At 63.5% G+C, this 55,717-nt stretch carries 56 protein-coding genes and 6 tRNA genes (2 of these 62 cut by a window edge); 13 read left to right on the top strand and 49 right to left on the bottom strand.

Annotation, left to right across the window (positions count from 1 at the left end; genetic code table 11):
• A protein-coding gene (locus IEW63_RS02940) for a DUF4142 domain-containing protein (RefSeq protein WP_229710297.1) crosses the window boundary here: on the top strand, positions 1–34 show its 3' portion. Its footprint begins 644 nt before the window's first position; the window shows 34 of its 678 coding nt (coding positions 645–678); the start codon falls outside the window, past its left edge; it ends in the stop codon at positions 32–34.
• 52 nt (positions 35–86) lie between these two features.
• Here the strand turns inward: IEW63_RS02940 and IEW63_RS02935 are convergent, their stop codons facing one another.
• The 5 genes from IEW63_RS02935 to IEW63_RS02915 all read right to left on the bottom strand — a co-directional run bounded on the left by IEW63_RS02935 (position 87) and on the right by IEW63_RS02915 (position 2,303).
• A complete protein-coding gene (locus IEW63_RS02935) occupies positions 87–1,712 on the bottom strand; it encodes an FMN-binding glutamate synthase family protein (protein WP_188635082.1) in 1,626 nt (541 codons plus the stop codon).
• A gap of 133 nt (positions 1,713–1,845) precedes the next feature.
• Positions 1,846–1,922: transfer RNA gene (locus IEW63_RS02930), tRNA-Asp, on the bottom strand.
• 13 nt (positions 1,923–1,935) lie between these two features.
• Positions 1,936–2,011 (bottom strand) — tRNA-Val (locus IEW63_RS02925).
• Between the two features lie 124 nt (positions 2,012–2,135).
• Positions 2,136–2,212: transfer RNA gene (locus tag IEW63_RS02920), tRNA-Asp, on the bottom strand.
• Positions 2,213–2,227: 15 nt separating this feature from the next.
• Positions 2,228–2,303, bottom strand: a tRNA-Val gene (locus IEW63_RS02915).
• A 189-nt stretch (positions 2,304–2,492) separates the two neighbouring features.
• Here IEW63_RS02915 and rdgC point away from each other — a divergent pair.
• Positions 2,493–3,410, top strand: coding sequence for a recombination-associated protein RdgC (gene rdgC, locus IEW63_RS02910; RefSeq protein ID WP_188635081.1), 918 nt, complete (start codon positions 2,493–2,495; stop codon positions 3,408–3,410).
• A gap of 340 nt (positions 3,411–3,750) precedes the next feature.
• On the opposite strand, the gene IEW63_RS02905 is transcribed toward rdgC, so the two are convergent.
• From IEW63_RS02905 to IEW63_RS02805, 21 genes are all read right to left on the bottom strand, one after another.
• Positions 3,751–5,139: an alpha/beta hydrolase domain-containing protein gene (locus IEW63_RS02905; RefSeq protein WP_188635080.1), complete on the bottom strand. Its 1,389-nt coding sequence runs from the start codon at positions 5,137–5,139 to the stop codon at positions 3,751–3,753.
• Between the two features lie 125 nt (positions 5,140–5,264).
• Positions 5,265–5,912 carry an outer membrane protein assembly factor BamD gene (bamD, locus tag IEW63_RS02900; RefSeq protein WP_188635079.1) on the bottom strand — a complete coding sequence of 216 codons (648 nt, stop codon included), beginning with the start codon at positions 5,910–5,912 and terminating at the stop codon, positions 5,265–5,267.
• A gap of 20 nt (positions 5,913–5,932) precedes the next feature.
• Positions 5,933–6,688, bottom strand: coding sequence for a type II secretion system protein N (locus IEW63_RS02895; RefSeq protein ID WP_188635078.1), 756 nt, complete (start codon positions 6,686–6,688; stop codon positions 5,933–5,935).
• On the bottom strand, positions 6,688–7,176 hold the full coding sequence (locus IEW63_RS02890; protein ID WP_188635077.1) for a type II secretion system protein M: 489 nt from the start codon (positions 7,174–7,176) through the stop codon (positions 6,688–6,690). The genes IEW63_RS02895 and IEW63_RS02890 overlap by 1 nt, the downstream gene beginning before the upstream one ends.
• Positions 7,173–8,408 carry a type II secretion system protein GspL gene (gspL, locus tag IEW63_RS02885; RefSeq protein ID WP_188635076.1) on the bottom strand — a complete coding sequence of 412 codons (1,236 nt, stop codon included), beginning with the start codon at positions 8,406–8,408 and terminating at the stop codon, positions 7,173–7,175. The genes IEW63_RS02890 and gspL overlap by 4 nt, the downstream gene beginning before the upstream one ends.
• 16 nt (positions 8,409–8,424) lie before the next feature.
• Entirely contained in the window at positions 8,425–9,228 is an 804-nt protein-coding gene (gspK, locus tag IEW63_RS02880; protein ID WP_188635075.1) for a type II secretion system minor pseudopilin GspK, read from the bottom strand.
• Positions 9,225–9,854: a type II secretion system minor pseudopilin GspJ gene (gspJ, locus tag IEW63_RS02875; protein ID WP_188635074.1), complete on the bottom strand. Its 630-nt coding sequence runs from the start codon at positions 9,852–9,854 to the stop codon at positions 9,225–9,227. Before gspJ ends, gspK begins: the two co-directional genes overlap by 4 nt.
• The gene (gene gspI, locus IEW63_RS02870) at positions 9,851–10,249 is read right to left on the bottom strand and encodes a type II secretion system minor pseudopilin GspI (protein ID WP_188635073.1); all 399 of its coding nucleotides are present in this window, start codon (positions 10,247–10,249) and stop codon (positions 9,851–9,853) included. The genes gspJ and gspI overlap by 4 nt, the downstream gene beginning before the upstream one ends.
• A complete protein-coding gene (gene gspH, locus IEW63_RS02865) occupies positions 10,230–10,745 on the bottom strand; it encodes a type II secretion system minor pseudopilin GspH (RefSeq protein ID WP_188635072.1) in 516 nt (171 codons plus the stop codon). The genes gspI and gspH overlap by 20 nt, the downstream gene beginning before the upstream one ends.
• 3 nt (positions 10,746–10,748) lie before the next feature.
• Positions 10,749–11,219, bottom strand: a complete 471-nt coding sequence (gene gspG, locus IEW63_RS02860; protein WP_188635071.1) for a type II secretion system major pseudopilin GspG — start codon at positions 11,217–11,219, stop codon at positions 10,749–10,751.
• 2 nt (positions 11,220–11,221) lie between these two features.
• Positions 11,222–12,433: a type II secretion system inner membrane protein GspF gene (gspF, locus tag IEW63_RS02855; protein ID WP_188635070.1), complete on the bottom strand. Its 1,212-nt coding sequence runs from the start codon at positions 12,431–12,433 to the stop codon at positions 11,222–11,224.
• Positions 12,434–12,435: 2 nt separating this feature from the next.
• Positions 12,436–13,980, bottom strand: coding sequence for a type II secretion system ATPase GspE (gene gspE, locus IEW63_RS02850; protein WP_188635069.1), 1,545 nt, complete (start codon positions 13,978–13,980; stop codon positions 12,436–12,438).
• The gene (gene gspD, locus IEW63_RS02845; RefSeq protein WP_188635068.1) at positions 13,977–16,031 is read right to left on the bottom strand and encodes a type II secretion system secretin GspD; all 2,055 of its coding nucleotides are present in this window, start codon (positions 16,029–16,031) and stop codon (positions 13,977–13,979) included. Before gspD ends, gspE begins: the two co-directional genes overlap by 4 nt.
• Before the next feature lie 12 nt (positions 16,032–16,043).
• Positions 16,044–16,886 (bottom strand): type II secretion system protein GspC, encoded by an 843-nt coding sequence (gspC, locus tag IEW63_RS02840; RefSeq protein ID WP_188635067.1) that lies wholly within the window; start codon positions 16,884–16,886, stop codon positions 16,044–16,046.
• Positions 16,887–17,218: 332 nt separating this feature from the next.
• On the bottom strand, positions 17,219–19,306 hold the full coding sequence (locus IEW63_RS02835; protein WP_188635066.1) for a PhoX family protein: 2,088 nt from the start codon (positions 19,304–19,306) through the stop codon (positions 17,219–17,221).
• A 123-nt stretch (positions 19,307–19,429) separates the two neighbouring features.
• Entirely contained in the window at positions 19,430–21,190 is a 1,761-nt protein-coding gene (locus IEW63_RS02830) for a bifunctional protein-serine/threonine kinase/phosphatase (protein WP_188635065.1), read from the bottom strand.
• Positions 21,187–22,011: a formate/nitrite transporter family protein gene (locus IEW63_RS02825; protein ID WP_188635064.1), complete on the bottom strand. Its 825-nt coding sequence runs from the start codon at positions 22,009–22,011 to the stop codon at positions 21,187–21,189. Before IEW63_RS02825 ends, IEW63_RS02830 begins: the two co-directional genes overlap by 4 nt.
• 27 nt (positions 22,012–22,038) lie before the next feature.
• The gene (nirD, locus tag IEW63_RS02820) at positions 22,039–22,455 is read right to left on the bottom strand and encodes a nitrite reductase small subunit NirD (RefSeq protein WP_188635063.1); all 417 of its coding nucleotides are present in this window, start codon (positions 22,453–22,455) and stop codon (positions 22,039–22,041) included.
• Entirely contained in the window at positions 22,455–25,010 is a 2,556-nt protein-coding gene (nirB, locus tag IEW63_RS02815) for a nitrite reductase large subunit NirB (protein ID WP_188635062.1), read from the bottom strand. Before nirB ends, nirD begins: the two co-directional genes overlap by 1 nt.
• 234 nt (positions 25,011–25,244) lie before the next feature.
• Positions 25,245–27,668, bottom strand: coding sequence for a mechanosensitive ion channel domain-containing protein (locus tag IEW63_RS02810; protein ID WP_188635061.1), 2,424 nt, complete (start codon positions 27,666–27,668; stop codon positions 25,245–25,247).
• 529 nt (positions 27,669–28,197) lie between these two features.
• Positions 28,198–28,287: transfer RNA gene (locus IEW63_RS02805), tRNA-Ser, on the bottom strand.
• 216 nt (positions 28,288–28,503) lie between these two features.
• Here IEW63_RS02805 and IEW63_RS02800 point away from each other — a divergent pair.
• Positions 28,504–29,043, top strand: a complete 540-nt coding sequence (locus IEW63_RS02800) for a lipocalin family protein (protein WP_188635060.1) — start codon at positions 28,504–28,506, stop codon at positions 29,041–29,043.
• The gene (locus IEW63_RS02795) at positions 29,043–29,909 is read left to right on the top strand and encodes an oxygenase MpaB family protein (protein WP_188635059.1); all 867 of its coding nucleotides are present in this window, start codon (positions 29,043–29,045) and stop codon (positions 29,907–29,909) included. The genes IEW63_RS02800 and IEW63_RS02795 overlap by 1 nt, the downstream gene beginning before the upstream one ends.
• 28 nt (positions 29,910–29,937) lie before the next feature.
• On the opposite strand, the gene purC is transcribed toward IEW63_RS02795, so the two are convergent.
• From purC to dapA, 4 genes are read right to left on the bottom strand one after another with little or no spacing between them, the layout of a single operon-like run.
• Positions 29,938–30,651, bottom strand: coding sequence for a phosphoribosylaminoimidazolesuccinocarboxamide synthase (purC, locus tag IEW63_RS02790; RefSeq protein WP_188635058.1), 714 nt, complete (start codon positions 30,649–30,651; stop codon positions 29,938–29,940).
• A complete protein-coding gene (locus IEW63_RS02785) occupies positions 30,651–31,448 on the bottom strand; it encodes an MBL fold metallo-hydrolase (RefSeq protein ID WP_188635057.1) in 798 nt (265 codons plus the stop codon). Before IEW63_RS02785 ends, purC begins: the two co-directional genes overlap by 1 nt.
• Before the next feature lie 8 nt (positions 31,449–31,456).
• Positions 31,457–32,647: an NlpB/DapX family lipoprotein gene (bamC, locus tag IEW63_RS02780; RefSeq protein WP_188635056.1), complete on the bottom strand. Its 1,191-nt coding sequence runs from the start codon at positions 32,645–32,647 to the stop codon at positions 31,457–31,459.
• A 32-nt stretch (positions 32,648–32,679) separates the two neighbouring features.
• Positions 32,680–33,555 (bottom strand): 4-hydroxy-tetrahydrodipicolinate synthase, encoded by an 876-nt coding sequence (dapA, locus tag IEW63_RS02775; RefSeq protein WP_188635055.1) that lies wholly within the window; start codon positions 33,553–33,555, stop codon positions 32,680–32,682.
• 199 nt (positions 33,556–33,754) lie between these two features.
• Between dapA and IEW63_RS02770 the strand changes: the two genes are divergently transcribed.
• On the top strand, positions 33,755–34,312 hold the full coding sequence (locus IEW63_RS02770; RefSeq protein ID WP_188635054.1) for a glycine cleavage system transcriptional repressor: 558 nt from the start codon (positions 33,755–33,757) through the stop codon (positions 34,310–34,312).
• A 19-nt stretch (positions 34,313–34,331) separates the two neighbouring features.
• Positions 34,332–34,799, top strand: a complete 468-nt coding sequence (locus IEW63_RS02765; protein WP_188635053.1) for a peroxiredoxin — start codon at positions 34,332–34,334, stop codon at positions 34,797–34,799.
• 40 nt (positions 34,800–34,839) lie between these two features.
• Here the strand turns inward: IEW63_RS02765 and IEW63_RS02760 are convergent, their stop codons facing one another.
• A complete protein-coding gene (locus IEW63_RS02760) occupies positions 34,840–35,094 on the bottom strand; it encodes a sulfurtransferase TusA family protein (RefSeq protein ID WP_188635052.1) in 255 nt (84 codons plus the stop codon).
• 96 nt (positions 35,095–35,190) lie between these two features.
• Here IEW63_RS02760 and IEW63_RS02755 point away from each other — a divergent pair, with 96 nt between their 5' ends.
• Entirely contained in the window at positions 35,191–36,648 is a 1,458-nt protein-coding gene (locus IEW63_RS02755) for a M48 family metalloprotease (protein ID WP_188635051.1), read from the top strand.
• A 227-nt stretch (positions 36,649–36,875) separates the two neighbouring features.
• Here IEW63_RS02755 and nadA read toward each other — a convergent pair whose 3' ends face one another.
• Positions 36,876–37,913 carry a quinolinate synthase NadA gene (nadA, locus tag IEW63_RS02750; RefSeq protein ID WP_188635050.1) on the bottom strand — a complete coding sequence of 346 codons (1,038 nt, stop codon included), beginning with the start codon at positions 37,911–37,913 and terminating at the stop codon, positions 36,876–36,878.
• Between the two features lie 142 nt (positions 37,914–38,055).
• Between nadA and IEW63_RS02745 the strand changes: the two genes are divergently transcribed.
• On the top strand, positions 38,056–38,703 hold the full coding sequence (locus IEW63_RS02745; RefSeq protein WP_188635049.1) for a Yip1 family protein: 648 nt from the start codon (positions 38,056–38,058) through the stop codon (positions 38,701–38,703).
• Here the strand turns inward: IEW63_RS02745 and IEW63_RS02740 are convergent.
• Together IEW63_RS02740 and IEW63_RS02735 are read right to left on the bottom strand one after the other, a co-directional pair.
• Positions 38,687–39,739, bottom strand: a complete 1,053-nt coding sequence (locus IEW63_RS02740; RefSeq protein ID WP_229710338.1) for a DNA topoisomerase IB — start codon at positions 39,737–39,739, stop codon at positions 38,687–38,689. The two genes, IEW63_RS02745 and IEW63_RS02740, sit on opposite strands and share 17 nt — an antisense overlap.
• A gap of 10 nt (positions 39,740–39,749) precedes the next feature.
• Complete coding sequence (locus IEW63_RS02735) at positions 39,750–40,208, bottom strand: ferritin-like domain-containing protein (protein ID WP_188635047.1); 459 nt, start codon at positions 40,206–40,208, stop codon at positions 39,750–39,752.
• A gap of 168 nt (positions 40,209–40,376) precedes the next feature.
• On the opposite strand from IEW63_RS02735, the gene IEW63_RS02730 reads away from it, so the two are divergent.
• Positions 40,377–40,835: a PA2171 family ribosome-binding persister protein gene (locus tag IEW63_RS02730; RefSeq protein ID WP_188635046.1), complete on the top strand. Its 459-nt coding sequence runs from the start codon at positions 40,377–40,379 to the stop codon at positions 40,833–40,835.
• A 21-nt stretch (positions 40,836–40,856) separates the two neighbouring features.
• On the opposite strand, the gene IEW63_RS02725 is transcribed toward IEW63_RS02730, so the two are convergent.
• From IEW63_RS02725 to aspS, 13 genes are all read right to left on the bottom strand, one after another.
• Positions 40,857–40,932: transfer RNA gene (locus tag IEW63_RS02725), tRNA-Lys, on the bottom strand.
• A 126-nt stretch (positions 40,933–41,058) separates the two neighbouring features.
• Positions 41,059–41,799 carry a tol-pal system protein YbgF gene (ybgF, locus tag IEW63_RS02720; protein WP_308423596.1) on the bottom strand — a complete coding sequence of 247 codons (741 nt, stop codon included), beginning with the start codon at positions 41,797–41,799 and terminating at the stop codon, positions 41,059–41,061.
• A gap of 80 nt (positions 41,800–41,879) precedes the next feature.
• Entirely contained in the window at positions 41,880–42,389 is a 510-nt protein-coding gene (gene pal / locus IEW63_RS02715; RefSeq protein ID WP_188635044.1) for a peptidoglycan-associated lipoprotein Pal, read from the bottom strand.
• 44 nt (positions 42,390–42,433) lie between these two features.
• Positions 42,434–43,723: a Tol-Pal system beta propeller repeat protein TolB gene (tolB, locus tag IEW63_RS02710; protein ID WP_188635543.1), complete on the bottom strand. Its 1,290-nt coding sequence runs from the start codon at positions 43,721–43,723 to the stop codon at positions 42,434–42,436.
• 8 nt (positions 43,724–43,731) lie between these two features.
• On the bottom strand, positions 43,732–44,787 hold the full coding sequence (gene tolA / locus IEW63_RS02705; RefSeq protein ID WP_229710295.1) for a cell envelope integrity protein TolA: 1,056 nt from the start codon (positions 44,785–44,787) through the stop codon (positions 43,732–43,734).
• Positions 44,784–45,233: a protein TolR gene (gene tolR / locus IEW63_RS02700; RefSeq protein ID WP_188635043.1), complete on the bottom strand. Its 450-nt coding sequence runs from the start codon at positions 45,231–45,233 to the stop codon at positions 44,784–44,786. Before tolR ends, tolA begins: the two co-directional genes overlap by 4 nt.
• A gap of 2 nt (positions 45,234–45,235) precedes the next feature.
• On the bottom strand, positions 45,236–45,910 hold the full coding sequence (gene tolQ / locus IEW63_RS02695; RefSeq protein WP_188635541.1) for a protein TolQ: 675 nt from the start codon (positions 45,908–45,910) through the stop codon (positions 45,236–45,238).
• 4 nt (positions 45,911–45,914) lie between these two features.
• Entirely contained in the window at positions 45,915–46,382 is a 468-nt protein-coding gene (gene ybgC, locus IEW63_RS02690; protein WP_188635042.1) for a tol-pal system-associated acyl-CoA thioesterase, read from the bottom strand.
• Between the two features lie 100 nt (positions 46,383–46,482).
• Positions 46,483–47,523 (bottom strand): Holliday junction branch migration DNA helicase RuvB, encoded by a 1,041-nt coding sequence (gene ruvB / locus IEW63_RS02685; protein WP_188635041.1) that lies wholly within the window; start codon positions 47,521–47,523, stop codon positions 46,483–46,485.
• 47 nt (positions 47,524–47,570) lie between these two features.
• Positions 47,571–48,173 (bottom strand): Holliday junction branch migration protein RuvA, encoded by a 603-nt coding sequence (ruvA, locus tag IEW63_RS02680; protein WP_188635040.1) that lies wholly within the window; start codon positions 48,171–48,173, stop codon positions 47,571–47,573.
• A 15-nt stretch (positions 48,174–48,188) separates the two neighbouring features.
• Positions 48,189–48,716 carry a crossover junction endodeoxyribonuclease RuvC gene (gene ruvC / locus IEW63_RS02675; protein WP_188635039.1) on the bottom strand — a complete coding sequence of 176 codons (528 nt, stop codon included), beginning with the start codon at positions 48,714–48,716 and terminating at the stop codon, positions 48,189–48,191.
• 76 nt (positions 48,717–48,792) lie between these two features.
• The gene (locus IEW63_RS02670; RefSeq protein WP_188635038.1) at positions 48,793–49,539 is read right to left on the bottom strand and encodes a YebC/PmpR family DNA-binding transcriptional regulator; all 747 of its coding nucleotides are present in this window, start codon (positions 49,537–49,539) and stop codon (positions 48,793–48,795) included.
• Positions 49,540–49,801: 262 nt separating this feature from the next.
• Positions 49,802–51,577, bottom strand: coding sequence for an aspartate--tRNA ligase (aspS, locus tag IEW63_RS02665; protein WP_188635037.1), 1,776 nt, complete (start codon positions 51,575–51,577; stop codon positions 49,802–49,804).
• 232 nt (positions 51,578–51,809) lie between these two features.
• Between aspS and IEW63_RS02660 the strand changes: the two genes are divergently transcribed.
• Positions 51,810–52,280: a Dps family protein gene (locus IEW63_RS02660; RefSeq protein WP_188635036.1), complete on the top strand. Its 471-nt coding sequence runs from the start codon at positions 51,810–51,812 to the stop codon at positions 52,278–52,280.
• Positions 52,281–52,436: 156 nt separating this feature from the next.
• The gene (locus IEW63_RS14685) at positions 52,437–53,027 is read left to right on the top strand and encodes a cold-shock protein (protein ID WP_272872567.1); all 591 of its coding nucleotides are present in this window, start codon (positions 52,437–52,439) and stop codon (positions 53,025–53,027) included.
• 4 nt (positions 53,028–53,031) lie between these two features.
• On the opposite strand, the gene IEW63_RS02650 is transcribed toward IEW63_RS14685, so the two are convergent.
• Together IEW63_RS02650 and IEW63_RS02645 are read right to left on the bottom strand one after the other, a co-directional pair.
• Positions 53,032–53,247 carry a SlyX family protein gene (locus tag IEW63_RS02650; RefSeq protein WP_188635035.1) on the bottom strand — a complete coding sequence of 72 codons (216 nt, stop codon included), beginning with the start codon at positions 53,245–53,247 and terminating at the stop codon, positions 53,032–53,034.
• A complete protein-coding gene (locus IEW63_RS02645) occupies positions 53,244–53,675 on the bottom strand; it encodes an HIT domain-containing protein (protein WP_188635034.1) in 432 nt (143 codons plus the stop codon). Before IEW63_RS02645 ends, IEW63_RS02650 begins: the two co-directional genes overlap by 4 nt.
• Before the next feature lie 272 nt (positions 53,676–53,947).
• Between IEW63_RS02645 and IEW63_RS02640 the strand changes: the two genes are divergently transcribed.
• Together IEW63_RS02640 and IEW63_RS02635 are read left to right on the top strand one after the other, a co-directional pair.
• A complete protein-coding gene (locus IEW63_RS02640) occupies positions 53,948–55,237 on the top strand; it encodes an OprD family outer membrane porin (protein WP_188635033.1) in 1,290 nt (429 codons plus the stop codon).
• Positions 55,238–55,608: 371 nt separating this feature from the next.
• On the top strand, positions 55,609–55,717 hold the beginning of the coding sequence (locus IEW63_RS02635; RefSeq protein WP_188635032.1) for a proline--tRNA ligase. It continues 1,625 nt past the right edge of the window; the window shows 109 of its 1,734 coding nt (coding positions 1–109); it begins with the start codon at positions 55,609–55,611; the stop codon falls past the right edge of the window.

Genomic DNA, 55,717 nt, shown 5'->3' with positions numbered 1-55,717 from the left:
CCGCAAGCTGGTTCAGTCCACTCCGGACACTTGATCTAGCGGCATGATCCATACGCAACGGGGCTCTTTCGAGCCCCGTTGTCGTTTCAGCTTACCGCCATCGGCGTCGCCGCCTCGAAACTGTCGGCCCGGGCCATCGCCCACATCCGACGGTAGAACTCCCCTTCCACATTGCCCTCCAGCAGCGCATTGGGCTGCAGGAACACATGCATCTGCGAGTACAGCTTGATCTCGTTGGCGGACAGCCGATGCACCAGGAAACGCGGGTCCAGCTGCGACGTGTGCGAGAGCCCCGCAGCCGAGAGCATCTCGGAGAGGGCATTCAGGGTATTGCGATGGTAGTTGCAGACCCGCTGCGCCTTGTCCGGCACTACCAGCGCGCGCTGCCGCCAGGGATCCTGGGTGGCGACCCCGGTCGGACAGGTATTGGTGTGACAGGTCTGGGACTGGATACAGCCGATAGCGAACATAAAGCCCCGGGCCGAATTCGCCCAGTCGGCCCCGATCGCCACTACCGAGGCTATATCGAAGGCGCTGATGATCTTGCCGCTGGCACCGATGCGCACCTGGTCGCGCAGCCCGGTGCCCACCAGCGTGTTGTGCACGAACATCACCGCCTCGCGCAACGGCACGCCGATATGGTTGGAAAACTCCAGCGGCGCCGCTCCCGTGCCGCCCTCCTTGCCGTCCACCACGATGAAGTCGGGCACGATACCGGTCTCCAGCATCGCCTTGGCGATCGCCATGAATTCCCAGGGATGCCCAAGACACAGCTTGAAGCCGACCGGCTTGCCGTCGGAGAGCTCGCGCAACCGCTGGATGAACTGCAGCAATTCGATGGGGGTCGAGAAGGTGCTGTGCCGCGCCGGAGAGATGCAGTCCCGGTCCCGGGGGATGCCCCGGGTGGCGGCAATCTCGGCGGAGATCTTGTGCCGCGGCAGGATGCCGCCATGCCCCGGCTTTGCCCCCTGGCTGAGCTTCAGCTCGATCATCTTCACCTGGGGGCGGCGCGCCTGCTCTGCAAACCGGTCGGGATCAAAGGCGCCATTTTCGTCCCGGCAGCCGAAATAGCCGCTGCCCAACTCCCATATCAGGTCGCCACCGTGCTCCAGGTGATACCGGCTGATGGAACCTTCACCAGTATCGTGGGCGAAATTGCCCAGCCGCGCGCCCTTGTTCAGAGCCAGGATTGCATTGGCACTCAGCGAGCCGAAGCTCATCGCCGAGATGTTGAAGATCGAGGCCGAGTACGGCTGTCGGCAGGCGCGCCCACCGATCTCGACGCGAAACGTCTCGGGACTCACCGGGACCACCGGCAGCAATGAATGACTGATGAACTCGTAGCCGGTCTGGTTGACATCCTTCTGGGTGCCGAACGGCCGGTCGGAAGCCTCGTTCTTGGCCCTGGCATAGACCAGCGAGCGCTGCGTCCGTGAAAACGGCAGCTGCTCATTGTCACTTTCGATCAGGTACTGACGGATCTCCGGCCGGATGCTTTCCACCAGATAACGGACATGACCGAGAATCGGATAATTGCGCAGCACCGCGTGCCTGCGCTGCAACAGATCGTGCAGACCCAGCAGACTGAGCGAGCCGGTCAGCAGCGTCAGCACCCACAGCCAGCCTGTGCTGGCCAGAAACGGCAACGTCAGCAGCGTGATCAGCACGCAGACGACGAAGAAGGTATAGCGGTTGAACAGCGAAAGCCCCATTGCGTCCCCTCGAAACCAGACCAGTCTGGCATCGAGTCTAGCAGGCCGCAGCCCGGCGGACGCCGGCCGACTCCGGGAATGCATGCTCCGGAAACGAAAAAACCCCGCATCTTTCGATGCGGGGCTTCGTATATGGCGCAGCGGACGGGACTCGAACCCGCGACCCCCGGCGTGACAGGCCGGTATTCTAACCAACTGAACTACCGCTGCGCGTAACTGCGAGTGGTGGGTGATGACGGGATCGAACCGCCGACCCTCTGCTTGTAAGGCAGATGCTCTCCCAGCTGAGCTAATCACCCTCTCTCGAAGTGAGCGCGCATTCTAATGGGCTTTCCGGCTTATGGCAAGCCGATGATTTCCCAGGGCCCGCAACCGGCACGGAAACGAAAAAGCCCCGCATCTTTCGATGCGGGGCTTTGTATATGGCGCAGCGGACGGGACTCGAACCCGCGACCCCCGGCGTGACAGGCCGGTATTCTAACCAACTGAACTACCGCTGCGCGTGACCTCGCGAGTGGTGGGTGATGACGGGATCGAACCGCCGACCCTCTGCTTGTAAGGCAGATGCTCTCCCAGCTGAGCTAATCACCCTTTGCTCTCGAAGTGGGGCGCATTCTAGGCAGGTTTTCCCCGTCTGGCAATACCTTTTGTGAAAAAAATCCCACTCTTTTTCAATATGTTATGTACACATCGGGTAAGGGTGGCCGAAATTCTCCACGAGCGCGATAATGCCGCCCCTCTTTTCCCATCTCCATCCATGCATCGTCACAAGGACTGCTCATGTGGTTTCGTAACCTATTGCTCTATCGTTTCAGCCAGGACGTCCCCTTTACCGAAGCCGAACTGCTGGCCGCGCTTCAAGAGCGCCCTGCCCGCCCCTGCGGCAGCCAGGAGACCTTCACCCTCGGCTGGACCACGCCATTCGGCAAGCATTCGGAAAACCTGCTGCAGGTAGCCGAGGGTTACTGGTTACTGGCCATGCGCAAGGAAGAGCGGATTCTGCCGGGCAGCGTGGTGAAGGAAGCGCTGGCCGAGAAGGTCGAGGAAATCGAAGCCCGGGACGCCCGCAAGGTATACAAGAAGGAGCGCGACACGCTCAAGGACGAGATCGTCATGTCCCTGCTGCCCCGCGCCTTTACCCGCAGCCAGACCACCCTGGCGCTGATTGCACCCCGCGAAGGCTGGATTGCCGTGGATACCTCCAGCGCCAAGCGTGCCGAGGACCTGCTCAGCCTGCTGCGTGAAGGTACCGGCAGTCTGCCGGTCCGTCCGATGAACGTGAAGATCGCCCCCGCTGCCTGCATGACCGACTGGGTCAGGACCGGCACCGCGCCGGAGGGCCTGATCATTTCCGATGAATGCGAACTGCGCGATACCGGTGAGGACGGCGGTGTGATCCGCTGCAAGCGCCAGGATCTGTCCAGCGACGAGATCCAGCAGCATCTTGAGGTCGGCAAGCAGGTCAGTCAGCTGGCCCTGCACTGGCAGGACAAGCTGTCCTTTACCCTGGATGACAAGCTGGGCATCAAGCGGCTGCGCTTCGAGGAACTGCTGCGTGATGAAGCGGATGACCAGGGCGGTGACGACATGGCCGGTCAGCTGGATGCCAGCTTCATCATCATGTCCCGCACCCTTTCGGAGTGGCTGCCTGCGCTGACCACGGCACTGGGTGGCGAGGATATCCCCCAGGGAGTGTGACCCACCGGTCTGCCTGTGAGCGTTGAGCTATCCACAAAAGCTGTGGATATCTTTGTGGATAGCCTGCTCAAAACTGCCTCTGTCGCCGGTAATACATGGCCGAAGGTTAAAATGATCAAATTTTGACCACGACAAAATACCAATAAAATCAATAACTTACAAATACGCATTGATTTTACAAGGGTTTACGCTGCCATCGGGGACGCAGCACGGCTGCTATCGGTCCGTTGTGCACAATGTCAAGCGGGATATCACTCGACAGGGGTAATTTTTCCCTTGCATCCGCAGCCTGCACCCTTTCCGGCCGGCTGCGGGGATGGGCATCCCTGCCCTGCCCGGATCAGCGTCGGGAGACGCGGCGCGGCGGTTTGGCCACGTCGGAGCGGGCGGCGTCGATCACCTCCACCAGTCCGTCGCCCGGCAACAGGTATCCCCTGGACACATTCAGCGCCACGGCGGCGCTGACCAGCGTAACGTACCGGTTGTGGCTGCGGTACATCGATCTCAGCTGCGCCTCCTCCAGCGGTTGGTGACTGCCGAACAGAAAGCAGAACGTCTGCCCCGCGTTATCGCCGGTGTTGACCGCTGTCGGCACCCTCATCTGCGGCAGCTGGATACCTCCCTGGGCCAGTCCCAGCTCGTTACGCACCTTGCTTGCCCCATCGAATCGCAGATAGGGTGCTCTGGGCGGTGCCTTGCCATCAATCCAGCGGGCCAGGTGCACGTGCCCGGCGACAACCACGTGGTGCAGCGGGACACGGCTGAAGGGTTCGCGCAGACAGTCATACTGGGGAGCGCCGTCCGGCAGGTCACGCTCAGACAACGGCGCGCGGTAGGCCTGACCCTGATATCCGGAATGCGCGGCACCGGCCACTTCCCAGCGCCGGTAGACATCGCTGTCCGGCCGACGCCCCTCGGCCGAGCGGACATCGGTTTCCGCCAGGATATGAAACACCGGCTCGGTGCCCACGCGACTGGGTCCGCTGCCGACCACGAAGTTGTAGCCGTCGAATACCGGGTCGGCAATCTGCGGCAGAATGTAGTCGTAATAGATGGTCATGCGCCCGGCGGATTGCGAGCCGCCCGCGGCGATGACCTTGTCCACCTGCAGGTTGCCCATGGGGCCTTCGCCCTCCCGTACGGCCTGCGCGGCCTGGGCAAAGATGTCGTAGGACAACTGGTCGGTCATGTACTGTCCGGCACCGGTGACATCCAGCTCGCCGTAGCGGGTCGGACTCCATTCCCGCAGAAAATCCACGCCCACGCGCTGCGCCGACACGCCGACCCAGGCGAAGCCTTCCCGGGTCAGCTGCTCACCATGCCAGAGTGCATCCAGATCGTAGCCGGCGGTCACGTTCTGCCATTCCATGATGACGGTGCCGTTGAAGCGGCGCTCCGACTTCGGCCGGCGCACCACAATGCGGGTCCGGTAGGGTACGGCCTGGTCCAGCAGCTCTCCGGTGCTGCTGTAGGCGTCGGCCTCGCCGTACAGATAGAACTCCTCCTCGACGTAGCCGCGTCGCCGCAGTTCGCCCTGGGTGGCGAAGAAGGGGTACGTCTGCTCCAGTACCGCCGACTTGGGGTCGCCAGGCGGCGCGCCGGGGATGGGGCCTTCGGTAGTGGGTGCGGCAAACAGGGATGAAGAGAGGGATAATGCGATAAAACCGGCGACAGACTTCAACGCCGACCGGACCATGATGGTCCGGGTCCAGCCCAGATGATATGTCATGACGAACTCCGATCTTGTTGTTATGGGACACTCCGGCGGAGTGCCCACAATTGGTACTAGATCAAAGATCGTTGATGAGCAAGACGGAACGCTTTCCCCGTCACCGGGTTGTGATCGGGGCGACCTTACCAGGCCGTTCCCGGAGCGGTATTGTCGTCGTCGCCCCGTGCCGCCTGCTCCAGCCAATCGCTGGCTTCCCGGGCGACGCTGCTGTGGGGGTAATAGCGCAGCAGGTAGCGCATGCGCGCTTCCGCCTGGGCGGCATCCCCCGCCTCGAGGGCAGCCTGAGCGAGGCGGTACTCGGCCTGGGCCATGTCTTCCAGCAGCCTGTTGAGCCGGGGGCCCACATCGTTGCGGTATTCCGACTCCGGATAGCGATGCACGAACTCGGCATAGCGCTGGTGCGCCTTGCGACCCTCGGTGAGCTGGAGCGCATCTTCGCCTTCCGCCAGCTCGAAACGCACCTGCTGCGCCAGCGCCAGCAGATAGGCCGAATAATCCGGATGCGGCGCATTGCGATGGCGCCGGTCGTAGCCGGTCAGCAGACGCTCGACCGCCTCGACCTCACCCTGCTGCAGACAGACGAAAGCGGCTTCCTGCTCCAGCTCCGGCGCGGGATGGCGCGCCAGACTCTGCACCAGCCCGTCATCGCAGCGGCCCAGGGCGATCTTCGCCCGTACATCGGCCAGAGCCGCCTCATTGCCGGGTTGCGCGGTCATGCCGGCGCATCCCGCCAGGCTGACCAGTGCCGCCAGCAATATCATCAAACGCATCAGTGATCCCCCACTCGTCATCATTGCAGTTGCGCCTGCCAGCGTATCCAGCCCTGGGCATCCGGTTGCCCCAGCAGCCCGAGGCCGCTGGCCAGCGCAGGTTCGGCATCGGCCCGGGCCTGCAGCCGCGCATTAATCTTCATCGGCTGGGCTGGCCGCCAGCGGGCATCACCCAGCAGGCCGAGGGGCCCGCCCTGGTCCTGCAGGTCCAGGATCAGCCAGCCGTCCTCCTCGCTCAGGCTGGCAGTGAGATGACCGAACGGCAGCGCCTGCGGCAGCCCGCCGGCCGCGTTCTGCCACACCAGCCGCCCGTTGGCCGCCGCCACGCTGTCGAACTCCTCGAGCACCAGCTCCGGTACGTCAAGCAGCCAGTTGCCGCCCAGTGCAAAGGGGGCATTGTGAATGATTGCCATGCTGGATGCATCCAGGGTGCCGCTGATATCACGCAGTGCCAGCGAATCGCCACCGGCGAGCAGCTGCGCACTCACCCGACCTTCACGGGGCTGCCAGACAAGGTCGAGACCAATACGGCCGCGCAGAAGTTGAGACGGCAGCCAGCTCCAGCTGAGCCTGCCCTGGTTGACGCCGTCCACCACCAGCTGCGCCACCTCCCCCGACCACAGCGTGCCCGTCAGGCCGTGCAGCGTGACCGGTACCGGCAGCTGGTGCTCTATGCGCTTCCATACCACCGCTGCGGGCAGCGTCCAGATCAGCGCCGCCAGATACAGCAGCAGACCGCAGATCAGTGTCTTCTTCAGATTCCAGCGACTCAGCATCAGCGCGGCTCCACCTTGATGCGCGCAGTAACCGTGCCCGGCGCACTGCCGGCATCCACCGCCAACTGGCTGACCTGCAGACCCTGGCGCTGCTCCAGCTCTCCCAGCCAGCGCAACAGGCCATCGAACCCGGTTTCGGCAAACCACAAACGGGCCCCGGTGCCTTCAGGTTGCACCCGCTCGATGCTTTCATGCAGGCCTGCCGCCCTGGCCGACACCTCCACCAGCGTCAATACCGAACCGCCGGCTGCGCCGGGGCTGCTGGGCTGGCTGGCCTGCTGTGCAGCCCGGCGCCTGACCTGGGGGGCCACCTGCTGCATCCAGGCCAGATCGGCTGACAGCGCGCTGATGTCCTCGCGGATCTGCTGTCGCTGCTGCGCCAGCGGCTCCCATATCAGCACATAGGCGAGCACCAGTATCAGCACCAGCGCGCCTGCACCGAGAATTACCCGTTCACGCGGGGCCAGCCCCGCCCACCAGAGTTTCATGATTCCTTCCTCTGTACACGCAGGCGGGCGGTCACCCCTTCACTGTCGGAGTCTGCCCCCTGCAGGCTCTCGTTGAGACCGGCCTCGGCGGCCAGCCTGCCACGCAGCTTCTCGAGTTCGGCAAAGGAAGGCAGCTGCAGCTCCAGCTCCACCTCGGCAGTGGTGGCACGAAACTGGCGTATCTTCACCTCGTCCTCGCCCCCCACCGGGGCCAGCACATCATGCAACAGGCGGCCCATGCCATTGATACCGCCCTGCCCCGCCGTGCCCTCCAGCGCCTGGCGGAACTGGGTGACCGGATCCACCCGCCGGCTTTTCGGCAGCGTTTCGTCAAACAGCTGGTCGATTTCCGCCAGCAGCCGGTCCCGCTCGCTGTTCAGGGCGATCCCCTGCAGCACCTGCTGACCGATCACCACCACCAGCAGCACTGCGGCGGCAGCCAGTACCGGTCTCAGCTTGCGCCAGGGCGGCGTCGCCATGCCCGTGGTGTAGGGCCCGGTCAGCAGGTTGAGGGGCCGGGCAGAAGGCTGGCTGTTGCGCAACGCAGCCTCAAGGGAAGCCTGCTGTTCAACGCCTGTCATTTGCCCGTCGGCGTCGGTCAGGCCCAAATCGGCGACGGAACAGCCCACCAGCTCGACCATGCGCTGCTCTTCTTCCAGCTGGGCCAACCGCTGCCTGACCCAGAAGCCGAGCATGCCACGTTCCACCAGTACCGGCTCCTGGTCAGCGCCGGTGACCAGCGCCCAATCCTGCTGCCCGGGCCATGGCGAGGGTTGCACCCGCAGGCCCTGCGCGGGCGCCTGGTCATGGTGCAGGCTGGCCTGGGGAATCAGCGCCTCCGGTCGCCACCCTGCCTCCTGCGCCAGGCTCAGCCATTCCTGCATGCAGCGATGTTCCACCACCGCGGCGACCACGCGCCCGTCCGGGCGGCGCAGCCCCGCTACCAGGTGCAGCTCTTCCAGCTCCTGGCTCAGCTGGTCTTCCAGAGCGAAGGGCAGCGCTGCCCGCACCGCCGAGGCGCGGCGCACCGGCATGGCCACGCGGTAGAGATTGGTCACGCTGGCCGGCGCCAGCAGCCGCAGCCGCTCGGCCGGAAAGCGCGAACGCAATGCCTGCAGTTCGTCCTCGCCGGAGTCCAGCACCGCGCCTTCGCGGCTGGTCCGCCACCAGTACACCCTGGCTGGTGCCAGCCCGGCAATCGCCGGCTCTTCCGGTAATAGGGCTATCAACATATCTTGATCCGTCCAGTCATGGCTCGCAGGCCGTCTGTTCTCTGAGCACCACGGTGCCGTTGGGTGCATCCAGCAGGGTGCACTGATAGAAGCGCCGGTTGGCAAACTGCGCCACTATCTGCAATCGCATGTACCAGGGCGGGTCTTCCCCGGCCTGCCGGTCGGCAAACACCTCCTGGATCAGCTCCGGGCTGCGCTCCAGGTCGATCGGGCTGGCGGTGCCGGGGTAGGCTGTCACATAGGGCGCAAGCGCCTGCCATGCCTCGGCGGTCATCCCCGCCACGCTGTTGAGTTCCGAGGCACTTACCATCGGCCGATTGCCCGATACCCTCGGCGGTTCCTCCAGCCGGTATATCGGGTCATCCGTCTCGGTGTCCATCCAGTCACTCACCGCCATGGCCAGTTGTGCCCCGGGCGGCATGCGCACACCGCTCTCCTGAGCTACCCGATCTACCAGCCTGGCAAAATCCGCAAGCTCGGTTTCCTTCGCCCCCGCCAGGGCGTTCAGGTTGTAGCGACAGCGCATGTCGTCCAGCGTCGCTTCCAGCTTCACGCCGTCCACTTCGAAGGGCAGCACCGGCGAGCGGCAGGTATCCCACAGCAGTTCCTCCGGCCCCTTGGTGCGCTCCAGCAGCTGCAGCACCATGTTCTCTGCGCCCAGCGCCACCTGCCTGGAAAAGTCCCGCTCGAATACCGCGCTGGTACGGCGAATGTCCGCCTGCCCGCGCATCGCCATGCCCACCGCGGCGACCACCGCCAGGGCCATGACCAGCAGTGCAGTGATCAGCGCCACGCCGCGCTGGGTGCCCGGCCCGCTCACAATCCCACCGCCAGCAGCCGGCGTATCTCGCCCAGGCCGGGGATATCCAGCACCAGTTCGATGGCCACCGGCAACCCGCTGCCCTCGGCGTCGGCGTCTGCGGGCGGCCAGGCATCCACCCGGTCCAGGCCGGACGGCGTGCGCACAATGAACTGGAAACGGCTTTCCATCCCCAGTTGCTGATGCTCGTCCACCAGATCGGCGAAATGGCGCACGCGCATGCTCTGCGCATCGACAACGTCCACCCCCGGCCACAGGCGACGCTCGAGTCCTCGCTCAGTGATCTGCCAGGCGGTGCGGCGCAGTCGCTGCTCCCCTCCGGCACCCGCCCGCACCAGCTCCAGCAGCTGGTGCTCGCCACCGGCCCGCAGCCGAACCGGCGGCAGCGGGTCACCGAATTCATCGCGTACCGTCACATCCACCACCTGGGCCAGATCCCGTTCCAGCACACTCAGTGTCACCTGCAGATCCGCCAGCCGCTGGGCCTGCTCCCGGGTGACATGGTCAGCGTTCAGCACTGCCCGCAACCCCTGATAGGCCACCAGGCTCATCACCGCGAATACCGCCATGGCGATGAGCATTTCCAGCAGCGTGAAGCCGCCTTCCCCGCCGCGCCGATGCGTCATGGCAACACGAACCCGGATACGTTGGCCCGCTGCGCATCCTCGCCCTGCTCCGCCAGCCACAGGCGGATATCCACCCGCTTGACCGCCGGCAGCGGAAACGGAGTGGTGGCCGTGTAATCACTCATCTCCACCCGGTAGCCGAAACGGTACGGACCCATGGTCAGGTCTCCGGTACGCCCGCCCTCCGCGGCCACGCGCATGCCGGTCTGAAACTCGGTGAGCAGGTTCTGCCCGGCCCAGTGGGCCATCGTCCGTTCCTGCATGTAGGCCGTATTGCGCGCGTGGTCGGCGCCGGTCTTGACCAGCGCGGCCAGGGCGACCGCCAATACTGTCAGCGCCACCAGCACCTCCAGCAGGGTAAACCCGCGCTGGCGGCTACTGCTGCGGTATCGCATCGGCCACCTCGACATGTCCCTCCAGTCCCACGATCACATGGCGCACCAGATCACTGCCCGGCACCTGCAGGGTGATCAGCGCCGGCGTCATCTCGCCGGTGTTGCCCAGCCGTATGTGCGGCTCCCAGCCACGGGTCTGCGGTAACGGCGTGCGCTCGCCATCCACATCCAGCTGCACTTCCACCAATCCCTGCTGGAACTGGCGCGGCCCGAGCTGCGGGTCCTCCAGCGGGCGCCATTCCCGGGTGTTGTCATCGAGAATCACCAGCTCCAGGAAACTGTAGCCGTCACGCCGCAGCCCCAGCGCCCGGTCCGATTCGCCGGTGATCAGCAGCTCGTCCCGAGCCAGTTTCAGGGTGGTGGCCAGGCGCTCGGCTTCGCTTCGCAGCTTGCGCTCGGCCCCATCGCCGATGGACAGCGATGCCAGACCGGCGACCACGCCGATCAGCACCATGACCACCAGCAGTTCCATCAGGGTAAAGCCGCGCTGCGTCATGACTCAGCGTTCCTGGACGTTATCAGCGTCCTCCAGGTTCCAGTTGCCGATATCGGCATTGGCGCCGGTGCCCCCGGGGCGGCCATCGGCCCCGAGGCTGTAGAGGTCGAATTCGCGATTGTCGCGGCCCGGGCGCAGGTACTGGTATTCATTGCCCCAGGGGTCACGCTGCAGACGGTCGATGTAGCCGCCGTTACGCCAGTTGCGCGCCGCGTCCCCGCTGGGCCGCTCCACCAGGGCGCGAAGCCCCTGTTCGGTGGTCGGGTAGTTGAAGTTGTCCAGCCGGTAGAGATTCAGCGCACTCTCCATGGCGCGGATATCGTTCTGCACCTTGGTGATACGGGCCTGGTCCGGCCGGTCCATCACCCTCGGCACCACCACCGCGGCAAGGATGCCGAGAATGACCACCACCACCATGACCTCGATCAGGGTGAAACCACGTTGGGCAAGGGAAGTTGTCTTTACGCTTTGCATAATCAGTTGACCAGTTGGTTGAGTTCAAAGATGGGCAACAGGATGGCCAGTACGATGATGAGTACCACGCCCCCCATTGCCAGAATCAGCAGGGGTTCGAAGACACCCATGACCATGGCGATCCGTGCCTCCAGCTCCCGTTCCTGGGTTTCCGCTGCACGCTCGAGCATCTTGTCCAGCGTGCCACTGCTTTCACCGCTCTTGATCAGGCTCAGCGTCATCGGCGGGAAGTAGCCGCTGCGCTCCAGCGCATGGCCGACGCCCGACCCTTCTCGCACCCGTTTGGCCGCGTCGGTCACCGCATCGCGCATGGGCGTATTGCTGATCACCGAGGCGCTCATGTTCAGCGCTTCCAGCAGCGGCACGCCACTGCCGGCGAGGATATTGAGCGTGCGGGCAAAACGCGCGGTATTGAGGCCGCGGACCAGCCGGCCGATCAGCGGCAACCTGAGCATGGCATTGTCCCAGCGGTAGCGGGCGCGGGGTCGCTTCAGCACTTGCCGGGTCAGCGCCACCGTCGCGACGATGACCAGCAGCATCAGCCAGCCCCATTCGCGCACGGTATCGCTGGTGGCGATCAGCGCCCGGGTCAGCCAGGGCAGTTGCTGGTTCATGCCGGTGAATACCTGCACCACCTCGGGGACCACATAGGTGAGCAGCGCCACCACCACCAGCAGGGCAACAACGGTGAGAATGGCGGGGTAGAACATCGCCAGCTGGATCTTCTGGCGCATGGCGTTCTGCGCCTCGACGTTGTCGGCCAGGCGCTCCAGCACCAGGTCCATGCGCCCCGCCTGCTCGCCGGCGGAAATGGTGGTGCGGTAGATGGCGGGAAATACCGACGGGAATTCGCCCATGGCGTGGGCCAGCGGCAGGCCTTCCATGACCCGGGTACGCACCGCGGACAGGGTCGCCTTGACCTTGGGCGCCTCGCTCTGGCGTGCCACGGTGCCCAGCACCTCCTCGATGGGCATGCCGGCCCGGGCCAGGGTTGCCATCTGGCGGGTCGCCAGTGACAGTTCCAGCGGCTTGATGCGCCGCTGCAGCATCGGCATGCGCAGCACCGACGGCTTCTCGGCCACCTCGTTGACCGACATCGGCATCAGGCCCTTCTCGCGCAGGCGGGTGCGTACCTGACGTGAGGAGTCACCCTCCTCCACGCCCTTGCGGGTGCGGCCGGTCTGATCCAGCGCAACGTACTCGAAGGCCGGCATGCTCAGTCCTCCCGGGTCACGCGCAGGACTTCTTCCAGCGTCGTATCCCCGGCCAGCACCCGCCGCAGCCCATCCTGGCGGATACCTATCTGCGACAGCCGCGCGTGGCGCACCATGGCCTGCTCGCTGGCACCGTCGTGAATCAGGCCGCGCAGCGTGTCGTCGATCTCGATCAGCTCATAGATGCCGGTACGCCCGCGGTAGCCGCTGCCGTTGCATTCGGCACAGCCCACCGGGCTGTACAGGGTCGGCGCCTGCTGCGGGTCCAGGTCCAGCAGCTGGCATTCGCGCGCCGTGGCAGTGTGCGCCCTGCGGCAGTCCGGACAGAGCGTGCGCACCAGCCGCTGGGCCAGTACACCGTTCAGCGTCGAGGAAAGCAGGAACGGCTCCACGCCCATGTCCCGCAGCCGGGTGATGGCCCCTACCGCCGTGTTGGTGTGCAGGGTGGAAAACACCAGGTGGCCGGTGAGACTGGCCTGGATGGCGATCTGCACTGTCTCCAGGTCGCGGATCTCGCCCACCATCACCACGTCCGGGTCCTGACGCAGGATGGCGCGCAGGCCGCGGGCGAAGGTCATGTCCACCTTGGTATTGATCTGGGTCTGGCCGATGCCGTCCAGGTAGTATTCGATCGGGTCTTCCACCGTCAGGATGTTGCGGCTGCGGTCGTTCAGCCGCATCAGTGCCGAATACAGCGTGGTGGTCTTGCCCGAGCCGGTCGGGCCGGTCACCAGCACGATGCCGTGGGGCCGGCTGATCACCCGCTCCATGGCCTGGTAATGCTCCTGGCACATGCCCAGCTGGCGCAGCTCCAGGCGGCCGGCCTGCTTGTCGAGCAGACGCAGCACCACCCGTTCGCCGTGGCCGGAAGGCAGGGTCGAGACCCGCACGTCCACGGCCCGACCGACCAGCCGCAGGCCGATGCGGCCATCCTGCGGCAGGCGCTTCTCGGCAATATCCAGCCTGGCCATGACCTTGATCCGCGACACGATGACCGGCGCCAGCGCCCGGGGCGGCTCCAGCACCTCACGCAGCACACCGTCGACCCGCAGGCGGATCGACAGGCGATTCTCGAAGGGCTCGATATGGATATCCGAGGCGTTCTCCTTCACCGCTTCGGACAGCAGCGCGTTGATCAGCCGGATGATGGGTGCCTCGTCCTGGGACTCGAGCAGATCCTCCGGCTCGGCCAGCGACTGGGCCACCGACATCAGGTCCGCGTCTTCACCCAGCCCTTCGACCAGTTGCATGGCGTCGTTGGTGGAGCGCTCGTAACGGTCGCGCAGACGTGCAGCGAAGGCGTCATCATCCAGCAGCTGCGGGCGCAGCGGGTGGCCGGCCAGACGCCGCAGTTCGAGCAGCGCCTGCGGATCGCAGTCGGCACGTACGAATACGTCCAGCTGGTTGTCACGCAGCTGGTCCGGCAGCACGCCGAAACGACGGGCAAAACGGTAGCCGGTTTCCGCCTGCAGGCTCGCCTCGGGCAGCGCCGCCGCGCCCGGTTCCGGCAGTGCCGTGGTGATGTCGGCTTCGCTCACAGTGGTCATCTTGCCCTCGGTGGTGCCGGGATCGGGTTGCTGAGTGCCAGGTCATCCCGGCTTGCATTCTCGAACGGCGGCGGCAGCGTCAGCAGATAGTTCCAGTCCGGCAGGATCGGCATGTCCTGACGCGGCAACAAGCCGGAGCGGCGGCCCTGCTCCTTGAGCTGCTGGTCGCGCATGTAGCTGTACTTGGCATGGGTCAGACTCTCCGCCACCGCAGTATCGCGCACTATCACCGGCCGCAGAAATATCATCAGGTTGCGTTTTTCCACGCTAGCCGTGTCGTAACGGAATAACCGGCCCAGACCCGGGACATCGCCCAGAAACGGCACCTTGTCCTCGGTCTCCACCATCTGGTCGTCAATCAGCCCGCCAAGAACGATCAGCTGGTTGTCGTCCACCATGACATGGGTGTTCAGGCTGCGCTTGTTGGTGATGAGGTCCGCGGCACCGCTTGCTCCCGGGGCAATGGACGATACCTCCTGAGCGATCTCCAGACGCACCGCATTGCCCTCGTTGATCTGCGGGCGGATCTTCAGCTTGATACCCACGTCCTCACGCTGGATGGTATCGAAGGCCTGACCGGAGTTCTCCACCGAGCGGCCGACGATGAAGGGTACGTTCTGACCGACTACGATTTCCGCCTCTTCGTTATCCAGCGTCAGCAGACTGGGGGTGGACAGGATGTTGCTCGAGCTGTCTCCCTGCAGGGCATTGATCAGCAGCCCGATCTGGGTGCTGCCGATGGTGCCGACGCCGCCCAGGGTGGCCCCGTCCGACAATGACGGCGGAGTGGTCACATCGCCCTCGAGAAATCCGTTGATGCCCGCGGCCAGGTTGAGGATGCCGCCATTGCCCCGGGCAAAGTTGATCACCCCCACCCCGCTGTTCTCGTTGGCGAAGCCCCACTGCACGCCGAGCTCCCGGGCGCGGTCGGAGGAGACCTCGGCGATCACTGCCTCGACCAGCACCTGGGCCCGGCGGATATCCAGCTGGCGGATGATCTGGGACATTTCCCGGCTCAGCTCGGCGGGACCGTGCACCACCACCGAGTTGGTGCTTTCATGGGCCTGAATGCGCACCCGCGAGTCGCGGTTGCCGAAACCGTAGGAGGAACTGCCGGTGCTGCTGCCGGAGCTGCTGGTGCCAGTGGTGGTGCCGTTGTCCACGTCCCGCCCTTCGGAGATGCCGCGCAGCACCTCGGCAACATCCTCGGCCTTGGCGTAGCGCAGATAATGCACCTGGGTATTGCCCTCATCGCCCACCACATCCAGCTGGCGGATCATGGTCCGGTAGGCCTGACGGCGCTGGGGATCGCCGAGCAGCACCAGGGTATTGGTACGTTCGTCGGCGATCACCCGCACCCGCTTGGCACCGGCCGCGCCTTCCTCCGGGCGGGCCACGTTCAGCCCTTCGATGATGCGCACCAGCTCCAGCGCCGAGGCATGCTCCAGCGGCACCACCTCGAAATCTTCCATGGATTCCTGATCAATGCGCTGGATCAGCCCTTCGATCCGCCGCACGTTGGCCGCGGTATCGGCAATGACCAGCGAGTTGGATTCGGCGGCGGCAGCCAGATGGCCGCCCTTGGGCACCAGCGGCCGCAGGATGCGCACCAGCTGGCTGGCATCCAGGTGCCGCACGCTGATGACATGGGTAATGAACTCGTCGCTGCGGCTGCGCTCCTCGAGGGTACCCACCTCGTTCTCCTTGGCCTGCACTTCCGGCACGATACGCACCGTGCCCTCGGTACCGGTCACCGCAGCGAACCCGTAGGACTTCAGCACGCCGAGGAACAGGTCGTACAGCTGATCACGCTTGATCGGCTGGCCGGACACCACGTTCACCTGGCCACGCACCCGCGGGTCCACGATGAAGTTGATTCCGGTTTCCTGGCTGACGATCTCGATCAGCCCGTTGATATCCGCATCACGCAGGTTCAGGACCAGCTCGTCGCTCTCGGGCGCTGCCGCCTCGGTCTGCGCCAGAACGGCGCCGCTCAGAACGCTCAGGGTGAGTGCCAGTGGCAGGGCGTAACGGAACTTTGGCAACAGCATCGGCATTTTCTATCAATCCATGTTGATCGTTATGGTCATCGGCTCTCCGTTACGTTCGAGAGAAACGGACACTGAACTGGCGTCGGCCAGCTCGCTGAGCAGGTCGCGGTAATCGGCAATCTCGCTCACCGGGCTGCCATTGACTTCGGTGATCACGTCACCGGCCACCAGGCCGGCCGCCTCGAACTCTCTGGCGTTGCGCGCAGGCGAAACCTCCAGCCCGTAGAGCACGCCATCCTCCATGACCGGATTGGCGCTGATCACGTCGAGGAAGCGCTGCGGGTCGTTGACCCAGGCATCACGGTCGACCCGGGGCTCGGCCTGGGCAGCGGGCAGTGCCGGGGCGGCGGTACGGCGGCTGGCGGAAGAGGAAGAAGGATTGTCGTGACGCTTGAGACGAAGCGTTTCCAGGCGCCCCCCGCGATCGAGGATCACCCGGTCGGCAAAGACTTCCTGGAGGGTGACATTGCCCGGCAGGGAGGCACCTACCCGGTAGAGTTTTTCCGGTTGCCCCTGGGGGGCGAGAATGGCGGCACCGCGACTGGGGTCGGGGTTCGAGAACACGCCCTTGAGGGTCCAGCTCAGGGACGTGTCCGGTGCGCTGACCGCCCGCGTCTTCTGAGCGGCACTGCCGAATACGGAGAGCCTGGCGAGCTCCTGGAAGCCGCCCTTTTCAGCTCGGGGGGTACTGGATTGTACGGCATGGGCCGGCAGGTTGCGGCTCGGGGGCAACAGGCTGGAAGGCTCCAGAATGGCCCAGGTCAGTCGAGCCAGTAACACCGCGATGATAGCGACCAACACAAGGGTGGCCAGTTTGACCACGGACTCCAATGTCAAGCGGGCTATCGCGGGCATCTTATCTCCAGGCAAAGCGGGCAGCACATCGGCTGCGCAGTCAGGCCAAAAAGGCTACCGACCCTTCTTTGCAGTTTTATTGTTATATCCCTGAAACATTCTTTCAGCTGCCCGATTGTTACGAATTTGCCAGACACCGGCAAGCCCTCAAACTCAAATATCAGAGCCACAGCACGCTACCGGTGGCAGGAGACCACGCTCAATAACCTGTTCGGGTGAAACACGCAGAAAGCACCGTCTGAAACGGGTGGCGAGCGCCATGGGAAATGGTGGGTAAACAGGATGACCGTGACGGCCACTGCGAGTGCAGTGGCCGTCAGGCCGGACGCAGGTCAGGTTCCGATCACCCCGCCGTCATCCTTCCAGATGACAACGGTAGCGGAGCGCGGCGGCACACGCACGGGGTTGCGGTCAGGCCAGGTGCTGCGAACGTAACGCTGGCCGGCCGCCCATTCCTGGGGTGTGGTGGTTGCGCCGGGGTGCTGGATGTTGATGAACATGGTCTTCTGGTCCGGGGTGGTGATCACGCCGGTCACCTCCTGGCCGATCGGGCCGGTAAGGAAGCGGCGCATCTCACCGGTAGCCGGATCAGCGCAGAGCATGGCGTTGTTGCCGAACACCTCGAACACTCCGCTGTTCTGGTTGCCCTCACCGATGTCGGTCTGGATCCAGACGCGGCTGTCCTTGTCGATCCATAGGCCATCGGGCGAGCTCAGCAGGTTGTCTGCGGTCAGGGCATCGCCGTTGGCGTCCTTGCCTGCCAGGTTGGCCTGGCCACTTTCGCCGGCATCGCCCCCGAAGATGAAGATATCCCAGTCGAAGGTGGTGGATGCGTGGTTGCCGTTGGCTTCCTGCCAGCGGATGATGTGGCCGTGGCGGTTCTGGGTCCGCGGGTTGGCGCCATTGGGCTCGCTGCGGCCGCTGTTGTTGGTCAGGGTGAAGTACACGTCACCGTTGTTCGGGTCGACCGCGCCCCATTCCGGGCGGTCCATGGGCGTAGCCCCCATCAGGCCGGCAGCCAGGCGGGTGTTGACCAGCACGTCGGCCTGATCGCGGAAGCCGTTGCCGGCATCCAACCCGTTCTGGCCGTACACCAGCGGCAGCCACTCACCCGAGCCGTCATCGTTGAATTTCGCCACGTAGAGAATTCCGGTATCCAGGATGGAGCCATCGGTCACGCCCTTCTGGAACGGCTGCTCGCTGACGAACTTGTAGATGAACTGGTTGGTGGAGTCGTCACCGGAGTAGCAGACCACCGGCTGGCCTTCGATGGCCGGCCCGAAGACCACCCCCTCGTGGCCGAAACGGCCGAGGGTGGTGCGCTTGATCGGTGTGCTGTCGGGATCGAAGGGGTCGATCTCGACCATCCAGCCGAAGCAGTTGGGCTCGTTGCGGTAGTCTTCGGTCGCGGACGCGCCGGTGCTGGTGGCATCAAAGCGAATGAACTCGTCCTCGCCGCCCTCGGCCAGGGCCCAGCGGTAGCGGCTGTCATTCGCGCGGATGCCGTAGTTGGCGTGCTCGCGGGGAATCTCCGCGTCGCGGTTGCGGAAGTAGCCGGCCCAGTTTTCCTCGGCAGCCATGTAGGTGTTCCACGGCGTGACGCCCATGGCACAGTTGTTCAGGGTGCCGCGGGTAGCAATGCCGTCGGGGCTGTATTTCGTCCTGACCAGATCGCTGCCGCGGACCGGACCGGCCAGCTCCATGTGAGTGCGGCCGGTGATGCGGCGGTTGTAGTCGCTCTGCACCAGCTCCCAGCGATTGTCGCTGCGCTTCCTGATATGGACCACGGAGACGCCGTGGGCGTTGATTTCCTTCAGCGCCTGGTCACGGTCGCGCACGTCGCCCTTCATGATGACCGCACCGCTGCCCAGCTCCTGGCCGATGTGGTCCAGGTGCATGAAGCGCGGCTCGACGTACTCGTGGTTCATCACCAGCAGGCCCTCGTCGGAGCTGCCTTCAAAGGGCTCTTCCCCCTCGATCGGGAAGAAATGCATGCCGTCGTGGTGCGAACCCATCTGCATGCCCTGCTCTTCGCCGGTGTTGGCCAGATCGAACGCCGGCATGCTGCCGGTAATCGGCGTGCCCCAGGGCAGGATGACCTGGTAGCTGTAGCCTTCGGGTACGATGATCTCGTCCGATTCGCTGGTCGGTACCGCCTTGAAGGTCACCAGCGGACCGCCTTCGCCTTCCCCCGCGCCGGGCGAGCGGCGACTGCTGCTGCTCGAGCTGTCCAGGCACCCCGCCAGGCCCAGGCTCATGAAGCCAAGCGCGGCGGCGCCGGCGGTGCTCTTGAGTACGGTTCGCCGGGCCAGACGAGCGTCGAGCACACTGGCGAACGTCCTGTTATCGGTGTAACTGATCTGCGGCTCGTCGCCGTTGCCATTGTCGACAATGGTGATATTTGTGCGAACTTCAGACATCCGTGCTTCCTCTAGAGGCTGTGGTTGTGATCGCTAGAGGATGGAGTGGGCAGATTAAGATCGAACGACAGACAGATTACCGTTTGGCTAATAAAAAATGGCACAGGGGAATCATCGCCAGCGTCACGGCAGGCGGAGGACGGCAAGCATCAGCAGCACGAGCAGAAGCAGCGATACTCCCTGCCATACTGCCACCGGATTGCGCTCCATCAGCGATGCCGGCACACCGGCAGCGCCTGGGTGGGCGGGCTGGCCAAGCGCAAAGACGAATTCCGAGAGGGCGCCATGGCGCTTGTCCGGATCCGGCTGCAGCGCCTTCTTCAGCACCTCGTCCAGCCACGGCGGCAGGTCCTGCCGGTAGTGGCTGACGCTGCGGTAGGTCAGGCGCAGCTGCGCAGCCCGGCTGGTGGCTTGCGACACGGCGGTACCGTAGGGCAGTTGGCCGGTCAGCAGCTGGTAGGTGATCACCGCCAGCGAGAACAGGTCCGACGCCGGCGTCCCCGCCCTGCCGAGAAAATATTCCGGAGCGGTGTACTGGCGGGTGCCGAGAATGGGCCCATTGGCCGGCGGCGCCATTTCCGCCAGTCCGGCCACGGCTACCGAACCGAAGTCGATCAGCGTCACGGTGCCGGCATGGTTAATCAGAATGTTCTGCGGCCGCAGGTCCTGATGCAGCATGTCCAGCCGGTGGAAGGCGTTCAGGCCGCGGCTGATCTGCTCGACGATATCGCGCACCTTCTGCAGGGGCGGCAGCGGGTTGTCCAGCGACCACTGCTGCAGGGTCTGGCCCTCGACAAACCGGCTGACGGTATACAGATAATGGCGTGGCCGGGTCTGGGCCGGCGCCGGCAATACGTGCGGATTTTGAACGCGCCGGGCAATCCACTCCTCCAGCATCAGGCGCTCCAGGTAGCTCTGATCCTCGCGCTGATCGATGGAGGGCACCTTGAGCACCACGGCTTCGCCGGACTCGATATCCGTGGCCAGATACACATGGCTGCGGCTGCTGGCGTGCAGCTCGCGTTCAATGCGGTAACCGTCGAACACCATCCGGCTCTGCAGCAGCGGCGCCGGGGGCAGCGACTGCAGATGCTGGCTCAGCTCCATGGCAGCGGGCGGCGGCAGGCTGTCGATGCGCAGCAGCTGTACGGTCAGGTTGTCCGTACTGCCGCGCCGCAGCGCAAGCTGCACGAGATCCTGGCACACCTGGTCAAGGTCATCCCCGCCGACGGCCAGCAGCGCGCACACATCCGCCGCGGCGACGAATTCGTACAGGCCATCGGTGGCCAGCATGAACAGATCGCCCTGTTCTACCGGCAGCTGCAGATGGTCGATCTCCAGATGCTGGCTGATGCCCAGCGCCCGCGCCAGATAACGGGTATCCGCGCCGGCCCGCAGCTGGTGGTCCCGCGTGAGCTGTTCAAGCTGACCGTCCTGCAGGCGATAGATGCGCGAGTCGCCCACATGGAACAGGTAGGCCGTGGTCGACTTGATGATCAGGGCGCTGAAGGTGCAGACGTAGCCGCGCTCACTGTCGTAACGGTACTCGCTCTGGCGGGACTGGGAGTACAGCCAGGCGCTGGTGGCGCCCAAAACGCGCTGGGCCGACTTGCGCACCGACCAGGCCTCCGGTGTGCTGTAGTAATCCTCCAGGAACCCGCCGACCGCGATCTGACTGGCAATATGGCTGACGCTGCTGGTGCTGATGCCATCGGCCAGGGCCAGGGCAACGCCCTTCATCGCCAGCTGCGGCTGGCCCGGCACCCGCGCCCCGTGAAAGTCCTGATTGAGCGGCTTGCGCCCCCGGTCAGAAGCCTGACCGAGGGTGATCTGCAGCGTCTGCCGTGCTCCGGGCCCGATCCGGCAACCGGCGTCTGCACTCATGCCGGTTGCCGGATCGGCGTGCGCCGGGGTGCGGTGCGCACGTGGGTGGTATAGAGCGTCAGCCCGGTGAAGGCCAGACCACCGACCAGATTGCCCAGCGCAGTGGGGATCTCGTTCCAGATCATGTAATCCATCACCGAGAAGTCGCCGCCCATGATCATGCCGAAGGGGAACAGGAACATGTTCACCACCGAGTGTTCGAAGCCCATGTAGAAGAACAGCATTACCGGCATCCACATGGCGATGGCCTTGCCGCTGACGGTGGTGGAGATCATCGCGCCGACCACACCCAGCGACACCATCCAGTTGCACAGCATGCCGCGCAGGAAGATGGTCGCCCAGCCCGCGGCGCCATACTCGGCGTAGCCCAGTGTGCGGCTTTCCCCGATGTGCGAGATCTTCTCGCCGACCTCACCGGCGTCCACCGAGAAGCCGTAGGTGAAGACGAAGGCCATCATCACCGCCACGGTCAGCGCCCCGGCAAAGTTGCCGAGAAACACCCAGCCCCAATGGCGCAGGATACCCGCTGCGGTGACACCGGGACGACGATCCAGCAGCGCCAGCGGTGTCAGCATGAACACCCCGGTCAGCAGGTCGAAGCCCATCAGGTAGAGCATGATGAAGCCGACCGGGAAGAAGGCTGCACCCAGCAGCGGCGACCCGGTCTGTATGGTGATGGTGATGGCAAACACCGCCGCCAGCGCCAGAATCGCGCCCGCCATGAAGGCGCGGATAAGGGTGTCGCGGACCGACATGAACAGCTTGGATTCGCCGGCGTCGACCATCTTGGATACGAATTCGGCTGGGACAAGGTAGGACATGGTTGGATTCCTTTTTCTTCGGGGTTTTCAGTTGGCGGCGCTGCCGTCGCCGGTGGCAAACAACTCGACCGAGTCCCCGTTCAGGCGGGCCGGCCATACCTTGAGCGTCACCTCGGGTTGCTCGATACAGGTGCCGTCCTGCAGCCTGAAATGCTGCTTGTACAGGGGCGAGGCCACCACCAGTGAGCCCTGCACATGGCCGAGCAAGCCGCGGCCGATGACGTTGGCCCCCGACTGCGGATCGCGGTTATGGATGGCATGGACCTGCTCGCCCGCCGCTCCCTGCGGGAGGTGGAACAGCGCCACCTGGGCGCCGGCGAACCACACCACCACGCCGGAGTGGGGCACCAGATCCTGACGGGAGCACACCCGCTGCCAGCTGGCGCTCGGACGCGGGGCGGTTGCGGGTGATACGTGCGGGGTTAAAGCCTTGGCAGTGGACATCAGAGTGTCTCCTCATGGGCGGGGATGAGTTTCAGTTCGTTGCTGCGTGCCGGACGGGGTTGCCCGCGTTCCCTGACGAAATGGATATCCGGATCGGGCCGCGCATCATTGACGAAGGTGCGAAAGCGCTTGAGCTTCTCCGGGTCGCTCAAGGCATTGGCCCATTCGCACTGGTAACTGTCCACCACCCGCTGCATCTGCGACTCCAGTTCGGCGGCCAGGCCCAGGCTGTCCTGGATGATCACCTCCTTCAGGTAATCGAGCCCGCCCTCCAGGCTTTCGCGCCAGGTGGAGGTGCGCTGCAGCCGATCGGCGGTGCGGATGTAGAACATCAGGAAGCGGTCGATGTAGCGCACCAGTGTCTGGTCGTCCAGATCGGTGGCGAACAGCTCGGCGTGCCGGGGGCGCATGCCGCCATTGCCGGCCACGTAGAGATTCCAGCCCCTGTCCGTGGCGATCACGCCGATGTCCTTGCTCTGCGCCTCGGCACACTCGCGGGTGCATCCGGACACACCGAACTTGATCTTGTGCGGCGCACGCAGCCCCTTGTAGCGGTGCTCAAGATGCAGGGCCATGCCGACGCTGTCCTGCACACCGTAGCGGCACCAGGTGCTGCCGACGCAGGATTTCACCGTGCGCAGGGACTTGCCGTAGGCATGGCCGGTCTCGAAGCCGGCGGCAATCAGCTCGGCCCAGATGTCCGGCAGCTGGTGCAGCTGCGCACCGAACAGGTCGATGCGCTGGCCGCCGGTGATCTTGGTATAGAGGTCGTACTTGCGCGCCACTTCACCGAGTACGATCAGTTTGTCGGGGGTGATCTCGCCGCCGGCGATGCGCGGCACCACCGAATAGGTACCGTTCTTCTGCATGTTGGCCATGAAGGTGTCGTTGGTGTCCTGCAGCGGCACCAGCGCCGGGTCCATCACCGGCTCGTTCCAGCAGGAGGCGAGGATCGAGCCCACCGCCGGCTTGCAGATATCGCAGCCGATGGTGCCCTTGCCGTGGCGCTTCAGCAGCTCATCGAAGCGGGTGATGCCCTCCACCCGGACGATGGCGTACAGCTCCTGGCGGGTATGGGCAAAGTGTTCGCACAGGCTGCGGTCCACCGCGACGCCGCGGGCGCTCAGCTCATGCTCGAACACCTGCTTGAGCAACGCGCTGCAACCGCCACAGCCGGTACCGGCACGGGTAATGCTCTTCAGTTCGCCCAGGTCGGTGGTACCGGCGTCCACCTGACAACAGACCGCGCCCTTGCTGACGTTATGGCAGGAGCAGATGGTGGCGGTAGCCGGCAGGGCCTCCACGCCCAGCGCCGGGGCTCCTGCGGTCTGCGGGAGGATCAGACCGGCCGGATCGCCCGGCAGCCGGATACCGTTCTGGGCGTACTGCAGCAGAGTGTCGTAGTAGCTGTTGTCGCCCACCAGCACCGCACCCAGCACCTGCCTGCCGTCGGCTGAAACCACCAGCCGGCGATAGGAATCGGTTGCCTCGTCGATATAGCGGTAGCTGCGCGAGCCTGGAGTGGCTCCATGGGCGTCACCGATGGAGCCGACGTCCACCCCGAGCAGCTTGAGCTTGGTGGACATGTCCGCGCCGGTGAAGGCGTCGCCGTCCCGCCCCAGCACCTGCGCCGCCACCAGCCGGGCCATCTGATAGCCGGGGGCGACCAGCCCGAAGACCTGGCCATTCCAGCTGGCGCACTCACCGATTGCGAAGATCGCCGGATCGCTGGTACGGCACTGGTTGTTCACGACTATCCCGCCGCGCTCGGCAACCTCCAGTCCGGCCTGGCGGCCAAGTTCATCCTGCGGGCGGATACCGGCGGAAAACACCACCAGATCGGTCTCCAGATGGTCACCGTCGGCGAAACTCATCCGCCAGGCGTACTGTTCACCGAAGGTGATTTCCTGAGTGGCACAGCTCAGGTGCACCTGCACCCCGAGCTTCTCGATGCGGGCGCGCAGCGCGGCAGCCCCCTCACCGTCCAGCTGCACCGGCATCAGCCGCGGAGCAAACTCCACTACATGGGCTTCCAGCCCCAGGGATTTCAGTGCGTTGGCCGCCTCCAGCCCGAGCAGTCCGCCGCCCACCACCACCCCGCGCCGGGCGTCAGCGGCGGCTTCGCGGATCGCATCCAGATCCTCCAGGGTACGGTAGACCAGCCGCGAGGTGCCGCGGGCGCCGGTAATCGGCGGTACGAAGGGGTAGGAGCCGGTGGCGAGGATCAGTTGGTCGTAGCGGGTTCGCCCCAGCGCGCTGATCACCTCGCCCCGGCTGCGGTCGATGCCGGTGACCGCCGTGCCCAGGTGCAGCTGCACGCCGGGTTGCTGATACAGCGCCGGTGAGCCCAGCGCCAGAGACTGGGCGTCCCGCCCGGAAAAGTATTCGGACAGGTGCACCCGGTCATAGGCCCGCTGCGGTTCCGCGCCGAATACGTGGATGTCGTGATCCGTCAGCGCGCCCAGCTCGACCAGCTGTTCCAGACAATGGTGGCCGACCATGCCGTTTCCGATGATCACCAGCGACTGGCGATTCGACTTGCCCTGTGCAGCCATGCGCTTTCCCCTCTGTTGCGTCTAGCGTGTACAGGGGTCAGAGCAAGGGCTGTGCCAGGCTGTCGTGGCAGTACCGTCATCCGCGTCGCAGGCCTCGAAGCGCGGGCCTTGCAGCGCGGCACGGCGCGCCGGGCGAGAACGAAATCAGGCCGCCCGAAGGCGGCCTGACTGAACCATCATGAGGCACGACCGTAGCCCTGCTGCCCGCTTTGGTGCGGACTGCAGGACGTCGTATCAACTGTCCGGAGAGATGAGCGGACGCTCGCGCGGGTCGGCGATGGCAATGCCCAGCGCGCGGAAGCGCTCGAGGATGCGACGGTTGATCTCCCGCTGCACGCCCCAGCGGCCCTTGTCGACACAGCGCATCTGGCCGGCGATGGTGACCATGGAGCCGTCCACCGAATCCACGCCCCAGATTTCCATGTCCGCCAGGATCCGCGGCGCAAAGACCGGGTCCCGCCGCAGCTCGGCGCCGATCGCCTCCAGCTCCGCAATGGCCTGCCCGATATCGGTGTCGTAGGCCACGCTGATGCGTACCGCCGCGTTGCCGATTCCGCGGTGATTGTTGCTCACCGTGGTCACCGAGCTGAACGGGATGATGTGCAGGGAGCCGTCGCCGGCACGCAGGCGTACGGTACGGATCGACAGATTCTCCACCGTACCGGAAACCCCGGCCACCGTTACCGAATCGCCCACCTGCATGGTGTTTTCCATCAGCAGGAAGATCCCGGTGATGAAATCCTGCACCAGCTTCTGCGAACCGAAGCCGATCGCCACGCCGATGATGCTGGCCCCGGCAATCAGCGGGGTGGTGTTGATACCCAGCTGGTTGAGCGTAGTCAGACCGATGATCAGCGCCACCAGCAGAAACAGCCCGGCGCGCAGCATCGGCAGCAGGGTATTGAGCCGCGCCGCCCGCAGAAGATCGCCCTGGGCGCGCCAGCGGGCGATGCGCTTTTCGATGGCGGCGTTGGTTGCCTGCCAGATCATCAGCGCCACGATAACCGCCACGGCGATGGTACCGAATGCCGAGGCCAGCCCGCGGCCAATGGTGCCTGCGGCAAACCAGTCCAGCGCATCCAGCCCCCAGGCTTCAAGCAGCGCGACCAGGGTGGCTGCCGTGATCAGCAGAGTGAACAGCCAGCGCAACAGCGGGTAATAGCGTGCCAGGAACTGCCCGCGCAGGCCGGCCCCGGCAACGCGCTCATCCGGTGCAGCGCCCTCATCAATGCCTGCCAGTCGCCCCAGCGCACCCAGCGCCAGCACACCCGCCAGGCGACCGAGCACGATGATGGCGGCGGACAGGCCGAGGAATTTCAGCAGCCGGGTGAAGCCATCTTCAATGCTCAGCGCCCAGACTACCCAGATCCCCATGATGAGCACCGCTGCCAGCAGCGGCCATACGCTGGCCAGCCAGCGCCGCAGGGCCGGCATCGCACCCTCCGCTTCCGCCGGCCCGGCCAGCCACAGCGCCACCGGCTGACGGAACATGAACACCAGGACGATGAGGTTGAGGTGCACCAGCAGCGAGGTCGCCTTGATCACCACCAGCTGTGCCTGGGCCCCCGAGCCGAGAATGGCCAGCGCATTGCCCAGCGCCACGCCGAAGGTGGCCAGAATCACCAGCCGCCGGGTCCAGCGATGGACCTGCTGCGCCGCCTCGTCACTCAGATGGACGATGCGCAGGCTTGCGTCCCCGGGGGAAACCAGCAGACGCACCACGGCCATGACCATCCGGGTGATGACGTAGGCATAGATGATTTCCCGGGTCACCAGATGAGTGCGCATATCCAGTCCGGGCAGAAGCTGCAGCACCAGCGCGGAAATACCGAAAAACAGCCCCAGTGGCAGCAGATCCAGCACGAAGCCGGTCACCGCAAAGGGCAGACGGCGCAGCGCCTTGACCTCGGACTCCACCGGTGCCGGCGTGGCAGGCGGGAGAACGGTCGACGGTGGCGTATCGGCACCCGACTCGTAGCTGGCGACCGTTACCGCCTCCACCGACTCCACCCCGTCGCGCAGCGTCTGTACCAATGCAGTGCTGTCATCCAGCGGCCGTCTTGCCGCCAGCAGCTCTGTTTCGGCCGGCCCGGCAACGGGCGCCACCGCAACAGCAGCAGGGCGCACCTCTGCCTCGCGAGCGCTGCGCAGCAGATTGCGCACCGAGCGGCGCAGCCCCCGGCGCAGCAACCATTCCAGACACAGCCCCACACCGAACACGATGGCCAGATCCAGTGCCGTCTGCCACAGCAGCGTTCGCCCGTCCGCGGTCAGAAAGCTCTCTTCGAACCAGGCCGGCAGCTCCGCCGCCGCCTCGCTGATACGCAGCAGCTGGCTACGCATCTGGTCAGCCCAGCCCTGCACCCCATCCAGTGTCCGCGCTATCAGCCCGCCCTCTTCCAGCGGCACTATCGTGGCCAGCGGCGACTCCTCCACCACCTCGGTGTCGGCCTCTTCTTCTACTGGCGTCTCGCTGGCGATCGCCTCCAGCACTCGCACCACCTCTTCCCGCCGGTCCTCGTCCTGCAGGCTATCCAGCACATCACGAGCCTGCTGGGGACTGACGTCGGCCAATTCAGCGGTCTGGGCAAGCGCAGCGGGTGTGAACAGCAATGCGGTGAGCAGGAGGGAAAAAGCGGGAAGAAGCGATCTCTGCATGTTGCTTGTCCGTTCTGATGGTCGTAACGGACAACATTAGCAGCATTCGGGGCGAAGTATGATAGCGGGACGACTGTTCAGCTGACAGGAAAACCCCAGCCGGGGCTGGGGTTCGATTGACCGGAAGTCACACTCTGAACTGGGAAACCTCGGAGTTGAGCCTGACGGCCAGCTCGGAAAGCTCTTCAGTCGCCTGAGCAATCTGTTTCGCCGCCAGACCCGTATGAACACCATGGCCACGACCGGGATCGCATATCCCAGCGCCAACTTGGTGCCCAGTTTTGTTTCGTTGAATTTCATGCTCGGTACTCGGGACGGTTTGCACACAGACCCGGACATCTCCGGGAAGAATAACCCTCGCGAATCTGCGGCTTCGTTATCTTGTTTGGGGCAGGACGGGCGCTTGAAGGGAGGTTATCGACTATGGAGAAGCCGACTTGAATCGAAAAAATCGATGTTTTGAAAGGGGGCGCCGAGCCCCGGTCGAACATGAACAGAAAACCCAGCCGAAGCTGGGTTTTCTGTTAACTGGCGGAGAGCCAGGGATTCGAACCCTGGGTACCCTTGCGGGTACAACGGATTTCGAATCCGTCCCGTTCGACCACTCCGGCAACTCTCCAGGTCGGCGCGCATGATAGCAGTTATGCGGATGGAGGTGAAAGGGGCAGCGGCGGATAGATCGCCCCTTGCCGCGTGCGCTTTCACGGCCAGGGCCGAACGCTGATCGCTCATGACCTGCCACGTGCAAAGAATGTAATTGAGACAGCGGTACCACCTGCAGCCTGGCCGGCCTCTGCTATGGTTGATGTAGTTCAACCACTCAAGGGACGTGCACATGAGACTGCTCAGCGTTACCATCGCCGCCTTGTTAGCGCTCGCCGGCTGTACCGGGGTGCCAAAAGGCATCGAGCCGATTACCGGATTTGATCAGCAGCGCTATCTCGGCACCTGGTATGAAATCGCCCGGCTCGATCACTCATTCGAAGAGGGCCTGAGCAACGTCACCGCTGAGTACTCGCTCAACGAGGATGGCAGCATCAAGGTCGTCAACCGCGGCTATAACAAGGCCAAGGGCGAGTGGAAGGAGGCAGAAGGCCGGGCGCTGTTCGTGGAGGACAGCAATACCGCCCACCTGAAAGTGTCCTTCTTCGGTCCTTTCTACAGCTCATACGTGGTCTTCGAACTGGATGATGATTACAGCCAGGCGTTCATCACCGGCTACAACCGCGACTATCTGTGGTTTCTTTCAAGAACGCCCCAGGTGAGCGAAGCCGAGCTCGACGCTTTCCGCCGCCGCGCGGCAGCCGAAGGTTTCGACCTGAATGAGCTCATTGTGGTGGAACATGAGGAGGCGCCGGCAGGGAGTCGTCGCTGATGGGTGAGCAATTCCATGTACTCCCGGCTGCTCTGCGCACTTTGCTGGAGCCGCCGCCCGGTCTGGACATCGACTTCAGCTCCCCGGCGGGGGCACCGGCGCTGGTCGCCGCGGACAGCGTATCCTGGCAAATCTTCGCCAACCCGATCGCACTGTTTATAGGTGGCGTTGCCGCTGTACTGCTTGAGTTGGCCGAGCCAGCGGTACGCTCGGGCGTGTGGGATCACAGTAACTTCCGTCGGGACCCGGTGACCCGCCTGCGCCGGACCGGCTTTGCCGCGCTGGTCACCGTCTACGCACCCCGCGCCGAGGCACAGCGGATGATTGCTCAGGTGGTTCGCATGCATGACCGGGTGACCGGCATCACCCCGGAGGGCGCGCCCTACCATGCCAATGACCCGCATCTGTTGCGCTGGGTACATGCCACAGCTCTGTGGGGGTTTGCCGAAGCCTATCATCGCTATGTGACGCCGTTGACCGACGCACAAAAGGACAGCGCCTTTGCCGAAGGGCGCGAAGCAGCCCGGCTCTATGGCGTGAAGATACCCCCTAACAACTGGGCGGAATGGGAACGGCTGCTGGAGGAGATGACGCCGAGCCTGGAGGACTCCGCTGTATTGGGCGAGTTTCTCGAGCTTATGGATAACGCACCGATCCTGCCCGGCTGGACCCGTCCGTTGCAGCGCCTGCTGGTGCGGGCGGCGGTGGACATGGTGCCAGCGCCGGTACGCCACTTCAGCGCTCTCGAGGCGCGCGGCCTGAGCCGCAGCCAGGCCCGCCTCGTTCGCGGGCTGGGGCGCAGCGCAGGTATTGTGCCGCTGCCGAGCCTGCCGCCGGCCCAGGCGCGCAAGCGCATGGGGGCTTAGGGACCGCTGGTGGAGGGACGACCTCGCTTCAGGACAAGGGTACGCCCAGGCGCTGGGCAACTTCCTCGTAGGCTTCGATCACGTCACCCAGGCCCTGGCGGAAGCGGTCCTTGTCCATCTTCTTGCCGGTGACCTTGTCCCACAGTCGGCTGCCATCCGGGCTGAATTCATCACCCAGGGTGATCTCGCCCTTGAACAGGCCGAATTCCAGCTTGAAGTCCACCAGCTGCAGGCCGGCGTCATCGAACAGTTGCCTGAGAATGTCGTTGACCTTGAGGGTCAGCTCTCGCATGCGCTGCATCTGCTCGGTGGTGGCCCAGCCGAAGGTGACCACATGGGACTCGTTGATGAAGGGATCGCCCTTGGCGTCGTCCTTGAGAAACAGTTCGAAGGTCGGCGGCGTCAGCTCGGTGCCCTCTTCCACACCCAGACGACGGACCAGACTGCCTGCTGCATAGTTGCGCACCACACATTCGACCGGAATCATGTCCAGCTTCTTGACCAGACACTCGGTGTCGGACAGCAGTTTGTCGAACTGGGTCGGGATGCCGCTTTCCTGCAACTTCTGCATGATGAAGGCGTTGAAGCGATTGTTGACCTTGCCCTTGCGCTCCAGCTGCTCGATCTTCTTGCCATCGAAGGCGGAAGTGTCATTGCGGAACAGCAGAATCAGCCGATCCGGATCATCGGTGGTGTAAACCGACTTGGCCTTGCCGCGGTAGAGTTCAGTGCGTTTTTCCATTATCGGCTCCCGATGCTGGCAGTTATAGGCTGTAACGTTTCGGTTATTTCTTGCCAGGGCAGCCCCTGGTTCTGTACTGCCAGCTGCAATCGACCATCCCAGCCATCCAGCACGCCGGAAAGAGCCTCATGGGCCAGCTCCGGCCGGTTGTTCTTTTCACTGATATGCCCGATGACGATCTGCTGCAGGCTGCTGGTGTCGATCGAAGCCAGAAGTCCGGCTGCCTGCTGATTGCTCAGGTGGCCCAGGGCGCCGCCCACGCGGGCCTGGAGGAAGCGCGGATAGGGTCCGCTGGCGAGCATGTGCGGATCATAATTCGCTTCGAGAAAAAGCGCATCCAGGCCACTGTACATTTCTGTAATCAACGGTGTGATGGTGCCGGTGTCGGTCAGCAGGCCAAGACGATGGTACCCACTGTCAAAGATGAACTGACTCGGTTCCCGGGCATCATGCGGGACGGGGACCGGCGTCACCCGGATCTCGCCGATATCGAAACTCTGGCCGAAGCGGATCTCGTGGATCGGCAGGTCGGTGGCACCCATGCCATAGCGGGTGCCGGCGGTCATGTACACCGGCAGGCGGTAACGCTGGGCCAGTCGCTCCACTCCGCTGATGTGGTCGGAGTGCTCATGGGTCACCAGAATCGCGGTCAGCTGGTGGGCGCTCAGCCCGGCCAGGGCCAGACGTTTCTCGGTGGTGCGCAGGCTGAAGCCGCAGTCCACCAGCAGCCGGGTAGTGCCATACTCGATCAGCGTGGCATTTCCCCGACTGCCACTGCCCAGGGAACAGTAACGCAAGTCTCGCCTCAGTTCAGATTCTCGTGAATCCGGCTGAGCAGTGCTCTTGCGTCGTCGGAGTCGCTGCTGTTGTCGATGCTGTCTTCCACAGTGACCTGCACTCGATTTGCTATCTGCGTCAGTCGCACCTCGGTACGCTGGGTGGCGGCTTCCCCGTCACCGCGGCGGAACAGTCGCCCGAAGAAGCCGGGCCTGTCCTCATCCGCACCCTGCTGCGGGTTGACGTAGTAGACACCGGCGCTGCGGTTGAGGTCGTCCACATGAATGTCTGCGGCGGCCAGTGCCTGGCCTACTGCAGCCCAGGCGCGGTTGAAGTCGGTGTGGATATTCAATACCGGATTGCCGGCGCCATCCTGACCCAGCGAGCTGCGGCGCTGGGCCGGTGCCGTATCGGGTCTGGACAACGCCACCGAGGCCAGCCCGCCGGCCTGGTTCAGATAGCTTTCCAGCTCAGCCAGCAGTGCGCGCTCGAGATTGGCGTTATCCGAAGCGGCAGGCCAGTCAGCATGGCTGCTCCCTGCGCTGCGCTGCATATGCAGCACCTTGATTTCGCTGGTACCACTCTGCACCCCCGGCTCTATGCGCAGGCGGAAGCGCTGCTCCTGCCCGGTCGAGCGTACGCCGGTGTCCTGCAGGCCGCGGTCGGTGGTGCTGGGCAGCACATCCGCGGCGCGATCGGGGAAGCGCTGATCCTGATCGGTACGACGACCCGTGGGGCCTGCTGCAGGCAGCAGACGGCGAATCAGCGCGTTGCCTGCGCCTTCCTCGAACAGCAGCCAGTCAGTCTCGATTTCCCCCAGGGTGGATGACTCACGCGCCACCGGCACCTGATATTCGGTAAAGAACTGGCGCACCTGCGGCCACATCTCCGAGACACCATGCTGGGCCAGCAGCCAGCGCTCGCCACCATTCTGCTGCAGGGAGAAGTCGCTGGACTCGGCGCCGACGCTGATGCTCTGTGGGCGAGGCACCTTGAACTTCTGCGTGCTGCCGGCACGTACTTCCCCGGGGACCGGAAGCAGGTCGCCGATGGGCTTGCTCTGCAGTTCGGCGGGTACCGTCATGCGCGGCTCGATCGTGGCCGTCTGGTAGTCCGAACCGCGGTCTCGGAAGTAACCGTCCTCACCAAAGAAATAACCGCAGCCACTCAGTCCTACGCCAACCATCGCCAGCGTCAGTGCATTAAGCACAGGCTTCATTCGCATATCCTTGATCATCAGGTTTCTCGGAATCACAGCAGGCCGCACTGCTGCAGCGCTTCACGCACCACCGGCCGGCAGTCGGGGCTCAGGCTGGTCAGCGGCAGACGCAGACCGTCGGCGATCAGGCCCATTTCATGGAGCGCCCATTTTGCCGGAATCGGATTGGATTCGATAAACAGCTGCTTGTGCAGGGGCATCAGTGCGTCGTTCAGGCGGCGGGCGGTGTCGGCATCGCCCTTCAGCGCGGCGGCGCACAGCTCGTGCATGAGGCGCGGCGCGACGTTCGCCGTCACCGAGATATTGCCCTTGCCGCCCAACAGGATCAGCTCCACTGCCGTGGGGTCGTCTCCGGAATAGACCGCCATGCGGTCACCGACACGCTCGATCACCTCGCGGGCACGCTGCAGGTCGCCGGTGGCTTCCTTGATGCCGACAATATTGTCGATATCGGCCAGCCGGGCCACGGTGTCCGGCAGCATGTCGACCGCGGTGCGACCGGGTACGTTGTAGAGAATCTGCGGGATGTCCACCGCCTCGGCGATGAACCGGTAATGCTGATAGAGCCCTTCCTGGGTCGGCTTGTTGTAATACGGCGTCACCAGCAGGCAGGCGTCGGCACCCACGTCGCGGGCGTCTTCGGTCAGCCTGACCGCTTCGCTGGTGGAGTTGGCGCCGGTGCCGGCGATCACCGGAATGCGCCCTGCGACCCGGTCGACTACCCGGCGGATGACTTCCTTGTGCTCGTCAAAATCGAGCGTGGCCGACTCCCCCGAGGTGCCCACTGCGACAATGCCGTCGGTGCCCTCTGTCAGATGGAATTCGACCAACCGGTCCAGCGCTTCCCAGTCCAGGTTGCCACGCGAGTCCATGGGGGTTACCAGCGCCACAAGGCTGCCTGAGATCATGCAAGGGCTCCACAAGATACAAGATGATCCGCAATGGTACTTTCGCCATGGGATCAGCACAAGGGACGCTGCAAGACGAGCCGGCGGAGGCGGCAGAAAACTGGTGGTTGAACACCCGGCAGCAGACGGCGACAATAGACAGCTTTACAGATATGCCGATATGGCGGCCCATGCCGCCGTTCACCCTCGAGGAGTTCCGATGTCCACAGCGCCCAGCCCCCGGGAGCAGTTTCTGGTGATTCACGCCATGGGGCAGCAGACCACGACGCTGGCCAGCACCCTGACCCGACTGTGCATGGAACAGCGCTGCCTGATTGTCAGCAGCCGCATGAGCCGGCATGGCACCTGCACTTCGCTGCTGCTGCAGGTCAGCGGCAACTGGGATGCGCTGGCCCGGCTGGAGACCCTGCTGCCGCCGCTGGCCAAGCGCGAACATCTGTCCCTGTCGATGCGTCGCAGCAGTGCGCTGGAGGAACGCCCCTCGGCCCTGCCCTATAACGTGTTCGTGACCGCGGCGCAGCGGCCGGAGCTCATCGCCGAACTGTGCACCTTCTTCCACCATCTGGAAATCGACATCGAGGACATGCTCAGCTTCACCTACATGGCGCAACATACCGGAACCGCCATGCTGAATCTGACACTCACCATCGCCATCCCGGTCAAGACTCAGCTCAGCTGGCTGCGAGAGCAGTTTCTGGACTTCTGTGATGAGCTCAATCTGGACGCCGTGATCGAACCCTGGCGCCCCCTCCATTGAACCTGACGAGGCTGTTTTCATGAGTATCAAAGTGGGTACTGCCCTGCCTGAATTCACCGCACACGCTACCAGCGGCAAGACCATTACCCTTTCCGAACTGGCAGGCAAAAAGGTAGTCATCTACTTCTATCCCAAGGACCACACCCCGGGCTGCACCACAGAAGGCCACGACTTCCGCGATATGCACCCGGAGTTTCTCGCTGCCGACACGCTGGTCTTCGGGGTGTCCCGCGACAGCCTGCGGACCCATGAGAACTTCCGTGCCAAGCATGACTTCCCCTTCGAACTGATCAGCGATGCCGACGAAACCCTGTGCCGGGTCTTCGACGTGATCCGCCAGAAGCAGTTGTATGGCAAGCAGTACGAGGGCATCGAACGCAGCACCTTCCTCATCGACCGTGAAGGCGTACTGCGCCGGGAATGGCGCAAGGTGAAGGTACCCGGCCACGTCGCCGAGGTGCTCGAGGCCGCGCGCGAGCTGGACTGATACCTTCAGGGCGCTGCGAATCACCGCAGCGCCAGCCCCGCTATCCTCCGCCCTTGCGCAACCAGTAGTGAAACTCCCCTTCCCGCTCCTCAGCCGACAACAGGTCGTGACCAGCCAGCTCGGCAAAACGGGCTATGTCCCGTTGTGACCCTGCATCGGTTGCCGCCAGATACAGCAGCTGGCCCGGCTCCATGGCATTGAGCGCCACCTTGGCCCGCAGCAGCGGCAGCGGACAGGCCAGGCCGCGGGCGTCCACGGACTGATCCGCCCGCCATTCACTTTTTTCATCAAACATGCGTACACTCCATACAGGTCTGCGAGTATAACCCGCGCAGGCAGCCCCTTGAGATGCCGGGGCGTCAACGTTTCATACCAGCCCCAGAGCGAGCCCATGCGACTTTTCAACGCAGCCCGATCACCCCTGAAGATATTCTGTCTGTCCCTGATGGTCGTCACCGCCGCACCGCTCGCCGCCAACGAGTTCAATCTGCCGTCGCTGGGAGACACCAGCTCCTCGGTCATGTCCAGAGAGCAGGAGTTTCAGCTTGGCCGGGCCTGGCTGTCCATGCTCCGCGGCTCGGTGCGCACGCTGGAAGATCCGCTGTTGAAGGATTTCGTCGAAACCCACGTCTTCAGCCTGGCAGAGACCAGCCAGCTGGAGGACCGCCGCCTGACCTTCGTTACCATCGACAGCCCGCAGCTCAACGCCTTCGCCGCCCCCGGCGGCATCATCGGCGTCAACGGCGGCCTGTTCCTGCATGCCCACACCGAGGCCGAATTCGCCTCGGTCATGGCCCACGAACTGGCTCACCTGTCCCAGCGCCACTTTGCCCGCGGTCTGCAGCATCAGCAGCAGAACCGCATCCCGCTGATGACCGCCATGCTAGCCAGTGTCATCCTCGCCGCCAGTGGTGGTGGCGACGCCGGCTTCGCCGCACTGGCCTCGACCCAGGCCGCCGCCATCCAGGAACAACGGCGCTTTTCCCGCCAGAACGAACAGGAAGCCGACCGCATCGGCCTGCTCAACCTGACAGGAGCCGGTTACGACCCGAATGCGATGCCCGACATGTTCGAGCGCCTGGCCCGGCTCAGCCGGTTCAGCCGCACGCCGCCCGAGTTCCTGCTGACCCACCCGGTCAGCCAGTCGCGGATCTCCGACTCGCGCAACCGGGCCAGCCAGCTGCGCTCGGACGGGCGCCGCGACAGCCTGTACTACCAGATGATGCGCGCCCGTGTGCAGCTGTTCTACGAGGAAAGCCCGGGGCTTGCTGCCCGCCGATTCCGAGCCCTGCTCGACGAGCACGGGGGCGAACATGCAGCAGCCCGTTACGGCCTGGCCCTCGCGCTCACGCGCAGCGGCCAGCAGGAGGCTGCGAAGGAGCACATGCAGGTATTGCTGGCGGAGCACCCGGACAACATTGCCGTCCAGCTGGCTCAGGTTGAGCTGGACGGCAGCCTCAACCGTCTGGACGAGGCGCTGTCGCGGCTGGACCGGCTGCTGCAGATACGTCCTGACAATTACCCGGCGCTTGAGGCCAGGGCCAACATGTTGCTGCGCAAGCAGGATTACCGCGGGGCGGAACAGGTAACCGACCGTCTGGCGCGCCTGCGCAGCGAGGATCCGGACATCTGGTATCTGGTCTCGGAAGTACGCGGCCTGGCCGGCAACATCCTCGGCGTGCACCAGGCCCGGGCGGAGTACTTCATGCTGGCCGGGGACCTGGATCAGGCAGACGAACAGCTCGACCAGGCGCTCAAGCGCGCCGGGGACAACTTCGTGGTCAGCTCCCGAATCAAGGCGCGCAAGGACGAAGTCGCGCGGCGCCGGGAGATTATTCGCAGCTTTTAAGGTTGAGCCTGACGGCCCCGGGCGCGCGTTGCGCGCCAATCGCACCGAGGGCGGTGCTCCTGCAAGGGAGTAGCGCAGCGCTTATCCAGCTTCGCTTGAGCGACGACATCGGCACCGGTGATGCAGGGCCGAGCCCACTCCACTGGTCCGTGTAGGAGCGTCGACCCCGGCGCGATTGGCGCGCAAAGCGCGCCCGGGTCTGCGCCAGATACCCGACCGCCCGCCGCTCAGCGCATCGCTGCGGTGAAGTCCAGCATCCGTTGCAGTGGCCGTACGGCCTGGGGGATCAGGTCTTCGGGTACCAGGATCTCGTTGGTCCCCTGCTCCAGACTCTGCAGCATGCGCGGCAGGGTGTTCATCGCCATCCACGGGCAGTTGGCGCAGCTGCGACAGGTGGCGCCGTCGCCGGCGGTGGGAGCATCGATCAGACGACGGCCCGGTGCGGCCTGTTGCATCTTGTAGAAGATGCCCTTGTCGGTTGCGACAATGAACGTCGGGTTCGGCAGCTCCTGGGTAGCTCTGATCAGTTGACTGGTGGAGCCCACCACGTCTGCCAGCTCGACAACCGCAGCCGGCGATTCGGGGTGCACCAGCACTGCCGCTTCCGGGTAGACCGCCTTGAGGTCGATCAGCGCCTGGGCCTTGAACTCCTCGTGGACGATACAGGCACCATCCCACAGCAGCATGTCCGCACCGGTCTGGCGCTGGATGTAATCACCCAGGTGCTTGTCCGGGGCCCACAGGATCTTCTCGCCCTTGTCCATGAGGCTTTCGACAATCGGCAGGGCGCAGCTGGAGGTGACAACCCAGTCGGCGCGCGCCTTCACCGCAGCCGAGGTATTGGCGTAGACCACCACGGTGCGATCGGGATGCTGATCGCAGAACGCCGCGAATTCGTCCGCCGGGCAGCCGATATCCAGCGAGCAGGTCGCCTCCAGTGTAGGCATAAGCACCCGCTTCTCCGGGCTGAGGATCTTCGCGGTTTCGCCCATGAAGCGCACGCCGGCGACAACCAGCGTGCTGGCGGGATGGTTCTTGCCGAAGCGGGCCATCTCCAGCGAGTCGGAAACGCAGCCACCGGTCTCTTCTGCCAGCTCCTGCAGCAGTGGATCAGTGTAATAGTGCGCAACCAGCACGGCGTCATGCGCCTTCAACGCTGCTGCGATGCTGGCCTTGTAGCCGGCCTTCTCATCGTCGGTCAGCGGAGCCGGTTCTTTGGCCGCCAGATGAGCCTGCACCAGCAGCCTTTCGGAAATCTGAGACATCTAACAACCCCTCCGGGAATACAGGCCGGCTATCATACCATGCGCGGCGGTTTCTACCGATGCGTGCGCCAAAGCCAACCGGAACTATCCCTTTGCCGGTCCAGTCAAGAACTACAAGGATCTGCAAAAAGGCACAAACCCCATGTTCAGATACATACCCGGTCTCTTCTTTGCCCCGAAAACCACCTGGAACCGAATCCACGACGACGTCGAGCGGCGTCCGTTCGGCTTTCTTCCGGTCCTGCTCATCGCATCACTGATACCCGCATTGTCCGCCTATTACGGTGGCGCCGTCGCGGGCTGGGCGATATTCGGTTCGGATGAACGGCGTTTTCTCAGCAGCGAGGCAGCCGGCCTGTTCGCGGTGGCCGTGTGGCTCGCCTTTGTCAGCAACGCGATACTCATGGGCTACATCGTGCGCTGGGTGCTGTATCGCACGCCCCGCCGCCCCCCGGCGACCCACGGCATTGCCTTCGCCACCTTCCTGTCCATTCCCTTCATGCTGAGCGGGCTTGGGGCCCTGTATCCGGAGCGCTGGGTACTGCTGCCGGTCTTCATGCTGGCGGGCCTGTTTTCGATCATTCAGCTCTATTACGGGCTGCCGCAGTTCATGCGCATGCATCAGGACAAGGCGTATTTCTACGGCGCCTGCATCATTGCCGCGGGCATGCTGGCGATGGTCAGCGTGGGGGTGTTCTACCTGGAGAGCTGGCGCGCCATCGCGCCGCCCGGCGAATATCAGAATCTGGACGAGCAACGCCAGGACGAAGGCTTCATCCCCGGTCTCTAGAGCTGGCGTATTCCAGAAAGGTCAGCAGATCGACCTCCTCGGGCTTGAGCCAGCGGCGTCTGGCTCGGGTCCGGCTCCACTTCACCTGTGACAGCTCGGCTTCCATGAATCGCTGCAGGATCGCCGGGTGGATGTAGCACTTGCGGCATACCGCCGGGGTATTTCCCAGTCTCCGCGCCACTTCCCTGACCGTATCCACCACCGCCTGCCTGGTAGGCTCCCGCCCCTCGTCCAGGCACTGGCGAAGGGCCGCCAGAGCGAGGGCGCTGCCGGCCCAGGTGCGATAGTCCTTGGCGGTGAACTCGGCCCCGGTTATCTCACGCAGGCAGTCGTTGATATCCGACGAGGTGACTGCACAGACCTGCCCTGCTTCGTCCTCATACTGGAACAGATGCTGACCCGGTAGCTCCTTGCAGCGCCGGAGAATTCTCGCCAGCCTCGGGTGCTTCAGCGATAGCTGCTGCCTTATCCCGCTCTTGCCTCGAAACTGGAACCGTATGTTGTCGCCGCGCAGGCTGAGGTGGCGACTGCGCAGGGTGGTCAGCCCGTAGGATCTGTTCTGTCGGGCATACTCCTCATTGCCTACCCGGATGCAGGTTTCGTCCAGCAGCAACATGACCGCAGCTATCACCCGCTCGCGGCCCAGCCCGCGCGAGCGCAGCCGCCGGTCCAGTTCACGGCGCACGCCTGACAGCGCATTGCCGAACGCCAGCAGCCGTTCGTACTTGGCGGCATCACGCACTTCACGCCAGAGCGGATGGTATCGGTATTGCTTGCGGCCGCGGGCGTCACGCCCGGTCGCCTGCAGGTGGCCGCGGGGATCGGGGCAGATCCATACGTCGCGGTAGGCCGGGGGTATGGCGAGGGAATTGATACGGTCGATCACCCTGGCGTCGCGAATGCGCTTGCCCTGCTGATCGAAATAGGCGGGTTTGCCATTGAGTATGCGGCGGGTGAAACCGGGAGTGTCATCACTGACATGATGCAAGGCCGGCGGACAACTGGCGTTGGGGTCGACAGCTGCCGCCGGCTTCATGGACGGGTTATCAGCTGCGGGCGCGCTCGGCATCGCGCAGCATCTTCACCTGGTCATGGTTGCGCAGCACGCCATCATACTGGCGCTGCACCACCTGACGGATGTCTTCCGGCAGGGCCTTCTCCAGAGCCTTCTGATAGCTGCGCTTGGCGACGTCCTCGCCCCGCTCGCACTCGTTGAGGATCGCTTCGTCGTCCTTCCCGGTGATCAGCGATTTGAGATCCACCCAGCGCCGGTGCATGTCGCCAGCCACGCTGGTGCTGTCCTCGGGATCGCCACCCAGACGAATGACGATCGCCTGCAATTCCTGGGCGGCCTGGCCGCATTCGCCGGCGCGCTGGCTGAAGAGGGTCTTCAGCTCCGGCCGGGTAATGTCCTCGGCGCAGACCATAAAGCCTTTCTCACCGTCCTTGCAGGTCTCGATCAGGTCGTTCAGGGTAGAAATCACTTCTTTGGTATCAATGGTCATTGATGTTGCTCCTGCTGGGTTTTGCACGTGAGTGGTACAACAAATGACCGGATCGCTTGGTCAGTGGTTCAACAATTTTAACGAACCGGGGCAACCACAAAAATCAGTGAACGCAGGCCAACGGCCATCGTCCAAGTGAAGGCAAGCCCCCTGATGAGGATGATTGACATGAATGCAATAGAACTGCTGAAGCAGGACCATGAGAAGGTGAAGAAGCTGCTGGAAGACATCAGCAATACCACCGAGCGCGCCTTCAAGAAGCGCGCCGAACTGTTGCAGAAGATTGCCCTGGAACTACAGGCCCACACCACCATCGAGGAGGAGATCTTCTATCCCGCATTTCGGGAAGCCGGTGAACGGGACGAGCTGAAGATGTACCACGAGGCCAAGGAGGAGCACCGCGCCGTGGAGGCACTGGTGCTGCCGGACCTGCTGGCCACTGACCCCGGCACCGTGGAATTCTCCGGACGGGTCAAGGTGCTCAAGGAGCTGCTGGAGCACCACATCGAAGAAGAAGAGGAAGAGATGTTCACGCAGGCCCGGGAACTGCTCAGTGAAGAGGAGCTGACAACCCTGGGCAAGGCGATGAAGGAGAAGAAGATGGAGGTGATGAAGGCGGCCGCCTGAGGCGTGCTCCATCGGAAATGATGGTGGGTCGTGCAGGATTCGAACCTGCGACCAATTGGTTAAAAGCCAACTGCTCTACCAACTGAGCTAACGACCCGTTGAGTGCGCGATATCTTACTGATTTAGCTGGAGAACTCAAGAAGTTTTTTCAGTTTTTCCGTCAGCCGGCGATCCCCTGGATTGCCGGCCCCCTTTCCTCCCGCGCGGGACGCGGGTTTCGAGTTCAGAGTGCGTTCAGATCCCGCCTGGCCAACTGCGCGGCCGAGGCGTTGGGATGCTTGCTGACGACTTCCTGATACAGCTGTGTTGCCCTGTCGATGTTGCCCAGGCGCCGCTCCACATCCGCGAGCTTGTACAGCGCGTCGGCTTCCTTGCGGTGACCGGGATACTCGCTGAGCACCCGGGCGAAGGCCTGGCCCGCCGAGTCCAGATCGGATTGCGCCAGATGCACTTCGCCGAGCCAGTACTGGGCATTGCCCGCATACTCACTCTGCGGGAAGCGACGGAGGAACGCACTGAAGGCCATTTCCGCCTTCTCGAAATCGCGCAGACGCACCTGCTCGAAGGCCGCTTCGTACATGAGCTTTTCGCGCTCGGGATCCGGCGCAGCAGCCTGGTCACTATTACCCTGGACCGGCGCGGCGGGAACGGCCGGCTCGATCGGTTGCAGGCCGGTGGGGGGTGCGGATCCGTTTACGCCCGATGGCGCAGACGAACCCGCGGAAAGGGTAGAAAGTCGGCGATCAATATCCTGATAACGATCAAGCTGATCCTGCTCCAACTTCTTGAGTCGATGCTCCTGCTCTTCGAGCAGGCCACGCAGCATGGAGACTTCCTGCTGCATCTGATACAGCTGTTGCAGGAGCTGGCCCTCCGCAGAGAGCCCGCCCGAGTATGACGGGGCATCAGGGCGCGCCTGAGGTTGCTGAACGGGATAGCTGTTGCTACCCGAGCTGCCTTCCATTACCGGAACCTGAGCGAAGGCTGCGGCCGGCAATAACAGGCACCCCAGTGCCCATCCCTGATACCCTTTCATATGACCTCTTACTTGCGCAGTTCGACGCGACGGTTCTGAGCCCAGGCTTCTTCGCTGGAACCGGTAACGGCCGGCTTCTCTTCACCATAGGAGATCAGCTCCAGTTGCGCCGGGGATACGCCCTGCAGAACCAGGTAACGCTGAACGGCAGCCGCACGACGCTCACCCAGCGCCATGTTGTATTCGCGGGTGCCACGCTCGTCGGTGTGACCTTCCAGCGCAACACGGTTGCCCTGGGCTTTCAGGTCCTTGGCATGAACGTCCAGCGCGCGCATCGCTTCGGGCTTCAGCTCGGAGCTGTCGAACTCGAAGTAGAAGGTGGTGATTGCGCGCAGAGCAGCTTCTTCACTGCTGGCACCGCTGGTTTCAGCGCCGGAAGTGGTGGTGCTGCTGCCGTAGCCCGCGTTCGGATCCACTGCGCCAGTACCTGCCGCGTCACCGCCTTTGGAGGAACAACCAACCACAACGCCGAAAGCGACAACCAGAGCTGCCATTTTGCCGAACTTGATAACTTCCATCATAGACTCCTGATAAACCCCAAGTGGTTCAGTATTGGTATACCCTATGGCAGGTATGGGGACCATGATGGTACGCGCAGGTCTGTGAACTTCGTCGGAATTTCCGACCGTGCACGACCATTGGTCGAAACCAGCATAAGTACACCCCGTCCCTGTTGACGGGTAGCGTAAATTAACATAGTGCCGTTGGGTGCGACAGTAGGTGACTCATCCAACGACGTTTCTGTTAATACTTTCAGATTGCCTCTTTCCAGATCCTGAGTTGCGATATGGAAATTCCTGTAGCCGTCCTGCCGGTGCACCATGACCATGGTGCGCCCGTCAACTGACACTTTGGCATTGGCATTATAGTTGCCCACAAAAGTAAGACGCTCTGTGGTGCCGCTATTCAGACTCTGTTTATATATCTGCGGGCGTCCACCTCTGTCGGAAGTGAATACCAGCGTATTGTTATCGAGCCAGCTCGGCTCGGTATCAATCCCGTAATGATTGGTCACCCGGCGCATCTGCTTGCTGTCCAGATCCATGACGTATATTTCCGGGTTGCCGTCACGCGACAGCACGAATGCCAACCGCTTGCCGTCAGGCGACCAGGCCGGCGCGCCATTGAGCCCCTCGAAACTGGTAATGCGTTCACGCCTGCCCGTCTGGATGTAATGAACATAGATCTCCGGGCGCCGCGATTCAAAGGATACATAGGCGATCCTCTGCCCGTCCGGTGCAAATGACGGCGTCAGTATCGGCTCGCGTGATTGCAACAGGGTAACCGCCCGCGCACCGTCGTAATCGGAACGCTGCAGAGTATAGCGGATATTATCGGCAGAGAAGCGCTCCGCTGCCACGTACAGCAACTTGGTGCTGAAGGCACCCTTGATGCCCGTTATATGTTCGAATACTTCATCACTGAGTTTATGCGCCATATCGCGCAGCTGGCTTTCACTGCCGCTGACGGTACGGGACATCAATACCTGTTCGCGGGGAACACTGTACAGATGATACTGCAGGGAATACCCCGAACCGGTACTGCTGATCTGACCGGCAATCACATATTCGACGCCCAGCATCTTCCAGTCCCGGGGGAATATTTCCTCGGCACGGGTCGGATAACTGAGCATGTTTTCCCGGGCGAAGGGGGCGAACATGCCACTGTTGCGCAGATTGTTCGCGGTGATCTGTGCCAGATCCTCGGGCAGCGGGCTGCCGCCCTGCCAGCCGAACGGTACCACTGCGATCGGGGTGGCGCGGTCGGTGCCACGGGTAATCTCGATTGCGTCCTGAGCCAGTGCGACCTGTGCCATCAGCAGCATGGCGGCGCATGTCAGCCAATACCTCATTGATTTCATCAAAAGTCCAAGTCCTCTGGTTTGAAGCGCAAGTTACGCTGTCTGTACAAACGGTCGAAGGCCGCCGGGTTCTCCCGCGACAATTGCTGCATCTCCGGAATCCGTCCCACATTGCGCACCGCCTGAATGGCTGACTGGTCGAAACCCGGATCGCCACTGGAACGCACCACCACCGCATCGGTTATGTCTCCGGATGGCAGCATGCTGATGCGCACCTCCACGACCATGCCGTTACGGGCGGTGGGCGGACGGCGCCATTGCGAGCTGACATAACGGCGGATGACATCGTCATAACTGGCCGCGACCTCGTCGCCGAACTGATCGGCCTGGGCCCGCTGATACTGGGTCTCCTCGGCAAGCAGGTCCGCCAGCGCCCTGGCCCGCGCCTCCTCCTGTTCGCGCTTGAGCCTGGCCACACGTTCGGCCTCGGCCCTGGCTTCGGCTTCCGCCTTGCGTTTGGCCTCTTCTGCGGCGCGCTGCTTCCGGGCCTGCTCTTCCTTGCGCTTGGCCTCCTCGGCCGCCTTGCGCCTGGCTTCCTCCTCGGCTGCCTTCTTCTTCGCTGCCTCTTCTGCAGCCAGCTTCCTGGCGGCCTCGGCGCGCCTGGCCTCCTCGGCCTTCTGCTTTTCGACCTGCTCAGCCTGCCGACGTTCCTCTGCGGCTTTCTGTTCTGCTGCCTTCTGCTCCGCCGCCTTCTGCTCGGCAGCACGCGCAGCGGCTTCCGCCTGACGTTGCTGCTCGGCGGCGCGGGCCGCTTCCTGCGCCTTCTGCTGCTCCTGCTGCTGGCGCTCCAGCTCCTCGGCCTCATGCCGCTGCGCGGCTGTGCGCTCGGCTTCGCCGGCGATACGCTGCTCGGTCTGGGTAGTGGCCGGACTCTTCGAATTCAGCTGCACTAGGGTCGCCTGGACGATCGGCTTGGCAGGCTCGAAGGTCGGCGCGGTGCTGAAGGATACGAACAGCAATATCACCACCAGCAGGTGCAGGCCGACCGCCTTTATCACCGATGCGGTGAGGCGTTCGCTGCCAGAGTCCTTGTCCTTGATGCGCTTGTTGCTCACGGTGCCTCGGTAATCAGACCCACATTGGGTACGCCGGATTGCTGCAGTGCCGCCATCGCGCTTACCACCACCCCGTAATTGACCGCGGTATCACCGCGTATATAGACCAGGGTATCCGGTCGGGCGCGCATGATCTTGGCCACGCCGTCAGTCATTTCTTCCAGGGACACCGCGGTGTCGCCCTGGGTCTCGGTGTCCACCGTCTCGCCAAGATTCCAGTAGTAGGTTCCGTCGGCCAGTACCGACAGGGTCAGTACCTGCTGGTTGGAATCCGAAGGCAGGACCTCGCTGGCCACCTGCGGCAGGTCCACCTTCACACCCTGGTTGAGCATCGGCGCGGTCACCATGAAGATCACCAGCAGCACCAGCATCACGTCGATATAGGGAACGACGTTCATCTCGGCGACGGGTTTGCGTTTCTGACGGCGCCCCTGATGGGTGTACATCCTCACTCCCCTTCGTTGGTGTGAACGCGGCGATGCAGGATGCTGGAGAACTCATCGGCAAAGGTGTAGTAGCGGCTGATCAGCATCTCCGAACGGGCGGAGAAACGGTTATAGGCCACCACCGCCGGAATCGCCGCAAACAGGCCGATCGCGGTGGCGATCAGCGCCTCGGCAATACCGGGGGCTACCGTCGCCAGGGTCGCCTGTTGCGCCGTTGCCAGCCCGCGGAACGAGTTCATGATGCCCCACACGGTACCGAACAGCCCGATATAGGGGCTGGTGGACCCCACGGTAGCCAGGAACGGCAGGTGCTGGTCGAGCTTCTCCTCCTCGCGGGAGATGGCCACGCGCATGGCGCGCTGAACCGCGTCCATGACCGCCTCGGGTTCCACCCCCGGCTGCTGACGCATGCGCGAGAACTCCTTGAAACCGGCACGGAAGACCTGCTCCAGCCCCGAGTCCGGGTTCGGGTTGCCGGTTACCTGGCGGTAGAGCTTGGACAGGTCGATACCGGACCAGAAACGATCCTCGAAGTCATCCAGGCTGGCCTTCGCCGCCCGGGTCACCGAGCTGCGCTGGAATATCAGCACCCACGAGATCACGGACGCCGCCACCAGCGTGAGCATGACCAACTGCACCAGTACACTGGCGCTGCTTATCAGGTGCCACATCGACATTTGATCAGCTTGCACTCTCTACCTCTCCTTGATCCTGCTTTGTCTGGTTCTCCTGCATTGCCTTGAAGGCAGCGCTCAGAGCCAGCGGTATGATTCTGGGTTTGTAACCGTCGGCGCTTACGCAGGCCACCAGAGCCTCCCCCTCGCACAACAACCTGCCATCCGCACGTCGCACCTGTTGACCGAAGCGGATGCTGGCACGCTTGAGTTCCAAGACATCAGCAGTTACGACAAGTTCATCGTCCAGCTGTGCCGGCGCATGGTAGCGGGCATTGACCGAATGGACGACAAAAATGACATTTTCCCGTTGCAGTACGCTCTGATCAAACCCCAGAGCGCGCACCAGCTCGGTGCGGGCACGCTCCATGTATTTCAGGTAGTTGACGTAGTAAACAATACCGCCGGCGTCGGTATCCTCGAAATAGACGCGGGCCCTGTGCTCGAACGGCAGGGCGGATGTTTCAGCGCGCATAATGTAGAGCCAAGCGGGGTTCTTGCATAGCTGGCCCAGCCTCCTTGAACGAATATATTTTTATATCAGCGCCCATACTCACGATACGCTCTATTGATTGCTACTGATCGAACAGGTCACCCGCCCGCTGCTCCATGGCTGCCGGCAGATTCAGCCCGAAATGCAGGTAGGCATGACGGGTCACGACCCGCCCCCTCGGCGTGCGCATGATGAAGCCCTGCTGGATCAGATAGGGCTCAAGCACATCCTCGATTGTATGGCGCTCCTCGCTGATCGCGGCGGCCAGACTGTCGATGCCCACCGGCCCCCCGTCGAACTTGTCGATCATGGTCAGCAGCAGTCGGCGGTCCATGTGATCGAAGCCCTGGGCGTCCACGTCCAGCAGGCCCAGCGCCCGGTCGGCAATCTCGCGGGTGATACTGCCGGAGCCGCGCACCTCGGCAAAGTCGCGCACGCGACGCAGCAGCCGGTTGGCAATACGCGGCGTGCCGCGTGAACGCCGGGCAATCTCGAAGGCACCCTCGGGGTGGATCTTCAACCCCAGAATGCCCGCGGAGCGGGACACGATCGTGGCCAGATCATCATTGCTGTAGAACTCCAGACGCTGGACGATACCGAAGCGGTCACGCAGCGGGTTGGTCAGCATCCCCGCCCTGGTGGTGGCACCGACCAGGGTGAACGGCGGCAGGTCGAGCTTGATCGAGCGCGCCGCGGGCCCTTCACCGATCATGATGTCGAGTTGGTAATCTTCCATCGCCGGGTAGAGGATTTCCTCGACCACCGGAGACAGGCGGTGAATCTCGTCGACAAAGAGCACATCCCCGGCTTCCAGACTGGTCAGCATGGCGGCCAGGTCACCGGCGCGCTCCAGCACCGGGCCGGAGGTACTCTTGATCTTCACGCCCATCTCCTGGGCAATGATATTGGCCAGCGTGGTCTTGCCCAGTCCCGGGGGGCCGAAGATCAGCACATGATCCAGCGCCTCGCTGCGGCCGCGGGCGGCCGACATGAACAACTCCATCTGCTCGCGCACGGTGGGCTGACCGATATAGTCGGCCAGCCGGTAGGGGCGGATGGCCCGGTCGATCATCTCTTCCTGCTGCCGGGGCCCGGCAGCAATCAAACGGTCTTCTTCCAGCATGGGGCGTTCCGGTTAGATGGAATGAACAGGCTGCGGTCGCCAGATTATCAGCCCATGCCCTTCAAGGCACGGCGGATCAGCTCTTCACTGCTGAGCCCCTCTTCCTTGATGGCATTCACCGCACGGCTTGCTTCCTGGGGCTTGTAGCCCAGCGCAATCAATGCGCTGACCGCATCCGCTGTATGCGAGGCAGCCGGGGCGGCGGCAGCGGCACCGGATAGCGGAGCGGCTCCGGGGGTTGCCTCCCAGGCAGTGAACTTGCCCTTGAGCTCCACCAGCAGACGCTCGGCGGTCTTCTTGCCGACGCCCGGAACCCGGGTCAGGGCACTGGTGTCCTGAGCCTGCACCGCAGCGATAAGCTCATCCACTTCCAGCCCCGACATCAGCGACAACGCCAGCTTGGGCCCCACACCATTGAGCTTGATCAATTCGCGAAACAGCAGCCGATCGCGTTTCTCGGCGAAACCATACAGCAGCTGTGCGTCCTCACGCACCACCAGGTGGGTATGCAGCGTGACCTTCTCGCCCAGCGAGGGCAACTTGTAGAAGGTGCTCATCGGCGCCTCAACTTCGTAGCCCACGCCATTTATGTCCAGCAGAATCTGCGGTGGCTGCTTTTCCAGCAGCATGCCTGTGAGCCTGCCTATCATTGACTTTCTCCTTAATCAGCGCCGACGCATGCGGCCACTGCGCAGAGCGATCAGGCCACCGCCGATCTGTTCCTTCAGGCCTATCGAATGGGAATGGCACAGGGCAATCGCCAGGGCGTCGGCCGCGTCGGCCTGGGGCGTGCCGGACAGCCCCAGCAGCTGGGTGACCATATGCTGGACCTGAGCCTTGTCAGCGGCGCCGGTGCCGACGACCGCCTGCTTGACCTGGCGGGCGCTGTACTCATGCACTTCCAGCCCCGCATACACCGCGGCGACAATGGCTGCGCCCCGGGCCTGACCCAGCTTGAGCGCCGAATCCGGATTGCGTGCCATGAACACCTGCTCGATGCTGAGCACCTGCGGCCGGTACTGGCCGATGAGTTCACCCAGGCCGTCGAAGATCTGCTTCAGCCGATCGGGGAAGGGACCGCTGCCCAAGCGGATGCAACCGGACGTCACGTATTCGCAGCCATTGCGCCCTTCCCGGACGATACCGAAACCGGTGATTCGAGAACCCGGATCTATGCCGAGAATCAGCGCCATGCGTGCAATCGTCCTGTGCCTGATAGACGAAAGGGAGGCCGCGCCTCCCTTTCAGTGCGTGCTGCGACTATACCACTCACTCCATCTGCGCCAGTACATCATCGGGGATGTCGGCGTTGGAGTAGACGTTCTGCACGTCGTCCAGGTCTTCCAGCATGTCGATCAGCTGGATGACCTTCTGGGCGGTGTCCAGGTCCAGCGCTGTGGTGGTCGAGGGGATCATGCTGACCTCGGCGGACTCGCTGGCAAAACCGGCGGTGTCCAGTGCATCCTTGACCGCACCGAAATCCTCGAAGGCGGTCAGCACGTCGATGGAGCCGTCGTCATTGGTGACCACGTCCTCGGCGCCTGCCTCAAGGGCCGCTTCCAGCAGCGCTTCTTCATCCGCGCCGGGTGCGTAACTGATCTGGCCGCGACGGGTGAACAGGTAGGCAACCGAACCATCGGTGCCCAGGTTGCCGCCACACTTGTTGAAGGCATGGCGCACCTCGGCCACAGTGCGGTTGCGGTTGTCGGTCATCGCCTCGACCAGAATCGCCACGCCGCCGGCACCGTAACCTTCATAGGTCAGCTCCTCGACGTTGTCGGCATCGTTGCTGCCGGCACCACGGGCGATGGCGCGGTCGATGGTGTCGCGGGTCATGTTGGCAGTCAGCGCCTTGTCCACTGCCGAACGCAGCCGCGGGTTGTCAGCCGGCTCGGGCCCGCCGAGCTTCGCAGCCACCGTCAACTCGCGGATCAGCTTGGTGAAGATCTTGCCACGCTTGGCATCCTGCGCCGCCTTGCGGTGCTTGATGTTGGCCCATTTGGAATGACCAGCCATTGAACCTCCGTAGTTGCATCAAAGACATGCCGGGCGTGCGCTGCACGCCCATCGCGCCGAGGCGGTCCGGCGTCCCGGCGGCGCTCCAAAAGCCGGGGCGGCCCGGGCAGTTTCGGGTGAGCTCCCGCAGGAGCCGCGACCCTCCTCCTCTCTCCGCAGGAGCCGCGACCCTCCCCCCTCTCTCCGTAGGAGCCGCGCCCCTCCCTCTCTCCGTAGGAGCCGCGACCCCGCGGCGATAGGGCTGCGAAGCAGCCCCCGCTACTCACTCAACCTTCGGCTGCTCGCGCAGACGAATATTCAGCTCGCGCAGCGCCTTCGCATCCACCGCACCCGGCGCCTGGGTCATGACGTCCGCGGCGCTCTGGGTTTTCGGGAAGGCGATCACTTCGCGGATCGAGCTGGCACCGATCATCAGCATCACCAGACGGTCCAGGCCGAAGGCCAGGCCACCGTGCGGCGGTGCGCCGTATTTCAGCGCATCCAGCAGGAAGCCGAACTTCTCCTGCTGCTCCTCGGCGCTGATGCCGAGGATATCGAATACCGCCTGCTGCATGTCCTTGCGGTGGATACGGATGGAGCCACCACCCAGCTCGGTACCATTGAGCACCATGTCATAGGCACGGGACAGCGCGCCCTGCGGGTTGGCCTTCAGCTCATCCGGGCTGCACTTGGGCGCGGTGAACGGGTGGTGCAGTGCGCTCAGGCTGCCGTCGTCGTTTTCCTCGAACATCGGGAAGTCGACTACCCACAGCGGCGCCCACTCGCAGGTCAGCAGATCCATGTCATGGCCCAGCTTGATGCGCAGCGCACCCAGCGCCTCGGACACGATCTTCGCCTTGTCGGCGCCGAAGAACACGATATCCCCATCCACCGCACCCACGCGGTCCAGGATTACATTGAGGTTGTCTTCGGGGATGAACTTGACGATCGGCGACTGCAGACCTTCAACACCCTTGGCGCGCTCGTTGACCTTGATATAGGCCAGGCCTTTGGCGCCATAGATGCCGACGTACCTGGTGTAATCATCGATCTGCTTGCGCGCCAGCGACGCACCACCGGGCACGCGCAGCGCCGCCACGCGACCCTTCGGATCGCTGGCCGGGCCACTGAATACCTTGAAGTCGACCTCGGTCAGCTGGTCGGCCACATCCACCAGCTCCAGCGGGTTGCGCAGGTCCGGCTTGTCCGAGCCGTAACGGCGCATGGCTTCCTCGAAGGTCATGTGCGGGAAGTCGGCCAGATCCACATCCAGCACTTCCTTGAACAGACCGCGGATCATGCCCTCGGTCAGGCCCATGATGTCCTGCTCTTCGAGGAAGCTGGTCTCGATGTCGATCTGGGTGAATTCCGGTTGACGGTCGGCGCGCAGGTCCTCGTCGCGGAAGCACTTGGCGATCTGGTAGTAACGGTCGAAGCCGGCCACCATCAGCAGCTGCTTGAACAGCTGGGGCGATTGCGGCAGGGCGAAGAAACTGCCGGGATGGGTGCGGCTGGGCACCAGGTAGTCGCGGGCACCCTCCGGGGTGGCGCGGGTCAGGATCGGGGTTTCCACATCCAGGAAGCCGTTGTCATCCAGGTAGCGACGGATGCTGCTGGTGATCCGCGAGCGCAGCTTCAGCTTGGCGGCCATTTCCGGACGACGCAGGTCGATGAAGCGGAACCGCAGGCGGGTTTCCTCGCCCACATCGGAATACTCATCCAGCGGGAACGGCGGGGTCTCGGCCTGGTTCAGCACTTCCAGCTCATAGCCCAGCACCTCGATGGCACCCGAGGCCATGTTCGGGTTGACCGCCCCTGCAGGGCGCGGACGCACCTTGCCGCGCACCTTGACCACGTACTCGCTGCGCACCCGGTCAGCCAGGGCAAAGGTCTCTTCCCGGTCGGGATCGAACACTACCTGGGCCAGCCCCTCACGATCGCGGATATCGAGGAAGATCACCCCACCATGGTCGCGGCGGCGGTGGACCCAGCCGCAGAGTGTCACTTCCTGGTCTGCCAGCGTTTCGTTCAACTGGCCGCAATAGTGGGTACGCATCATGAGTGTGAAATCCTGTTGTCGACAGAGCGGCTGCGCACGATCCGGAGAGCTCGGCAGCACGGATAGATAAAGGCGCAACAATATACCCGAAGTCACCCCCGCCAGGCGAGTCTTGTCCGCCCCGGCCTGTCCCATAGCCGGAGCCAATCCGGGTAATCACCAAACAGAGCTTGAGCGGCACAGCCCAGTGCATATACTGGATGGACCTTTGAGTCGCAGCCTGGAGATTGAAATGAAGATTGATATCGGTATTAGCCAGAAGGACCGGGAAGCCATCGCAGACGGGCTCGCCCACCTGCTGGCCGACACCTATACGCTGTATCTGAAAACCCATAATTTTCACTGGAACGTGAAAGGCCCGATGTTCCAGACCCTGCATACCATGTTCGAAGGTCAGTACACCGAGCTGGCGACCGCGGTTGATGACATCGCCGAGCGCATCCGCACCCTCGGCTTCCCGGCACCGGGCACCTACAAGGCCTTCGCCGAGCTCAGTTCGATCAAGGAAGAGGAAGGCGTTCCGGCCGCCGAGGACATGATCCGCCGCCTGGTCGAAGGCCACGAGACCTGCGCCCGCACCGCTCGCGAAGCCTTCCCCGCCTGCGAGAAGGCCAGCGACGAGCCCAGTGCCGACCTGCTGACCCAGCGCATGCAGGAGCATGAGAAGACAGCCTGGATGCTGCGCAGCCTGCTCGAGAAGTAAATCATTCCGGGGCAGGGTTCACGCCTGCCCCATCCTTTCCCTGCTCCCCTTTGTGACCAGTCTGTTTTCAGGTTAGAGTGCGCTCCCGGCCACGGTACTTGTACAGCCGGACTTCAATCGAGTCACAACATAGTCAGTCACAACAGGAAGATCATCTTGAACAGCATCCGTTATCTCCATCTGATCGTGGGGCTGGCAGCGCTTGCGTGCGGTCTCTACGCCAGCACGCCGCTATCCAGCCCGGACAGCCCCGCCAACCTCGCAGCGGCCATCAGCACAACGTTGCTGGGGCTGATCAATATCCAGCACTTCAGCGCCCCCGGTATCAAGCGCTCCGGAGCACGCCTTGCCCTGACGCTGCTCAGTTCGGCACTGATCATCATCGGCGCCCTGCTCTCTCTCGCCGTATTGCTGGCGGACATGGGCCGCCTGCTGCCCTGGGCTGTGGGCCTGGGCGTAGCGGGTGTCTGCCTGCTCGCCATTCTCAGCCTCACCGCCAGCATGCCCCGCCGGCGCCAGCACAGCGCTGCCAGCGAAGGCCCGCGTGAGGCCGGCACGGTGAAGTGGTTCAACACCAGCAAGGGCTTCGGGTTCATCTCCCGGGATCAGGGCGAGGATGTGTTCGTGCACTTCCGCGCCATCCGTGGCGACGGGCACCGTGTGCTCATGGAAGGTCAGCGGGTCGAGTTCGTTGTCGCCCGCCGTGAAAAGGGCCTGCAGGCCGAAGACGTCCAGCCGCTGGACTGATCTGTCAGTAATGGGGTGGAGGCTGGTCGTCCTCCACTCCCCCCGGCAGGGAGGCGGCCAGATCCGCCTGCCGCTGCGCCAGCAACTCCAGTGACCGTTGCAGCTTTTCCAGCTCCAGCTGCTGACGACTCACCGCCTCGTTCAACGCCTCTATGGTGTCATCCTGGAAAGCCAGTCGCGTTTCCAGCTCATCCAGCCTCGCAGTCAGCTCGTCACTCATCGGAAGCCCTCCGCATAGTCGATAGGTCCGGTCAGCACGGTCTGCAACCGGGCAACACATTGTGCCACCTGCTCGTCGTCATAGGGTAGTGCCGGCAACCTGCCCCACACAGGCGCGGGCCAGGCGGCGTCATCCCGGTAACGCACGATGTGGTGCACATGCAACTGGCTGACCATGTTGCCCAGCGCGGCAATATTGATCTTGTCAGCGGAAAACGCGTCCTTGAGTGCCTCCGCCAGCCAGCAGGACTCTCTCAGCAGCTGGATGCGGTCTTCCTCGTCGAGCTGGAAAATCTCTGTAACATCTTCCCGTCGGGGCACAAGAACAAACCAGGGATATTGTCGGTCATTGATCAGCAGAAGTTTGCTTAATCTGAACTGACCAACCTCGATGCCATCGCTGGCGAGTTGTGGATGAAGTACGAACATTTAACGCCCCGCTATAACCGTGAATGAGGGTGAAGACCGGTATGGCATGATGTATATCAATAAAGAAACAGCCAACTTCGCTATGCTGGAGCAAATTATCCCAATATACCGGCTGGCTTGAAAGGGCCTGCCGCCAGGCGAACCTGCTGATAGATCTGGGATTTCTTTCACAACCAGAAGTTTGATGCTTTACTCATACGCGATATGAACAATGAAAAAAAACTGCTCGGAACAACACTGGGCACTGTTTCTACACTGGAAGGAGCACTCGAATGAAAAGCACTATCAAATGGAGTTCCGTTGCGCTTGCAGTTGCAATGGCCAACGGTCTGATTGCAACCCAGGCAGTTGCCCAGGGTGAAGGTTTCGTGGAAGGTGCTTCAGCTACGCTGAGTAACCGTACCGCTTATTTCAACCGGGACTTCAGGAATGATCAGGGTCCCTTCAATGGCAAGGCTGAAGAAACGGCAACCGGTTTTGTTCTGAACTTCCAGTCCGGTTATACCGAGGGTCCGATCGGTTTCGGTGCGGATGTGCTGGCAATGGCGGGCATCAAGCTCGATAGCGGCGGTGGGCGTGGCGGCACCGGCCTGCTGCCCAGCGGCCAGTGGGAAGAAGACGGCATCCTGTATACCCGCAAGTCGCCTTCCAACTATTCCGAGATTCGCGGGGCGGTCAAGGCCAACGTTGGCGGCCATACCGAGCTGCGTTTCGGCTACCACCTGCCGGAAAACCCCATCGTCAACTATGAAGACTCCCGGCTGCTGCCCAGCCACTACTACGGCTACAGCATCGCCAACACCTCGATTGACGGCCTGCTGCTGGAAGCCGGCCGGATGACCGACCGCGGTGACATGGGCTACCCCGATCAGTACGAAGACCCCTACGGCTTCCGGGACGGCACCATCGATCATGACAAGGTCACCTACCTGGGCGGCACCTACGACTTCGCCGACACCCTGAGTGCTTCGCTGTATACCTCGAAGGCGGACGACCTCTGGAAGCGCCATTTTGCCGGCATCACCCACACCGCCGAGCTGAACAACGACCTGAGCCTGACCACCGATCTGTCCTACTACAAGACCTCGGACGACAGCCCCACCGGTTACGACTTCGACAACGACGCTGCGTCGCTGGCGGTTACCCTGGGGGCAGGCTTCCACGACTTCACGGTTGCCTACCAGCGCATGAGCGGGGATTCCGGCTTCGACTATGCGGACGACGCGATCTACCTGGCCAACTCGGTGCAGGTGATCGACTTCAACGCCCGGGACGAACGTTCCTGGCAGGCCCGCTATGACTACAACTTCGAGGGTCTGGGCATTCCCGGTCTGAACTTCATGACCCGCTACGTGCGCGGCAGTGACATCGACGAGAGCGTCTCCCCCCGTGACACCCGCTGGGCCCGTGACACCGACATCAGCTACACGCTGCAGTCAGGCCCTCTGCGCGGGGTGAACCTGCTGTGGCGCAACTCCACGGTTCGTCAGCACGCAGCGCTTGATGGCGGGGACATCGACGAGAACCGCCTGTACGCCTCCTATACCTGGAACCTGCTCTAAGCAAAGGAGCGGGAGGTTCGACCCACCCCCTCTCCCCCTCTCCCGCAAGGGGAGAGGGGTGACGTGGGGCAGGCTTGTGCCGGATCTGAAACTGCTCAGTAATCTCGGTAATTCAGGGCTGCCTTTTTCCAGTTCATCCCTTTGCTCGTAAGGACAGAGGGTGACTTGGCGGCAAGCCTGTGCGGGAGCTGAATCAATTCCAGGACTTCAGAAAACTTCAGCGATTACCCAACACTCAGGACCAGCCCCCTCTCCCCTCGCGGGAGAGGGTTGGGGAGAGGGGGAGCCCCAGCAGAGGCTATACGCCGCACCGGCGCGAACGTACAATAGCCGCCATTCCGCGAACTCTCCAAGCAGGACATTCCCCCGCCATGCGTACCAGTCAATATCTGATTTCCACCCTCAAGGAAACCCCCAGCGATGCCGCCGTCATCAGCCATCAACTGATGCTGCGGGCCGGCCTGATCCGCCGGATCGCCT

It is taken from the genome of Halopseudomonas pertucinogena, assembly GCF_014646575.1.
GTDB lineage: Bacteria > Pseudomonadota > Gammaproteobacteria > Pseudomonadales > Pseudomonadaceae > Halopseudomonas > Halopseudomonas pertucinogena.
This window is presented reverse-complemented; position numbering and strand designations above follow the sequence as displayed.

Coding starts and splice junctions, on each gene's coding strand:
- IEW63_RS02935 (WP_188635082.1), bottom strand. CDS start 1,712: ATGGGGCTTTCGCTGTTCAACCGCTATACCTTCTTCGTCGTCTGCGTG.
- rdgC (WP_188635081.1), top strand. CDS start 2,493: ATGTGGTTTCGTAACCTATTGCTCTATCGTTTCAGCCAGGACGTCCCC.
- IEW63_RS02905 (WP_188635080.1), bottom strand. CDS start 5,139: ATGACATATCATCTGGGCTGGACCCGGACCATCATGGTCCGGTCGGCG.
- bamD (WP_188635079.1), bottom strand. CDS start 5,912: ATGCGTTTGATGATATTGCTGGCGGCACTGGTCAGCCTGGCGGGATGC.
- IEW63_RS02895 (WP_188635078.1), bottom strand. CDS start 6,688: ATGCTGAGTCGCTGGAATCTGAAGAAGACACTGATCTGCGGTCTGCTG.
- IEW63_RS02890 (WP_188635077.1), bottom strand. CDS start 7,176: ATGAAACTCTGGTGGGCGGGGCTGGCCCCGCGTGAACGGGTAATTCTC.
- gspL (WP_188635076.1), bottom strand. CDS start 8,408: ATGTTGATAGCCCTATTACCGGAAGAGCCGGCGATTGCCGGGCTGGCA.
- gspJ (WP_188635074.1), bottom strand. CDS start 9,854: ATGACGCATCGGCGCGGCGGGGAAGGCGGCTTCACGCTGCTGGAAATG.
- gspI (WP_188635073.1), bottom strand. CDS start 10,249: ATGCGATACCGCAGCAGTAGCCGCCAGCGCGGGTTTACCCTGCTGGAG.
- gspH (WP_188635072.1), bottom strand. CDS start 10,745: ATGACGCAGCGCGGCTTTACCCTGATGGAACTGCTGGTGGTCATGGTG.
- gspG (WP_188635071.1), bottom strand. CDS start 11,219: ATGCAAAGCGTAAAGACAACTTCCCTTGCCCAACGTGGTTTCACCCTG.
- gspF (WP_188635070.1), bottom strand. CDS start 12,433: ATGCCGGCCTTCGAGTACGTTGCGCTGGATCAGACCGGCCGCACCCGC.
- gspE (WP_188635069.1), bottom strand. CDS start 13,980: ATGACCACTGTGAGCGAAGCCGACATCACCACGGCACTGCCGGAACCG.
- gspD (WP_188635068.1), bottom strand. CDS start 16,031: ATGCTGTTGCCAAAGTTCCGTTACGCCCTGCCACTGGCACTCACCCTG.
- gspC (WP_188635067.1), bottom strand. CDS start 16,886: ATGCCCGCGATAGCCCGCTTGACATTGGAGTCCGTGGTCAAACTGGCC.
- IEW63_RS02835 (WP_188635066.1), bottom strand. CDS start 19,306: ATGTCTGAAGTTCGCACAAATATCACCATTGTCGACAATGGCAACGGC.
- IEW63_RS02830 (WP_188635065.1), bottom strand. CDS start 21,190: ATGAGTGCAGACGCCGGTTGCCGGATCGGGCCCGGAGCACGGCAGACG.
- IEW63_RS02825 (WP_188635064.1), bottom strand. CDS start 22,011: ATGTCCTACCTTGTCCCAGCCGAATTCGTATCCAAGATGGTCGACGCC.
- nirD (WP_188635063.1), bottom strand. CDS start 22,455: ATGTCCACTGCCAAGGCTTTAACCCCGCACGTATCACCCGCAACCGCC.
- nirB (WP_188635062.1), bottom strand. CDS start 25,010: ATGGCTGCACAGGGCAAGTCGAATCGCCAGTCGCTGGTGATCATCGGA.
- IEW63_RS02810 (WP_188635061.1), bottom strand. CDS start 27,668: ATGCAGAGATCGCTTCTTCCCGCTTTTTCCCTCCTGCTCACCGCATTG.
- IEW63_RS02800 (WP_188635060.1), top strand. CDS start 28,504: ATGAGACTGCTCAGCGTTACCATCGCCGCCTTGTTAGCGCTCGCCGGC.
- IEW63_RS02795 (WP_188635059.1), top strand. CDS start 29,043: ATGGGTGAGCAATTCCATGTACTCCCGGCTGCTCTGCGCACTTTGCTG.
- purC (WP_188635058.1), bottom strand. CDS start 30,651: ATGGAAAAACGCACTGAACTCTACCGCGGCAAGGCCAAGTCGGTTTAC.
- bamC (WP_188635056.1), bottom strand. CDS start 32,647: ATGAAGCCTGTGCTTAATGCACTGACGCTGGCGATGGTTGGCGTAGGA.
- dapA (WP_188635055.1), bottom strand. CDS start 33,555: ATGATCTCAGGCAGCCTTGTGGCGCTGGTAACCCCCATGGACTCGCGT.
- IEW63_RS02770 (WP_188635054.1), top strand. CDS start 33,755: ATGTCCACAGCGCCCAGCCCCCGGGAGCAGTTTCTGGTGATTCACGCC.
- IEW63_RS02765 (WP_188635053.1), top strand. CDS start 34,332: ATGAGTATCAAAGTGGGTACTGCCCTGCCTGAATTCACCGCACACGCT.
- IEW63_RS02760 (WP_188635052.1), bottom strand. CDS start 35,094: ATGTTTGATGAAAAAAGTGAATGGCGGGCGGATCAGTCCGTGGACGCC.
- IEW63_RS02755 (WP_188635051.1), top strand. CDS start 35,191: ATGCGACTTTTCAACGCAGCCCGATCACCCCTGAAGATATTCTGTCTG.
- nadA (WP_188635050.1), bottom strand. CDS start 37,913: ATGTCTCAGATTTCCGAAAGGCTGCTGGTGCAGGCTCATCTGGCGGCC.
- IEW63_RS02745 (WP_188635049.1), top strand. CDS start 38,056: ATGTTCAGATACATACCCGGTCTCTTCTTTGCCCCGAAAACCACCTGG.
- IEW63_RS02740 (WP_229710338.1), bottom strand. CDS start 39,739: ATGAAGCCGGCGGCAGCTGTCGACCCCAACGCCAGTTGTCCGCCGGCC.
- IEW63_RS02735 (WP_188635047.1), bottom strand. CDS start 40,208: ATGACCATTGATACCAAAGAAGTGATTTCTACCCTGAACGACCTGATC.
- IEW63_RS02730 (WP_188635046.1), top strand. CDS start 40,377: ATGAATGCAATAGAACTGCTGAAGCAGGACCATGAGAAGGTGAAGAAG.
- ybgF (WP_308423596.1), bottom strand. CDS start 41,799: ATGGAAGGCAGCTCGGGTAGCAACAGCTATCCCGTTCAGCAACCTCAG.
- pal (WP_188635044.1), bottom strand. CDS start 42,389: ATGGAAGTTATCAAGTTCGGCAAAATGGCAGCTCTGGTTGTCGCTTTC.
- tolB (WP_188635543.1), bottom strand. CDS start 43,723: ATGAGGTATTGGCTGACATGCGCCGCCATGCTGCTGATGGCACAGGTC.
- tolR (WP_188635043.1), bottom strand. CDS start 45,233: ATGTACACCCATCAGGGGCGCCGTCAGAAACGCAAACCCGTCGCCGAG.
- tolQ (WP_188635541.1), bottom strand. CDS start 45,910: ATGTCGATGTGGCACCTGATAAGCAGCGCCAGTGTACTGGTGCAGTTG.
- ybgC (WP_188635042.1), bottom strand. CDS start 46,382: ATGCGCGCTGAAACATCCGCCCTGCCGTTCGAGCACAGGGCCCGCGTC.
- ruvB (WP_188635041.1), bottom strand. CDS start 47,523: ATGCTGGAAGAAGACCGTTTGATTGCTGCCGGGCCCCGGCAGCAGGAA.
- ruvA (WP_188635040.1), bottom strand. CDS start 48,173: ATGATAGGCAGGCTCACAGGCATGCTGCTGGAAAAGCAGCCACCGCAG.
- ruvC (WP_188635039.1), bottom strand. CDS start 48,716: ATGGCGCTGATTCTCGGCATAGATCCGGGTTCTCGAATCACCGGTTTC.
- IEW63_RS02670 (WP_188635038.1), bottom strand. CDS start 49,539: ATGGCTGGTCATTCCAAATGGGCCAACATCAAGCACCGCAAGGCGGCG.
- aspS (WP_188635037.1), bottom strand. CDS start 51,577: ATGATGCGTACCCACTATTGCGGCCAGTTGAACGAAACGCTGGCAGAC.
- IEW63_RS02660 (WP_188635036.1), top strand. CDS start 51,810: ATGAAGATTGATATCGGTATTAGCCAGAAGGACCGGGAAGCCATCGCA.
- IEW63_RS02650 (WP_188635035.1), bottom strand. CDS start 53,247: ATGAGTGACGAGCTGACTGCGAGGCTGGATGAGCTGGAAACGCGACTG.
- IEW63_RS02645 (WP_188635034.1), bottom strand. CDS start 53,675: ATGTTCGTACTTCATCCACAACTCGCCAGCGATGGCATCGAGGTTGGT.
- IEW63_RS02640 (WP_188635033.1), top strand. CDS start 53,948: ATGAAAAGCACTATCAAATGGAGTTCCGTTGCGCTTGCAGTTGCAATG.